Origin of the sequence: Neptuniibacter marinus (assembly GCF_001597725.1) — a bacterium.
Taxonomy (GTDB): Bacteria; Pseudomonadota; Gammaproteobacteria; order Pseudomonadales; family Balneatricaceae; genus Neptuniibacter; species Neptuniibacter marinus.
Genome location: NZ_LUTR01000024.1, coordinates 1 through 51,358, shown reverse-complemented (window position 1 = coordinate 51,358; position 51,358 = coordinate 1). Strand labels below are relative to the sequence as shown.

Sequence of the window (51,358 nt, the reverse complement as noted above, 5' to 3'; positions counted from 1 at the left end):
AAAAAGGGGTGGACCGTACAGAGAGTAATGCGGATTCTTCAACTAAGCTTATTTGAACGAAAAGCTCTGAAAGAGTTACTAAACCCGTCACCGCCAGAGCGAAAAAAAAGGAACCCTCAGATGAGGATCCCTTTATGATTAAAAAATTGTGGGACAGCAGTGGGCGAATGCCTGTTTTTTTATTTTATTGCTCTTGTGTTCTAGGTCGTTCACCAATCACCGCTTTGAAAGAAAGTTTTTCACCATCTCTAAGTATTTCAATATCTATGCTTTCATCGGGTTTGAAACGAGCGATTTCAGTCATAGACTTTCTACCGTTCATTATGGGTTGTTTATTTATCGTTAACATAACATCGCCAGGCTGAAGCCCTGCTAAGTGTGCTGGTCCATTTCTAAATACGCCCGCAATAATAAGCCCTTGCATGTTTTTAAGGCCAAAGGATTCAGCTAGTTTCGGTGTTAATTCCTGAATCTCAATCCCCAGCCAGCCACGTACAACCCTTCCATATTTGATCAGATCTTGCATAACCTGTTTTGTTAAATTGGAAGGAATGGCAAACCCAATGCCTTGGGATCCACCCGATTTTGAGAATATAGCTGTATTAATACCAATTAAGTTGCCGTATGCGTCGATTAGTGCACCACCAGAGTTGCCTGGATTGATGGCAGCATCTGTTTGGATAAAGTCTTCATAAGTATTGATGCCTAAACTATGACGGCCTGTTGCGCTTATAATTCCCATAGTTACCGTTTGGCCGACGCCAAAAGGGTTGCCGATGGCTAAAACAACATCACCCACTCGGCTATTATCTGATTGGGTTAGAGCAATACTAGGAAGGTCTTCCATGGCAACTTTTAGAACGGCTAAGTCTGTTTCAGGATCGGTGCCAATCACTTCAGCTACAGCTTCACGGCCATCTTTTAACGCAACTATAATACTATCGGCGCCGGTGATTACATGGTTGTTAGTAACTATATACCCTTGGGAGGTAAGGATAACGCCAGAGCCTAAGCTTGATTGGATTCTCTCTTGTTGGGGGATGCTATCAGCATCAAAAAAGTTACGAAAGAAAGGGTCATTGAAGAGAGGGTGTACTTTCTGTTGAATAATAGTACGTGTATAAATGTTTACAACCGCTGGTGCGGCAACTTCGACAGCATCAGCATATGAGACTGGTCCTAGCCCTATGCCACTCTTAGGTATAGTGGGGGCTTCTCTGAATTTTATAGCCTGAGATTCTGATGAAAGTAGGCTGGGGAATAGCTGTAGAAGTAACACCGCTACGAGAACTCCTGCTAGAACCGGCCAAACAAGAAAATTTAATTTACGCATGTCTTATGTAATCAATTACCCAGAATAAGCATAGAATTATACGGCGTATTAAAGTTTTGTGAATGGATAAGATAATAATGTCAGTGAAACGTGAAGATTTAATGAATTATATCGATGCTCTTTTGGAGCCATCGCAGTTTAAAGACTATTGTCCCAATGGCCTTCAGGTGGAGGGAAAAGAGGTCATAGGTAAGCTGGTTTCTGGTGTGACAGCATCTCAATCGCTGATTGAGGCAGCTATAGCTGAGAAGGCGGATGCTATTTTGGTTCATCATGGTTTTTTTTGGAAAGGTGAAGATAGTTGTATTACTAAAATTAAGAAAAAAAGGATTAAGGCGTTACTTGACCATGATATCAGTTTGATCGCTTACCATTTACCTTTAGATGCACATCCGTTACTGGGTAATAATGCGCAATTGGCAGAACGCTTAGGGATTGAAATACTGTCAGGGCTGGAGCCTGATAACCCTCGGAGTATTGGTAATATTGGCCAGTTCCAGCGTACCTTTACTGCAGAGCAGTTAGCAGAGCATATAGGTTCTATTTTAGGACGAGAACCTCTATTGATTTGTGGGGGCGAGCATAAGATTAAAACGATTGGTTGGTGCACAGGAGGCGCTCAGGGCTATATAGATAAAGCAGTGGATTTAGGGGTGGATGCTTACATCTCAGGTGAAATTTCTGAGCCTACAGTCCATAGTGCTAGAGAGAATGGTATTCATTACTTTGCCGCTGGGCATCACGCCACCGAAAGGTATGGTGTGCAAGCACTGGGAGAGGCGCTTGCGCTGCATTTTGGTATAGAGCATCACTATATAGAGATAGATAATCCTGTATAGACTAAATTAACCGTCTAAAGCTTGTCTGACTTAGAGGCAGTGTATTGTTCTGTTATAACGGTGGGAGTCATAGCATGGCGTTTTTTCGGTTAATTTTAATAAATATGAGGGGTTTAATTTATATGAGTAGAGGTCAAACTGAAATTAACGCAAATTATTTAGAAGAAGCGCCGACTCTTGAGCAAATTAATGAGATGCCGGGAAATATTCTACTTGAGTTTGGTGCGCCTTGGTGTCCGCATTGTCAATTAGCACAGCCGATAGTGCAGGAGGAGTTAAAAGATCACCCTGAGCTTACCCATATCAAACTATATGATGGGAAGGGTAAGCCGTTGGGACGAGCATTTAAAGTTAAGCTTTGGCCAACTTTGATCTTGTTGCACAATGGCTTAGAGATTGGCCGTTTAATAAGACCTACAAATAGTGGTTATGTTCGTCATTTATTCTTATCCGCCCACTGATGGATTAGTCGTTTAGCAAAACACTCCAGAGGGGACTTGGTTATTGTGCAGTTTTTTCTGTTTTTTTGCTCGTGGAAAAGCAATAAATACAAAAAAAGGCTGGGCTAAAAATAGCGCAACCTTTAATTGATATACGAAAATCTGGTGCCGAGATAAAAGGATGATGGCTTATTTATTCTTGGCAATAGGAGGTACTATTTCCGCTGTAGTAGATTCATTCCCTTCTTTAGTAGGCTCTTCCTCAGCGGTTTCTTCTTTCAGACCAAAGGTTTCAGATAAGGTGCCTTCATCTTCAGGACTTTTGGGTGCGTAGTCTCGAGGAATGTCAGCTGTAACTTCTTCTGTTTTTTCAGCAGGTTCTTCAGACTCATTGTCCTGACTCTCGATTTTTGCATGCATAGCCGGTTCTAAGGCGAGATCAATGGTACCTGCTTTACATAAATCTACGGCACTGGTTGCTAAATGCTCATGAACTTCTTTATAGCTGTTGGTGAGGTTGTTAACTAGTGCAGCTGTTTTTTCAAAGTGTTCATTGACCTCTTCTTTATAGTTCTCAAGCTCTTTGGTTGTACTGTCTAATTGTTCAGTAAGTTCTGCTTGGCGATTAGAGGTGTTGCCTGAGCGCCCCATTAAAAAGCCGATAACAGCACCTATAAGTAAAGAAATAATGCTGATTAACCATAAATCTTCCACGGGATCTCCTTAATAACTTGCGAATATTAACTGATACACTATGCCATTCATTCTACAGAGTTGCTCCCTATTTTAGGCAGCCCAGAGCTTAGTTTGAGTAGCAGAAATTGCTTGTTTTGGCTGTTGTATAATAAGTGCTTAGCATAAAACAAATCTTGCGTGATGCCTATGGTTTGAGCATTCTACTTTTTGTAGTCGTTTAGGTGTTTTTTTGGTGCTTTATATAAGGAACTAGCTTTTCGGAACTCATCATATGCTTTGTTATTGTTGGTGGTTCTCTTGGGCTTCTTCATGTAATTGCTGCAGGTAATTAATCTGTTCTTCTAAAATAGCGCAAGCTAATTTTCTGTCTTGATTGCTGATAGCGTTAAATATTCTCTCGTGCTGACTGGTAATGATTTCTCTTTCTCTAAACCTGTAAGCGATCATATTTGATACAGGTTGAAGTGCTTCAATTAGAGTGTACATAATAAAGCTCAGCATTTTATTGTGACTGGAATCCGCAATTGCACGATGGAAACGAACATCTGCTGCACAGAATTCTTCAGGGCTGATATTTTTATTTTTTTGATAGATGAGGTGCTGTTCTAATCGTTTAAGGTCCTCTTCGGTACGATGTTGGCAGGCAAGGCGAAAGCAGTAACTTTCCATTTCAAGCCGAGTGCTGCTGATCTCATCTAATGAGACATCATTCATACTGACAAAAAGGGTGGTGGCGGTGGTTAAGTGGTCACTGAGTTCATTTGTTCCTAAATGATTGACAAAGGACCCTCCCGTTGGGCCGCGGCGTGAGCGGATGAGGTTTTTTGCGGCTAATCTTTTAAGCGCTTCTCTGATAGTTGGGCGAGATACTTGGAAGCGTTGCGCGAGCTCCTCCTCTGTGGGAAGTCGGTCGTCGGCTTTCAGAGTACCTTCTAAAATTGCCTCTTGAAGCTGGTCAGCTACCTGTTTTGATAAGCTGCTTTTGTTGATTGGCCCTATCTCTAAATTCACCTTTTACTCCGCTCGTTTAAATTCTTTACTAACCTAAGGTAGAAGATAAATTTAATTATAGCCTATTGATTCAATATTTATAGTATTTTATATTTGTATGACAAATTAACTTATTGAAGCGTTCAACGGAGATTAGTATGTTCAAAGCACTGGTTTTGAAACAAGATGAAGGTAAAACAACGTCTGCTATTGAGCAGTTAGCGATGAGCGACCTACCGGAAGAAGATGTCCTTATAAAAGTGGATTACTCTTCGTTGAACTATAAAGATGGTCTGGCTGTTACAGGTAAAGGTAAAATCATTCGCAATTTCCCAATGGTGCCTGGAATAGACCTAGTCGGTACTGTCGAAGATAGTGCAGATGCGCGTTATTCAAAGGGAGATAAGGTTGTTTTAACGGGGTGGGGCGTAGGTGAAATGTATTGGGGCGGATATTCCCAGTATGCGCGTTTGAAAGCTGATTGGTTGGTACCTTTGCCTGAAGGTATGGATCCGATTCGTACTATGCAAATAGGCACTGCCGGTTTAACTGCTATGTTATGTGTTATGGCTTTAGAAGAGGGCGGAGTAACACCTGAGAGTGGTCCTATAGTGGTGAGTGGTGCTGCGGGTGGAGTAGGGAGTGTTGCAGTCGCGATATTAGCTGGACTCGGTTATCAGGTAGCAGCGATTACTGGGCGTGCTGAGACTGAAGGTTACCTGCGTGGTTTAGGTGCAAGTGAAATTTTGAGTCGCGATGAGATGGCTCAGCCGCCAAGACCTTTAGAGAAACAGAGATGGGCGGGGGCTATTGATACAGCGGGTGATACTATACTAGCTAGAATGATTGCTGAAACAAATTATAGCGGTGTTGTTGCCGCTTGTGGTTTAGCGGCTAGTTTTAAACTCCCTTCTACTGTTATGCCTTTTATTTTACGTAATGTGCGCCTTCAAGGTGTCGATTCGGTTAGTTGCCCTTACGAGCGTCGTAATATGGCTTGGCAACGCTTACTGACTCAGTTACCAGAGAATGCTTTAGGTGAAATTGCTCAGATAATTGCTTTAGATAATGTGCCTGAATACGCAGAGAAAATCACTAATGGTCAAGTAAAGGGCCGTGTTGTTATTGATCTTAATGCATAACCCTTAAGGTTAAAAAAGGGCCTCATATGAGGCCTTTTTTTATCCGTAGATCCCATCTACTCTTGGTTTGATTAGAATCGTTGTGTATTTAATTAAGAATAAAACCCAAGCGATAACCCAAAGACTGCCAGAAATGTGCAAAGTACTCATGTAGGGTAAGGGCAGTATATCAATGCTGATACGGAATACCGCAGAGAGTATAAGTAATACAAATGCAGATATTATCATTGGGCCAGCGGTTAGCATTCGTCCTGTATGGCCGAGGGAGACCCTAGACATCATCCCTAAGGTAAGTCCGCCAATCCCCCCGGTAGCAAACGCATGATAAGCGATAGACTGATTAACCAAGTTTAAGGTGCTTAAAGCATAAAGTAGATAGCCAAAAGTGATAAAAAGATAACTAAGCTGAAGGATCCAAACCAGTGGTACAGTAAATATTTTGTTACTGAACCACCCGCCGAGCCGAATTAAATTCATCAGCCCAACAAGTGCACTGAAAAAAACAATAACCCCCGTATAGCTGGTCAGCGTAGATATAACCCAAATGGCGGTCATCGGAATAATTGAGCGTTCAATTATTGGAAACTTTCTGCTTTGAGTGCCTGCGACCCCTTTTTCTGTAAAAAAGGGTATAACGCGTCCGCCGACAATGCTAATGATCATAACAATCAGAAATAAACCTAATTGAATGCCTGTTGCTATAGTGTCTTCTGTTATGCCCATTAGATTTAGATGGATGAGTAAATTAGCGATAAAAAAGGCGAAAAGAATAGGGAGAAATAGAAAATTTCTATAGTTCTTGGATTTAATAATGGGCCAAGCGATGCTGATGGCAACGAGAGGTATAAAGATTAAATCTGTAATAGCGATGACTGCTTTGGGTATGCTTTCAAATGCAGGGAGTAGCCTAGCTAAGAGCCACACTAAAAAAAGCGCTGCTAAGGGCCAGCTATACAGGGTTTGTACATTAGTCCAAGTGCGAACGGCTGTGAGCAGAAAACCTGCAATGATGGCAATGCTAAATCCAAATATCATCTCATGAGCATGCCAAGTGATAGCTAAATCATAATAATGAGGTTGGTAACCTTGGCTATATATAACAAGCCAAAGAGTAATTAGGATAACAGCGCTGGCAGCTCCGGCTAAGAAAAATGGCCTAAAGCCTAGATTGAAAAGCGAGAAAGCTGAAGGTTCTCTGCGTTCCTGTAATTGAATCATCGAAATCTCCGCTGAAGGACTCTAGTGTTATACTAGGGATCTATTTTTATATTATGTATTATTTATACATGTTAATAAATATCTATCCTATAAACAGGTTAGAGTAGCGGTTTAGTATAGTTAATATAGTCTGTTGGGAGGTTGTGTGCGGCAATTGATTTTAGGGGGAGCTCGTTCTGGTAAGAGTCGTTTGGCACAAGAGCGAGCTACAGCGATTAATAAACCTGTTATTTATATTGCTACAGCCGATGCGGGTGATGCGGAAATGCAGCAGCGAATCGCGCTTCACCGCTCAGATCGTCCAGCGGAATGGAGGGTTAAAGAAGTACCTATTGATTTACCCCAAGCGCTTTCTGAATTAAGCGGCTCCGGTGAGACTGTTTTGGTTGATTGTCTTACGCTTTGGCTTACCAATTTATTGCTAAAAGATTTATCAGTCATGCAGCAAGGAATGCAAGATATGATAGCGGTGGTTACGGCTTTTAAAGGTGATTTGATCTTAGTTTCCAATGAGGTGGGATGGGGGATAGTGCCTATGGGTGAGCTAAGCCGTCAATTCCAAGATAATACTGGACGTTTACATCAAGAACTGGCCAAAATTGCGGAGCGCGTTACCTTGAGTGTTGCAGGTATTCCTTTAGATGTTAAAACAGAAAAACAGGTGGGTTTGTGAATTTAAAAGATTGGTTAGCGATTAGTGTTCAGCCCGTTGATCTCCATTATAAGGCGCTAGCAACTGAACGGCAGTCACAATTAACTAAGCCACCAGGTTCGTTAGGTTTATTGGAGGATATAGCGGTTCGTTTAGCAGGATTGCAAGCGGTTGAATGTCCCTCATGTGATCGTGTAGCCATCTCTATTTTTGCAGCGGATCATGGTGTAGCGAAACAGAAAGTGTCCGCGTTTCCTCAAGAAGTTACGACCCAAATGATTCTTAATTTTGCATCAGGAGGGGCTGCAATTTCTGTTTTAGCCCAACAGTTAAACGCTGATTTTGAGGTTATTAATCTTGGTACGGTTACACCTGTTGAACACCCTGATGTGATTAGTAAAGTTATAGCCGCTAGCTCCTCTGACTTTACTGAGACAGCGGCGATGAGTGTACCTCAATTAGAAGCCGCTCTTAATGTTGGAGCGGACGCGGTAATTAGAGCAGGGCGCCGAGGGGTTGAGTTATTTGTTGCGGGCGAGATGGGGATTGCTAATACCACATCAGCTTCAGCGCTTATGGCTGCTTTTCTTGATTTGAGTGGGGCCGATGTTGCAGGCTCAGGGACAGGTATAAGTTCGCAAGGGGTTCAGCATAAAGCCAAAGTGATTGATCAAGCATTGGTTTTACATCGAACGCAATTTTCCTCACCAATGGATATTCTAAAATGCCTAGGAGGGTTTGAAATTGCAGCGATGGTGGGAGCGTATTTAAAGGCGGCTAATCTAGGTATCACTATAGTGGTGGATGGCTTTATTAGTACGGTTGCGGCTTATATTGCGATTCAGATTAACCCGAATAGTAAAGATTGGATGGTCTTTGGCCATTGTTCGCCAGAAGCGTTCCATCAAGGTATTTTAGACTCTTTAGATATTCAGCCTCTGCTTGATTTAGGTATGCGTTTAGGGGAGGGCAGTGGTGCGGCTGTCGCCGTTAATATCATGAGAACCGCATGCGCGCTGCATCGTGATATGGCCACGTTTGCTGATGCGGGTGTCAGCCAATAAGTTGGCGGAGAAAATTGTTTTGCTGAAATCCACGCAGTTTGACCTATTGCGACATGGCGAACCTGAATTGAAGGGTGTGTATTTAGGACATACTGATTCTGAACTTTCAGAACAGGGTATGCGTGATAGTTTAACTGCTATCGAGCATAATCCTGGCTGGGATTTGGTGGTGAGTTCACCGCTTCAGCGCTGCCGTTATATAGCAGAAACGGTTTCCCAGCGATTAGGTCTTAACCTTTTGATACTTGATCAGCTACAAGAGTACAATTTTGGTGAGTGGGATGGGCAGCGGTTTGAAGCTGTTTATGCTCAACAGTCCCATTTGGCTGATAATTTTTGGTTAGATCCCGAAGCTAATCCGCCCCCGTCAGGTGAGCTTGTTGCTGATTTCTCCAGCCGAGTTCGGGCTGCGAAGACACAGCTTTTAGCGAGAGATGAGAAGCGAATACTTATCGTTACCCATGGTGGAGTAATTAGAGCAATGGTAGCTGATTTACTTGATATTAAGCCCCAGTATTGGGGAAGAATAAAAGTAGACTATGCTTACTTTACTCAGTTAAGGTTTGATGCCGACTTGGAACACAGTTGGCCACAATTAATTAGCAGTAATGTGAAGTCTCCTATTTAGTCTTTCCATGAGTTGAGTGCTAACACATAGTGAGCCTTACTCTATTAAGGACATTGGCTTAAAACGGGAAATTATGAAGTACACAGAAACGCTTAAGAATATTCATCATAGCCTTGATCGCTTAGGCGACCTCCCTGTGTTTAGCGCAACGATTAATCGTATTCAACAAATTAGTTCCTCGGATGAGGGCGATGCTATGGCGCTGGCTATGGCAATCATGAAAGATACGGGCTTGTCTGCTCGTTTATTGAAACTTGCTAATTCATCGGCATATAAACGGGGACAAGGGAATGTAAGTGTTATATCCCGTGCCGTTGTGCTGATGGGGTTCAACCAGATTAAGAGCATCAGTTTAACGCTTAAGCTGATAGAGAGCTTTCATGATGAGCATCCAGACCTTGATGTGCCTGGGATGATGATGAAGCAGTTCCTTAGCGCAAACATGGCGAAAGAACTGGCTCTGAAAAGTAAAAAAAGTATAGATCCTGAAGAAGCTTATCTTGCAGCATTATTATTTGGTTTGGGTGAGATCGTTGTTGCTTGTACTTTACCAGATGAATATCGAAAGCTACTTAGCTTGAAAAAAACCAGTAATAAAAGCTGGCCACTTATCCAGACCGAGGTGTTAGGCATTAGTTTTAACGCATTAGGCCGAGAAATGGCTGCAGGCTGGGGGTACCCTAAACAGGTACTTCAGACCATGTCTGAAGTGGATATGAATAAACTTGATGAGCATAGTAACTTACTGACTAGTCTACCGTTTCTTTGTAATGGTTTAGTTCAACAGATTTATGGGCACGATATACGTGATGAACTATCTTATGATCAATTGATCGATGCAGTATCGGGTGTTTCAGGCATATCCTTTGATGATGTAGGAGAGGTCGCCATACAATGTTTCCGGCAGGTCTCTAAGGTGAGTCGCTCTTATGGTCTCAAAGCTCAGTTATTGATTCCGGAATATGTTGAGTCAGGTAATGCTGTTAAAGATGAGATGGTGCGTAAATTAGCTTTTTTAGCCCATGATGAAGCTGAGCAAGGTGAATCTGAACTTAGTGATAATATACAAAGCTCTGATACACCGGTTGTATGTAGTCAGGGGCAGTTAGAGTATCTCAATCAGCTGACTGAATTAATCGGTTCTGAAGGAACTATACACGATATATTTAAATTGGTTGTAGAGGCGATTCATCAGTGTAGTGATTTTGATCGAAGCTTACTTTGTCTGCTTAATAAAAAGAAAGACCATCTTGCTGTTAAGATGATTGAAGGTAAAAAATAGAAGCCTTGCAGCGTTATTTTGAGCGTGATCGCTCTAGTAAAGGTGGTGATCTATTTTTTAGAGTGATGGAAAAGCAGGTTACACTTTTAGTGAATGATCTTGAGGACGAGGGTTGGAGCGACCGTTTACCTCAAGACTTTGTCTCCCAAACTGAATGCCAAGGATTTGTACTGATTCCATTAGTCATGGGTAAGCGGGTAATTGGTATGTTGTACGCCGATCGTTTGAAAGGTAACGGCCCAGTATCGGACAATGATTTTAATATTTTCAATCGCTTCGCCACCCAAACACGCTTAGCGTTAATGTACGCTGATAGTAAAGCTAAGCGTTAGGGGGCTGAATTGAATCTTACTCAGGTAACTACTCAGGTAACTATTCAGTCAAACCTTTAACGAAAGACTTAGTATCTTGCCAAGCATCTTTACTCACCTCAACACCTGAATCGATTACCTCGCCTCCAGCGTCAACGGCTGTTTTTGCACCAGATTCCGTTGAGCAGAGCGCGCGTTTGGCGACACACTTGGATTTACAGCCTAGCTCGGCTGCCTCATCTGTGAAATGTACAACGGCACATTGTGTTTCACACAAGGTTTGCTCGGTGGAGCAATCAGCCCAAGTGAATGAGGCTAAAAATAGTAGACCAAGACCATATATTGCTTTCATAAAGTACTCCTTTTAAAGGCGGTTACGTTGATCTCTGGGTTGCCAGAGGATTTCTTTGCCGCCCTGCCTCAGCGCAACTGTTCTACTTGCCACAAAAAGTAGATCGGATAAACGGTTTAGGTAAGCCACTGCATCTGAATTAACCTGTTCTTCGTCATCCAATAATAGTGCTGTAATTTGTCTTTCAGCCCGTCGGCAGATACTACGGGCTAAATGAGTATAACAAGCTGAAGCTGAACCACCCGGAAGAATAAATTCTTTAAGGGGAGGAAGTTCAGCATTAAGTTTATCTATCTGATGCTCTAAGTATTCTATCTCTGTTTGATCAATAACTGTATAGCTTTGATCAGCCACTGCGATCTCACCGCCTAAATCAAATAACTGGTGTTGAATCAATGTTAGAGTAGAGTGTAAAGGATCGTCTGGGTCTAGGCCTGAAATAATCAGCCCTATACAGCTATTGAGCTCATCTACCGTACCTAATACTTCAATGCGTGGGGCTGTTTTACTAATGCGTTTGCCATTGGCTAGGGCAGTAGTTCCTTGATCACCTGTACGCGTGTAGATACGTGTCAATCTATTAGACATGAGGGGCCTTATATTAGTGAATACTTTAATTGGATTGTTTTTAGGGTAAAGGGTTCCATCATAATAACAAGAAAGCGATGTTAGGTTCATTTTTACAAACTTGTCCGCGATTTAGCTACTTTATCTTTTTGAGGTGAAATTTTACTATCGGTGAACTTTCTGAATCTTTTTAAGGTATGCCAAATTGATGGGGACAGGGATATTTTGCACTTTCGCCTGACGGCAAAGGTAGCCCGTTATGCTATCAATCTCTGTCTGGCGGCCCTGGCGCACGTCTTGTAGCATCGATGAGTAATTTTCAGCAGTAATTTCTGCTACATGACAGGCTTGCTCGATTAGTGGGCCATCAAAAAGGTCAATATCAAATGCGTGTGCAACGAGTTCCACTTCTCGACAGATTGCCGCCATGGTTGAAAGGTAGTTAGGGTTATTAATTAATTCACCATTCTTACAATCAAAGATAGCGGTCAGAGGATTAATCGCGCAATTGATGGCGAGTTTTCTCCATAAGGTTAATGAAATATTCTTATCTTGCACTACATTGAGGAAACCGCCCTTTATTAGGTCATCGATCCAGGTATATGTTTGGTCGGGAGCGCCTATCTGTGTTACTCCTCTACCAGCATGCTGCAAATTAAAGGGGGCTTTGAGCCAAGCGCCATCGGTTGTCGAAGCCCAAGCAACCTCTGCATGGGGGCATTGTGACTGGATCCACTGTTGGCTGCCCATGCCATTTTGTAAAACGATGATTTTAGCGTGAGGGTCTAAACGGTTTTTAATGCTATTAAAGGCATTTTCTGTATCGATTGATTTAGTCGTAATGATAAGCTGCTTAATTGTTTTAGGAGCGCTAGCAAGCTCTGCAGTCATTGGATAACACTGACCTGCGAGTAAAATTGAATTTTGTTTCTGAAACAGATCAACTTTAGCTTGATTGCGCAGAATCAAGCTAACAGGTAAGCCTAGATCGGTAAGATGACAGGCCCATAATGATCCAATAGCCCCTGCACCTAGGATATACCATGGTTGTTTCATTATATCTCCATCAAAGTAGGCTGTGGAATTAGAGCAAAATTCCATATCATTATTGTCTATTCTAACCTGTTTGTAGATTTTATGATTATCGTGACGTGAAAAGCCAATACAGGTCAGCTAGAATTTGAAAAAATTGAGGAGTTAATAGATGCCATCGTTTGATATCGTTTCTGAATTGGATATGCACGAAGTTTCCAATGCTGTTGATCAATCTAATCGTGAAATACAGATGCGCTATGATTTTAAAGGGGTTGATGCTCGCTTTGAGCAAAACGATAGCTCAGTCATTATGCATGCAGAAGTAGAATTTCAATTACAGCAATTATTAGATGTTCTGCGGACAAAGATGGTTGGCCGTAAAATTGACATTCGTTGTCTAGAGGTCAAAGATCCAGAAAAAGCCAATATGAGAGCTCGCCAAGAGGTTGTTCTTAAACAAGGCTTAGATCAGCCTTTTGCTAAAAAAATTGTCAAAATGATTAAAGATGCAAAACTCAAGGTTCAGTCTCAAATTCAGGGTGACCAAGTCCGGGTAACAGGAAAAAAACGAGATGACCTGCAAACCGTCATGGCATTTTTGCGTGAAGCCGATTTAGAGCTTCCTTTGCAGTTTAATAATTTCCGAGACTAAAGGGATGAGTAGGGAGGTGTTTTAAACCTCTCCCTTTTGCTCAAGACAATCCAATAAAAAAAGCTCCTTTACTAATTCTTGAGAGGGGCTTTCGGCAAAGTCTTCAACACAGATACTACCGTTCTCTAGCTTTCTCATTAGTGAGCTACCCTGCCAATGCACGATAGGAATACCGGTAGAGCGATGAATCACTCTTAGGTAAGGGTTACTTCTTTCAAACCAAGCATCAATTACGTAGGTCATGCTCTTCTCCTTGTTTAAGTGAACTGAAGTAGAGCGTTGAGCATAGTACAGTATTTTTTAAATGTAAATGATATTAATTATCATTTACATTTGTGGGTTTTATCGTTTTGGCGGCTAAGACAATCAGTAAAAGTACGGGTAGCCCAATAAGAGCAACAGATATAAAAAACCATTCATAATCATAGGCATCAACGAAGCCACCGGAAAATCCCCCTAAAAATTTAGGGAACAGCAGCATGACTGAGCTAAAAAGCGCATATTGTGTCGCAGAATATTGGATATTGGTTAAGCTGGATAGGTAAGCAATAAATGCTGCGGTTGCAATGCCTCCGCTGAGGTTGTCCAAAGAGATCACAATAGTGAGTGCGGTTGTGTTATGACCAAGTGTGGCTAACCATGCGAATAACAGGTTAGTCAAAGAGACCATTAAAGCCCCTGTAAATAGGATTTTCATTACACCAAAACGGTTGACTAAAATGCCACCTAAACCGGCTCCTACAATCGTCATAACCACACCATAGATCTTTATGATCTGTGCAATCTCCCCTTTAGTGAACCCCATATCTACGTAAAACACATTCGCCATAATGCCAAGAATCACATCAGATATACGATAGGTGCCAATCAGGGCCAAAATGATAATCGCTTGTTTTCCGTAACGCTTTATAAAGTCGATAAAGGGGCAGGCCACGGCGACATAAGCCCAGCTGATAAACCGCGAAAGGATATTCGGTAGGTGGGCATATTTTTCGCTGTATTGAATAACCTTATTTCTCTGTTCAAGCGTCTCTTCGTCAATAGAAATCGCTTGAGGCTCAGATACCGATAAGGTTGTTGCAATACCAATTAGCATCAAAGAGGCCATAGCTAGATACGCAATCCGCCATGAGTCTTGGTCATAGCTGTCCGGTGTAGGCGAAACCCATGCTGCAATGGCGAGGGCTCCTGCGCCCGCGACAATCATGGCGATTCTGTAGCCTGCCATATAAGTTGCCGCCATCGCCGCTTGAAGGCGTTCCTCAGCTGACTCTATACGGTAAGCATCGATAACAATATCTTGAGTTGCTGAGCTAAACGCAACTAATACGGCCATAAACGCCATAAATTCCAGATGCTCTAGAGGATTAGAAAAGGCTAAGCCAACAAGTCCCGCAAGTAACATGCTTTGAGCTAAAAATAGCCAGCTACGGCGGCGACCGAGCAAACGTGAAAGAAGTGGGATTGGCAGGCAGTCGACTAAAGGAGCCCAGAGCCATTTGATTCCGTAAGCAAGCCCAACCCATGAGAAGTAAGTTATTACACTGCGTTCAACGCCAGCTTCTCTTAACCAAAATGATAGTGTGCCGAAGACTAATAATAAGGGCAGCCCAGATGAAAAGCCTAAAAGAAGAAGTGTAATGGCTCGGGGGTGTAGATAAACTTTTGCGGATTGAAGCCAAGATACCGGCTGAGGTTCGACTGATGACATCTGAGAACGCCTTCCATGAATAAGCGTCTATTGTCCCTATCTGCTGTCAGCAAGGCAATGGTTTCTAAAAGGTTTATAAGAGAAGTGATGAGCGGAAGAATGAAAACAAAAAGGCCCAACACTCGGCTAGATTGTTGGGCTTTTCATAAAAACATCGGTTTACTGAAGGGGGGAAGTAAACCGATGCCTTATATCTGCTTAGAACTTAATACGCATACCTGCTAGAACGTCTAGGTCGTAATCAGTACCTGCGTCGTCGTCACGGTTAGTGATTTCTGCAAATACAGAAACGTTTTTCTGGGCAGGGAATTTGTACACAACGTTTGCGTAGATAGCATCTTCATCCATATTTGCTGCATCATAGTCATGGTCAACATAACCTACCGCGATTTTTGTGGTTTTTGATGCTTTAAATGTTGCTACAAGGTTTGTCATTGCAACATCGTTGTTTGATCCACCTTGATCAGACTCACCATAATCAACACCAAACTCAGCGAAGCCAGCGTCAAAAGATGCGCTTACACCCCATACATCAACAGAAGAGGATGTAGGTGTTGCTTTAAGCGTTTGGTATGCCGCGCCTAGAGTAATCGCGTCAAAACCGCCTTCAACGTATATTTCAGTTGATTCGCCGTTAGCACTTTTTTCGCCATCAGCTTCAAGCTCGTGAGAGATCGCTACGTGTGCTACATCAAAATCAGCATCAAAACGGATAACGTCGTCGCCATCTACAGAACCGAACTCATCAAAAACGTCGTCGCCTAGGTTGTTTTCAATTGCATTTTCAATACCAAAGTCATCGGCAGCATTGTCCATTTTACCAACTTGAACAGAGTAGCCGTGAGATTTAAGGCCTAAGTAAGCTTCTTCTAGCTGATCGCCGTCGGTACCGTCGTCTTCAGCTGCTTTTTTAAAGCCAAAATCTAGTTGGCCGTAAGCAGTCAGACCATTACCTAGATCGTAAATTATAGAGTTTTTGATCTCTAGGTCGTCAAACTCAACTTCAGCGTCTTTGGTTTTGCTAGCGTTATCACGTAGCTGAACCTGCCAGTCACCTTTAATTTTGAAAGTTAGACCTTTATCTTCATAAATAGTCGCTGCAGTAGCAGAGTTTGCTGCAAGAGCGGCAATAGCGGAAGCCAGAATCAGCTTTTTCATTTCAATACTCTCCAAGAGTTTTAAATAAATAATTAATTTTCTTAATTGAGGTTTTTAATTAATGATTGTTAATTAATTTTTTGAAAGATTTTCTTGTTTCTTCGTCTGCCTGGTTGTACCAAAATATAAGCATCTGAGCAGGCATGTTTTTCTTGGCGTTAGTATTATTATTTTTCGCTTTTGCCGTATTGTTTTTGGTTAATTGGTTTGGGTTGAATAAAGGCTTGTTAGGCAGTGCTGCTGCGGCATCCGTTTTATTAAAATCTTCTAATTCCCGTTCGTAATCTCTACTTAATTGAAAGCCATTATTTTTTATTAAAGAGACTTTGTAATCGACGGGCTGTCCACTTTTAGCGGTTAGTATCCAGTTTCCTTTTTCTTCTAATTCTTTGATATCTTTTATCTTTTTTATTTCTGGGGCCGCGATAAGTAACTGTTCATCTTTTTGATCGAATAACAAAACAAAAGCGTTAGTATATTCAAGTTCATATTCGCTTCCGTTTTTTATTTCAGCGGTATAACTAACAACAATCTGGTTGATCCCATTAGGAAGTTTATAGGCACTGTGGTCATTAAAGAAACTAGGTGACTTAGCTTCTTTTCCATTAATTGCAAGTAAATTAACCCCTTCCGAGAGGTTTAATATGTTTTCTGCAAAAACAAATGAAGATGAAAATAATGTTGCCAGAAATAATATTGATACTTTTAGTGGCTGTAATGAAAACAATGTTATGTCCTTGGTTTGTTCTACGTTTAATAATTTATTTTGCAGCGCAATAATAGTTGCTGTTTATTTCAATTAGGTTTCAGTTTTGTTTGTTTTTGTTACATTTCTTTTAAACTTTTAAACTTTTAAATAGATAGGGCGTTGTTTTTTTATAGGTATATAAATGAGGAAGACATCTCCTAAGGTTGGATTACCTTAAGAGATGTCGTTTTAAGCGTGGGCGTTATAATTTGCCAGCAGAGAAGAACAGAGTCTCACCAGAGCTGTCATCTACACCATCATTGTCAGTTACAGCGTAAGCGTGACCCGAAGCATCAATGGCAAAACCTTCAATTTTATCGGTAACGTAGCCGTTAAGTGATTTCAGATTTGGGATGAAGTTCTTTACAAGCTCTTTCTTCACTATAGGTAGGGTGCTGCCAATCGGAGCAGGTTTTAGGTCGTCAAGGCTAACCTTGTATAGCTGCTTGATTTTGGCATTTTCGTCTAGTTGGTTATCACGTTCGATAATATAGAGCGAATCGTTGTAGGCAGTGACCTCTGATAGTCCAACCCAACCTGTTTGGGCTTTTTCTAGAGGATAGTGCACCGCACCCCATTGTTTTGTTTTTAGATCATAAGAAAGTAGTTTTACTAACCCTTTAGGATCGTCAGCCCATTCTCTCTGGATAGCAACCCATAAAGTGTCACCGACCTGCGTGATACCTTCAGCGCCGAAACGTTTTTGATGTGCTAAAAGGCTTTTAGGAAAATCGATTGTTTGATCAATTTCGCCTTGAGTATCGACATGATAGATAGCATGAGGAACTTTTTTCTTAGCGTTACCTTCAGAGGCTAGCCAGAAGCCATTATCGCCATCAATAGAGATCCCTTCTAGATCTAGCTTTTTAGCAGGTTTGCCATTACGAGTGACTTTTAAAGCTTCAGTTATGATGGCAGGCTTGTGTGTTGCATCAATACTGAAAATAGTTGGTTGGTTTGCATAAAAGCTATCGTTTACTGCAAATAGGTGACCCGCTTTTTTCGGATCAGCAGCTAGGCCTGAAAGTGCACCCCAGCCGATAGGCATACCTTTATCATCATGCTGAGACATAATTTGTGGGTAAGCCGCAGTTTTATCACTTAGCTCATAAATCATAACGTGGGCACGCGGACCTTTATCTTCAATCAAATCCTTTTCATTGGCACTGATTAACAGATTGCGGCTTGGGATGGTAACTGCTGATTCAGGTGCAATGCCTGAAGGGAGCATCTGAATAAATTCAGGGGCTTTGCCTGTATCACGGTATACGCCGATTAGTGATGCGCGTTCAGATAAGATGAAGATGTAAGTCTCTTTACCAAACTTGCCTATTGCAACACCTTCTGGTTCATTACCTTTTTTGCCAGAACGTTTATCTGGATAGTGTCCAGTTGCAATCACTTTGTGTTCGAAGTCAGACCCTGATTCATAGATGACTTCGCCATTCTTGTGGAAAATAGTGAACCCACGTGCGCCGCCTTGGAAATCACCTTCGTTAGCAGTAACGAAGCGATCATTGTCGATCCACTTAACCGAATCGGGTTCACGTAGGCGAGTTTGTGATTGGGAAAAATCAAAGGCTTTGTCTTTCTTCGTATCAATCATTGTTAGTTTTGCTGAACCTGCTGAAAAATGATTAATTACTGTGCCTGTTTCCGCATTAACAATGGCAATGTGGTTGTTCTCTTGTAAAGTGACCACGATTTCATTGTTTTCGTTGAAATCAACAAATTCTGGCTCAGGATCGTCAGCGCCTATAGTCGCCATACCTGTCATATTTACTTTTTTCATCTTGCTGCAAACGGGGTTGCCGTTTTCTAACGGATAAATAGTAAGGAAGCCTGCTGGTAGTTGTGGCAGAGCGCCATCATTTAGATCTTCATCGCGTTCATTTTCGATGGCAATGGCAACATATTTCTCATCTTTTGAGACTGCTACAGAGTCTGGCTGACCGCCCAGATCACAGCTTGCGATGATCTTATGGTCGTTTAAGCTTAGAGATACTAGCTTGCCGCTGGGTTTGATATAGCTCTCTGATGTGTTGATGCCAGCAAGAACCGTCGTTGCTGTAACTGCAACCGATGTAGGTTCTCCATTAAGAGAAACAAAACCACCCGGTTTAGGCATTGATGCATTTTTGATATCAATAAAACCTAAACCACCTAAAGGACTATCAGAGTACACAAGTGATTTTCCATCTTGTGTTGCAGCAATAATTTCTGCTGATGTCTCTGTGGCAACGTCAGAACCTGCAGGTAGGTTGTGAATGTTTGCAAAAGTGGCGATTCGGTTGAATGTGTCTGCATGGGTTGTCATTGCAGCAGAGGCTAGCGCTAATGCAATTAGGGTGTGTTTACCTGGGTGGTTAAACATCGGGTGTCGACTCCTATAGGCTACTCAATAATGAATTGAGGCGGGATCCTATGGATCTATTGTGACGGTTGCGTGAAAGGTTAACTGCTTTTATCGGATTATTGGTTTTTGTGTCGATCTATCTATATGAAATATATGGATATATCGTGTATGTTCGGCTACTTTTGGCTTATGTTAAAAATTAATTAAACTTTTATTTCATCTGTTTTGTTCCTCTATTTGTCATGGTTTTGTCACTCATACCTTCTATCTTGCATCACTTCGATTAAGCAGTTTAAAAACTCTTTAGTTGCTGTGTTTATAGAAGAACATTTAACTTTGAGCCGCTCCTTTTAATTTCAATAGGTGAGTAAAATGGGTTACGACAATTCACATGATCTATGTAGTAATTTGAATCAAGAGCAAGATTCTGAATTTACACGCATGACTAACACAGCTGTTAGTCGTCGTGGTTTTATGGCGGGAATGGGAGCGCTGGGTGTAGGTGCTTTTATTGGTATGTCGCCCATTGCCCAATCGGTTCAGGCGGCAATGTCTGCTTCAGTTAAGAGTAAACTGATCGGTTTTAAACCTGTACCGGCAAGTACTGCTGATTCTGTTGTTGTGCCTGAAGGCTATAAAGTAACTAATTTAATATCTTGGGGTGATCCTCTTTTTGACAATGCTCCTGAATTTGATCCGTCAGGCAAGGCTCCGGCGGCAAGTCAGGCACTGCAGTTTGGCGATAATACCGATGGGATGAGTTTATTCCCTCTCTCTAATGATCGCGCGGTGATGGCGGTCAATAATGAATATACCAATGTTGAGTATTTATATGATCATCAAGGTAAAGCAATTACTGCGGATGATGTTTTAAAAGCGCAAAACGCCCATGGTGTGTCTGTTTTTGAAATTAAAAAAACGGCTAAAGGCTGGAGCGTGGACCGTTTAGGCAAACTAAACCGCCGTATTACAGCAAATACGCCTATGCAGATTACTGGCCCTGCTGCGGGCGATGAGTTGCTAAAAACCGCTGCGGATCCATCAGGCATGGAGGTTCTTGGCACATTTAATAACTGCGCTAATGGGCAGACTCCATGGGGAACATATCTCACTTGTGAAGAAAACTTTCATAAGTACTTTGGTTCCAATGATGACACTTATGCTGTGCCTGCTGAGCTGCAACGCTACGGTATTAAAGTAGAAGATAAAACCTATCAGTGGAGTAAGCATGATGAGCGCTTTGATTTGTCTCAAAATCCGAATGAGCCAAATCGTCACGGATGGGTTGTAGAGATTGACCCAATGGATCCAACGTCTAAACCACAAAAGCGTACCGCGTTAGGACGTTTTAAGCATGAAAATGCTGCATTTATGATCGATAAGAACGGTCATGCTGTTGTGTATTTAGGTGATGATGAGCGCGGTGAGCATCTTTATAAGTTTGTTTCTAAAGATAAATATATAGCGAACAACAATCAACATAATCGTCGTTTACTTGAGGAGGGTACCTTATACGTTGCCAAATTTATGGCGGCTGATGGCGAGTTAAAGGGTAAAGGTCAGTGGATAGAGCTTACTTTCGGTAAAAATGGGTTAACACCAGAGAATGGCTTTAACAGCCAAGCTGAAGTATTGATTTATACCCGTTTAGCCGCCACTCAGGTGGGTGGAACAACCATGGATCGCCCCGAGTGGGTAGCAGTACATCCTAATAAACAGACCGCTTTCTGCACTCTGACTAACAATAAAAATCGTGGTAAAAAAGAGAATCAACCTATTGGCGGGCCGAACCCTCGTGAGAATAATAAGTATGGACAGATTGTTCGTTGGAGCCCAATGAATGGTGATCATACTCAGTCTGCGTTTAATTGGGATTTATACCTGATAGCGGGTAACCCAACATTGCACTCAAGCGGTTTGTTGGCGGGTAGCAATAATATAACCCCAGATAATATGTTTAATAGTCCTGACGGTTTAGGTTTTGATGAAAGTGGTCGCTTATGGATTATGACCGATGGTAAATATTCCAATAAAGATGACTTTGTAGGTATGGGCAATAACCAGATGCTGTGTGGTGATCCTGAAAGCGGTGAGGTTCATCGTTTCCTTACGGGGCCAGTGGCAGCAGAAGTGACGGGGTTAACATTTACGCCTGACTATAAAACTATGTTTATTGGTATCCAGCATCCAGGTGAGAAATTGAAAGGTTCGCATTTTCCAGAAGGTGGGATGAGTAAACCGCGTTCAACTATTGTTGTTATTACCCGTGATGATGGCGGAGTGATTGGCGCTTAATTAGGCTTCTAGAATTACTGTTAACAAAAAGGGCCGAAAAGCTCTTTTTCGTAAGAGCCAAAAATAGTTAATCTTAAAAATTAGTTATAAAAAAACCGGCAATAGCCGGTTTTTTTGTGCTAATTGCTCGAAATTAGATGCGCAGACCGCCATCAACTTCAAAGCAGCGGCCGCTAACGTAGTCATTTTCAAAGATGAAAGTAACTGTTTTAGCGATCTCTTCTGGTTTACCTAAACGTTTAGCTGGAATGCCTGCCGCGATTTTATCAAGTGCTTCAGGCTTCATGCTCATTACCATCTCAGTACCGATGTAGCCTGGTGCAATTGATGCGGCACGAATCTTGTAACGAGCAAGCTCTTTAGCCCAAGTGACAGCCATTGCCTGTGCGCCAGCTTTTGTTGCGGTGTAGTTAGTCTGGCCCATATTACCTGAACGTGATATTGAAGAGATATTGATGATACAACCTTCAACACCTAAATCGATCATCTGAGCAGCGGCTTCACGTGCACATAGGAAAGTACCCGTTAGGTTTACATCTATAACCAGATTCCACTGATCCATAGACATCTTCTTAGCAACTTTACCTGTTTCACGATCAACTTTTAGGAATAGACCGTCACGAGTAATACCCGCATTGTTTACTAAACCGTTGAGAGAGCCGAAATCTGCTACTATTTTAGCGAATGTTGCTTCCACTTCGTCTTCTTTTGCAACATTGCAAATGTAAGCACGAGCTTCAACACCTTCTTCCATGCAAAGGCCTACAGTTGTGTCTAAGTCTTCTTGGCTAAGATCAATTAATGCCAATTTGGCACCTTGAGAAGCTAGTTCAAGCGCCATTGCGCGACCAAGACCACGGCCACCGCCGGTTACAACAATTACTTTATCTTTGAGTTCCATTGAGGGTTACCCTTACTTCGGTTTGACTCTGAATGTTATTGTGCATTGCGTCATTGTGCAGAATTTAAACTTATAACGCTTTTGCACAAATGTCCACATTTAGCCTGTATGATTCATTTATCAATAGGTTTTATATACTTTTGACTGTATTTTTTGGATTTATTACGCATTTGCTAAGTATCTGTTTTTTCTTTTAAATATTGCGCTGCAATGTAGATTTGTACTTTCGTAGTAATGCTTTTTTATTTATGAATACTTCATGGCTTAATACAAATTTATGATTTTAAATATCGATAAGACTTGAAAAAGCAAGCTTGTGCCCATAGAAATAAAGCATATTGCAGCTGACTTTGTATTAATTTTGCTTACTGTTTAGTTGTGTTTTGATTCACAATGAGGCGCCCATGAGATTTCTTTTTTTACTGTTTATTATTATCCCGATTATTGAAATCACAGTGCTTATAAATGTAGGTGATGCGATCGGTATATGGAATACGGTCGGTCTGGTGCTGCTATCGGCGTTTATTGGCGTGAATATGTTGCGTTATCAAGGGGTATCAACGTTGATGAGGGCTCAGCAACGTGCTAATCAAGGTGAAATTCCAGGTCAGGAGATGGTTGAAGGCATTGTGTTAGCCGTTGGCGGGGCCATGCTTATTACACCTGGCTTTGTAACAGATATTCTTGGGTTTTGCTGTTTGCTGCCTTATACACGTAAAGCTTTTGCATCTAAGCTAATGGGGCGTTTCACTATTATGGCGTCTCAGCAACATACCTCGGGTTCCGCTCACTTCTATTCTAATGATCCTTTTAATCGTTCAGCTCCCCCCTTTGAGCATCATGGCGAGCAAAAAATACCTCCGCAGCCTAGGGCAGATGTGATTGATGGTGAGTTTGAGCGTAAAGATTAATTGTTCCATCGAAACTTTTTTTCGATGGGGTGTTGAATTCATTTTTAATGCCCCAATTTAGCTATTCAAAGGGTGATTCTTTAAATCTATGAATTGCTCTATTTCCTAACATAATGTTGATTTTGGTCAGACAGAGATCAGGAGAAAAAACAAAATGAAAATTCGTCCACTTCACGACCGTGTAGTTGTTCGTCGTAACGAAGAAGAAGCCACTACTGCCAGCGGTATTGTGTTGCCAGGTTCCGCGCAGGAAAAACCTAACCAAGGTAAGGTTATTGCTGTAGGCGAAGGCCGACTTCTAGATAACGGTGAGCGTAGTGCGTTGACTGTTCAGGTTGGGGATACAGTACTATTCGGTGGTTATGCCAATACTGTGAAAGTAAACGGCGAGGAGCTACTTATTCTTAGCGAAGGCGAAATTTACGGTGTGCTAGAAGATTAATCTTCCAGCTTAACTTTTCGCAGGTATCTACGTTCAGTAGAACGTTTTGTTTAAAGAATTTTTGAATATAGGATTTTCAAGATGTCTAAAGAAGTATTATTTGGAAACGATGCACGCCAACGTATGCTTAGCGGCGTGAATATTCTTGCTGATGCAGTTAAAACAACACTCGGTCCAAAAGGACGTAATGTTGTACTAGATAAATCATTTGGCGCACCAACAGTAACTAAAGACGGTGTATCTGTAGCGAAAGAAATCGAACTAGAGGATAAGTTCGAAAATATGGGCGCTCAGATGGTTAAAGAAGTTGCGTCGCAGGCTAACGATGTTGCGGGTGATGGTACTACAACAGCGACTGTTCTAGCTCAAGCGATCGTGAATGAAGGTTTGAAATCTGTTGCTGCAGGCATGAACCCAATGGATCTTAAACGCGGTATCGATAAAGCATCTGCTGCGGTTGTTGAACAGATCAAAAAAATGGCTGTTCCATGTGCGGATAGTAAAGCGATTGCTCAGGTAGGTACGATCTCAGCAAATGCTGACCTTCAGGTCGGTGAAATTATTGCCGAAGCAATGGATCGTGTAGGTAAAGAAGGTGTTATTACTGTTGAAGAAGGTAGTGGGCTTGAGAATGAGCTGGCTGTTGTTGAGGGTATGCAGTTTGATCGTGGATACCTATCACCTTACTTTATCAACAACCAGGAAAGCATGTCTGTTGAAGTTGAACAGCCTTTTATTTTGTTAGTTGACAAGAAAATTTCTAACATTCGTGATCTTCTTCCTATTTTGGAACAGGTAGCGAAAGCATCTCGTCCTCTACTTATTATTGCTGAAGACGTTGAAGGTGAAGCACTAGCAACATTGGTTGTGAACAATATGCGCGGTATTGTTAAAGTTGCTGCAGTAAAAGCACCTGGTTTTGGTGATCGTCGTAAAGCAATGCTTGAAGATATCGCGATCCTAACCGGTGGTACGGTTATCTCTGAAGAAGTGGGTTTGACGCTAGAAGAAGCAACATTAGAACAGTTAGGTCAAGCGAAGCGCGTATCTATCACTAAAGAAAATACAACGCTTGTTGATGGTGTTGGTGCTGCTGATACGATTGAAGCTCGCGTTAATCAGATCCGTGCTCAGATGGAAGAAACGTCTTCTGACTATGATCGTGAAAAGCTGCAAGAGCGCGTTGCTAAACTGGCTGGTGGTGTTGCGGTAATTAAAGTAGGCGCAGCAACAGAAGTTGAAATGAAAGAGAAGAAAGCACGCGTAGAAGATGCGCTGCATGCTACTCGCGCTGCTGTTGAAGAGGGTGTTGTTCCTGGCGGTGGCGTTGCGCTTATTCGTGCTATGGATATGGTTAAAGACCTTAAAGGTGATAACCATGATCAAAGCGTTGGTATTGAGCTTGCGTTCCGTGCATTAGAAGCGCCGCTTCGTCAGATCGTTGCTAACTCTGGCGATGAAGGATCTGTTATTGTTGCGAATATTCGTGAGAAGGGTGAAGGTAACTTTGGTTACAATGCTGCATCTGGTGAATATGGTGATATGATCGATATGGGTATCCTTGATCCAGCTAAAGTAACACGTTCTGCTCTTCAGGCTGCTGCATCTGTTGCAGGCTTGATGATCACAACAGAAGCGATGATTGCTGATAAACCATCAGAAGGTGGAGCTCCTGCTATGCCAGATATGGGCGGCATGGGTGGTATGGGCGGTATGGGCGGCATGATGTAAATCATCCCCTTACTGTAGTAAATAGCTAATTAGAGTCGTCTGTTGGCTATTTATAAATACTGAGCCCCGCATTTTGCGGGGCTTTTTATTTGTGCGTAAAATAAGTTTAAAATCTAACTTTCTATGTGATGGGTGAATGGATAACCATGAATCGTGATGATGATATTAATGTGCCAAATATGGGGCCAGCGGAGCCTATAGACGAGAGCCGTTCTCCCCAATCTGCATCGCCTTCTCAAAAAGGAAACTCAGCGGCACCTGTGGTTGAAGTTCAACGTTCGGGGGGCTTTTTGCAGGCATTAGTGAGTATAGTGCTGATCGCTGCGGTATCTGCATTAGGTTACTTTGGTTTTGATATGTACGATGCCCAAAAACAGAAAGAGGCAACATTTACTCAAGCCCAAAAACAGATCGCAGAATTACGAGAGCTCTTAAAGCAAACAGAGCAGGGTGCAGAGCAGTCCGGCCAAGCGATTCAAGGTAATGTTTCTTCTTTGGAAGAGAGTCTTAAACAAAAAGATAAACAGTTAGATTCAGAGATTGCTAAGTTATGGGCGATCGCTCACCAGAAGAATGCGCCCCTAATTAAAGAGCAGGGTAACCAAATTAAGACGCAAGAAGCTACAATTAAAACCTTGCAAGCGACTGTGGCGAACCAAGCAAAAGAGTTAAAAGCATTATCAAGCTTGAAGTCAGAAAGCGCTAAGTTAAAGAAGTCGGTTAATGCTGAAGTAGAAAAAATTAATAAACTGGTCACACGTATAGAAACTGAAGTAAGAACCAGTAATGAGATTAATCAAGATCAGCAAGATGAGGTTATTAAAACTCAGAGGTCGCTGTCTGATCGTGTTACGAAATTAGAAGGTAAAAGCACTGCTGGTTTAGAGCGGCGAGTAAAAGTGAATGAGCAGGCTGTGCGGGCGTTTGATGGTACACGCAGGCAACTTAATCAAGATCTGCTTCAAGTGAAGCAAAAATTGAATAATCTGCAGCTCCAATTGGAACAAAAGTAATCAATTGGTGTATAGCTAGCAAAATGATAGCCGTTGAGGGTTTGCTAAGTCAGGCCCTTGAAGGCAGAATACACGCTTATTCCTAAACGAGATAATTTTAGCCTCCATGAAGATCCGCGCTTTCTTTGCACTAACGTTACCTGATTCAGTTGTGCGTTGGTTGGCTGATCATGCTGATACGCTGTGTGTTTACGACAAAAAAACAGAAATTAGTTGGGTGGATTCAGATCGTTATCATCTGACATTGTGCTTTCTTGGAGAGGTCTCGCTTGAACAGGTGGAAGAACTCGAACGCTGTGCACGGGAGAAACTGGCTGACTTTAGCTCTTTCCAAGTGCATATAAATGCGGCTGAGTATTATCGTGTTAGCAGAAGCTTGGCATTAATTGCCGCACTTCCCGATGTGAATAAAGAGTTAGAATCTTTGCATCATCTAATGGTCGATGTTGCTGATACAGCAGGTGTAAACCATACAGATGAAGACTTTAAACCTCATGTCACATTAGGACGATTACCGGGTATTAACAAGTTTAACGCGCCTGATAGTTGGCCGGCTATTGATATGTTCAGTCTTGCTGATTCAGTGGTTCTTTTCCAAAGTAAACAAGGAGAGGACGGCTCTATTTACACGCCATTATTTGAGATTCCCTTACAGGATTTAGCCTAATTGAATAATTAGCGTTATTTATTCTATCTGACTTATAGAAAAACCACCTCATTATGCGTACTCCAGAACTTTTGTCTCCAGCGGGGACACTAAAAAATATGAAATATGCGTTTGCCTATGGCGCAGATGCAGTATATGCCGGGCAGCCTCGTTATAGTTTGCGTGTCCGCAATAACGACTTCAATATGGAAAACTTGGGCGAAGGGATTGACCTTGCGCATCAATTAGGTAAAAAGTTTTTCCTCGCCAGCAATATATTGCCTCACAATAGCAAGTTGAAAACCTATATTGATGATCTTCGTCCGATCATTGCCATGGGGCCTGACGCCTTAATTATGTCGGACCCTGGATTGATTTATCTGGTTAAAGAGCACTTCCCTGATGTGCCGATCCACCTTTCTGTGCAAGCAAATACCATGAACTGGGCCGCGGTTAAGTTTTGGCATGCCATGGGTGTCGAGAGGGTGATTCTTTCACGTGAACTGTCTTTAGATGAAGTGGAAGAGATTCGCCAGCGTTGTCCAGAGATGGAGATTGAGGTGTTTGTTCATGGGGCGCTGTGTATTGCCTATTCAGGACGTTGCTTGTTATCGGGTTACATTAATAAACGTGATCCAAACCAAGGCACTTGTACCAACTCATGTCGGTGGAAGTATGACGCCCATGAAGCCAAAGTGGATGAGTCCGGTGATGTCGTTCCGGTTGAACAATTTGATCCTAAATTGGAGACGCTTGCGCAGGGGAGTCAGCCTGCATTAGGTGAGGGCGAGCCAACTGATCGTATCTTCCTATTGCAAGAGGAGACGCGCCCCGGTGAATTTATGCCCGCGTTCGAAGATGAACATGGCACCTATATTATGAATTCAAAAGACCTGCGTGCCATTCAGCATGTACATCGCTTAGCTGCGATGGGGGTTGATTCATTAAAAATAGAGGGACGAACAAAATCCCATTACTACGTTGCACGAACCGCTCAAGTTTATCGTAAAGCGATTGATGATGCGGTTGCGGGTAAACCTTTTGATATGAAATTGATGGATGAGTTGGAAAATCTTGCCAGCCGAGGTTATACCGAAGGTTTTTATCGCCGTCATGTCCATGATGAGTATCAAAACTACGAAACGGGTAATTCGGTGGGTGTCCATCAACAGTTTGTTGGCGAGATTATGGGGTACGATAAACAAGCGGGTATGTTGGAGGTTGATGTGAAAAATCGCTTCTTAAAAGGAGATACTCTTGAATTGATGACGCCCCAAGGTAACCATAAATTCAGATTAGATGAGATGATCGATAAAAAAGGTAAGCAAGCCGATGTTGCGCCAGGATCGGGTCATGTAATGAAGATCCCTATGGCGTTAGATTGTGAGCCTGAATATGCCTTGATGATGCGCGATCTTCCCAATGCCCCTGAATATAGCCGTCAGGCTTAACGGACAGGCCATCAAAAAATATGATGCTTGTTGAGCGGTATCGTTTTAGCCGAGCGTTACGGCCATTCTCATTTAGCGTGGCGTTTATCGTCTGTTTGACCGGTATTGTTGCTGCTTATCGAGAGGGTTTTTCTGACCCTCTTAATGCTTTCCTTATTCTTTTGGCGGGGTTGTTATTGCAAGCGGGTGTGAACCTTATAAATGACTTTTCAGATTTAACGTTTCTTAGCGGACCGCAATATCAGACAGTCCATCGTCAGATAAAGATAAATTTTCGAATCGGTTTGTGTTGCTTCCTTATCGCCAGTTGCATAGGTGTGTATTTTATCTACCTGTCTGGACCTTTTTTACTGGTGCTTAGCGTTGTTGGATTGTTTGGGGCCTTGGGATACACCTTAGAGCCCATTAACTATAAACATCGAGGTTTAGCTGTTTTCTTTGTGTTTTGGTTAATGGGCGTCATGATGGTGTTGGGTGCTTATTTTATTCAAACGAAAGTGGTGAAAGTAGATGTTTTCTTTCTCTCGATTCCGGTTAGCTTGTTTACTTCATTGCTGCTATTAAGTAATGAAATAAGGGATTATGAAGATGATCGGGATAAAGGTATTCGAACTTTATCGGTGAGAGTTGGTTACGATAATGCGATCTTAATTTATAAGATGATGATTGCTGCGATCTATCTCGTCACCATTCTGCTGGGCCTAGCGGATATATTGCCGTGGAGCTATTGGTTATTGCTGACCTTGCCTATTGTTATCTTACCTTGTCGCTTTTTACATAGAGAAAGGGACGCTCGCCGTCAGTTAACACCTGAGACGGGGCGAGGTTATTTTGTTTTTGGGCTTTTTTACTGTTGTTTGTTAGCTCTCTAACTTTATTACTTACTCTTTTAATTGAGCTTTTTGTTTGATTATCGTCATAGATTATTACTTTTTTACCGCCTATATCTAAGCTCGTTAGATAACAATTGAAGATATGCTAAATGGTTAACTAATACCAATGCCCGACACCGTTTATTGGTACTTTTGGTGTATACTCTGCAGCAGTTCAAGCTTTCCCGAGAGAGAGCACTAATGGGTGATGATGTTAGATGGAGTAGTTAAGTGAAGATAGCCACTCAAACTCGTTTTAGTCTAATATTTTCAAAACTCATCCCTTATGACAATAAAGCCATATATGGAGCCCCCGCATGAGCGTAATCCGTCAAGACGATTTCATTAGCAGTATTGCTGATGCTTTGCAGTTCATCTCTTATTACCACCCGCTTGATTTCATCAAGGGTGTACATGAAGCTTATCTAAAAGAAGAAAACCCAGCGGCGAAGGATGCGATGGCGCAGATCCTTATTAACTCTCGCATGTGTGCTGAAGGTAAGCGTCCAATCTGTCAGGATACCGGTATTGTGACCGTGTTCTTGAAAGTGGGTATGAATGTTCAGTGGGATGCTGACATGAATGTAACGGATATGGTTAATGAAGGTGTACGTCGCGCTTACCTTAACCCTGATAACGTGCTACGTGCTTCAATTCTGGCAGACCCTGCGGGTAAGCGCCAAAACACAAAAGATAATACGCCTGCTGTTATTCATTATGAGATTGTGGATGGCGATAAGGTTGATGTTCAGGTTGCAGCTAAAGGCGGCGGTTCTGAAAATAAATCTAAAATGGTTATGTTGAATCCATCCGATAGCATTGTCGACTGGATTGTTAAAACCGTCCCTACTATGGGGGCAGGTTGGTGCCCACCGGGTATGCTAGGTATAGGTATTGGTGGTACGGCAGAAAAAGCGGCGGTTATGGCTAAAGAATCCTTGATGGGATCTATAGATATTCACGAACTGCGTGAACGTGGGCCTCAAAATCGAGTTGAAGAACTGCGCCTAGAAATTATGGATGCGGTTAATAATTTAGGTATAGGGGCTCAAGGCTTAGGCGGTTTAACAACCATTATGGATGTCAAAATTATGGACTATCCAACCCATGCTGCTTCGTTACCTGTTTGCATGATCCCTAATTGTGCGGCAACACGTCATACACACTTTACCTTAGATGGAACAGGCCCTGCTGTTCTGACACCACCAAATCTTGATGATTGGCCAGAAGTGACATTCGAAGTGGGAGCAACAACTCGTCGCGTTAATTTAGATGAGATCACACCTGAAGATGTTAAAGAGTGGAAGGTTGGTGAGACTGTATTACTTAATGGCAAGATGTTAACTGGACGTGATGCAGCCCACAAGCGGATGGTGGAGATGCTTAATAATGGTGAAGAGCTACCTGTCGATCTGAAAGGGCGCTTTATCTATTATGTAGGTCCTGTTGATCCTGTAGGTGATGAAGTTGTTGGCCCTGCGGGCCCGACAACGTCGACACGTATGGATAAATTTACGCGTCAGATTTTAGAAAGTACTGGATTATTAGGTATGATCGGTAAGTCGGAACGTGGTCCTGTTGCGATTGAGGCGATTAAAGATAACGAAGCGGTTTATCTAATGGCTGTTGGTGGTGCTGCTTATTTAGTATCTAAAGCGATTACTTCATCTAAAGTGCTAGCCTTCCCTGAGATGGGAATGGAAGCTATTTATGAGTTTGAAGTTAAAGATATGCCGGTTACTGTTGCTGTTGATACGTCAGGTGAGTCTGTTCATACAACAGGTCCTGCTAAGTGGAAAGATGTTATCGCTAAGCAAGTTTAACGTTTCGTAAGTTATTCTTTCAAAAACGCAGTGTGTAGAGGAGATACTCTACTGCTGCGTTTTTTTATGTCTGGTACCCGTAGAGTGATTTAACCCTTATTTTTTATTAGATGGTCATTTCATGTTTGAGATCAACTGTTGTGTAGAGAATAGAGCATATACTTACGCTTAATTGTTTTATTCATTTTGAGGGGAATGAAAATGAAAATTAAAGTAGCTCTAATGGGACTTGTTGCGTCACTATCCTTGTCTTCAGTTGCTGTGGCAGCAGATACTGAAGCAATGATGCAAGCTGCAGGTAAAGATATCTTCACTAAGTGTTCAGCTTGTCACTCTTTAGATGCAAGTAAAAATGCTTTCGGTCCAAGTTTGATTGGTGTAGTTGGTCGTGAAGCCGCTTCATTACCACGTTTTGCTTATTCTGATGCACTACGTAATTCAGGAATTACTTGGACAGAAGATAATTTACGTAAGTGGATTGCCGGTAACGACCAGTTTGTACCAGGCACACGTATGCGTCACGTAGAAATTACAGATAAAGCAGAGCAGGACTACCTGATTGCTTACTTGAAAACCCTGTAATCTATCCCTGCATATAAACCTATCAAGCTACCCGTGAAAGCTGGTGGCTTTTTTATGCCGTTATTTAGAGTTTATCTATTATCGTTGCATGAGTAATTTAACTTACATCCAACAACTTTTTTTGCTCAGCAAGGTAGCGAGGCATAGGCCCTTTATCCTCGTAGATCTCTTCACCATCTTCAATTCTTATTACTTTGTTACCCGGAACATAGGGCATTTTAGCTTCTAATTCATTGAGGGCTTCGTGAAGGAGTGCCGCAACAATATCTGCTTTTGGTAGGTTGTACATAGTGGCTAACGCTTTTAGTTTTACTGAATCAGATTGGTATATAGATAGTGTTTCCTCTTGGCGGCCGTTGATTTTTCGAGCTCTATTTTCCCACTCGTGTAGAAGCGCAGATAAGCTTTCTTTGCCCATTGTTTTATTCCCCTTCATGAACATGTCATTCCTTATTAGTGTAGATGTAAGGCTGAGTATTTCCAGAAAAAAAAGTAAACAAATGTTTGAAAGTAGAGGGAAAGGTGGTTTTGGTGAGGACTAAGAAGGAAAGTCATCAGCATGCTTATCATTGATAAAGCTGCTTCAAGGTTTTACCATTTATTGAATGGGAAAATAACAAGTATAAAATTGGTGCTAGAGTAGTTAGCTATTTAGAGAGACTAGCCGCTTATTTTTACGGAGTAAGGTGCTAAATTCCTCCTGATTAATCGGTTTGCTGAATAAGTAGCCTTGTAGTTGGTCGCAGCCTTCTAATTCTAGAAAAGCCCGTTGTTCAGGTGTTTCTACACCCTCTGCGCAGACTGTAAGGTCGAGTGTGTGCCCAAGTAAAATAACAGCTTTGGCAATTGCCTCGTCATTCGCATCTTCAGGTATATCTCTGACAAGAGATTGATCGATTTTAACTTTATTGATTGGTAATTGTTTTAAATAGCTAAGTGATGAGTAGCCTGTTCCAAAGTCATCAAGTGCTAAGTGTATGTCTAGTGCCCTAAGCTGATGAAAGGTTTCAGTCGATGCGGTTTTATGTTCGAGTAGAAAGGTTTCTAGGATTTCTAACTCGATCATCTCTGCTGGTATTTTGTATTCCTGTAATAAATCGCTGACTTTATCAGGTAGGCTTTGTTTGGTTATTTGATCGCTTGCTAAATTGATTGCAAGTCTGAAATTTCTCAGGCCTGCCTGTCTCCAGAGAGCAAGTTGCTTAAAGGCTTCCTCTAATACCCAGTTACCAATGTTTTTCATCAGCCCCATCTCTTCCGCAATATTCAGAAACTGAATCGGTGGGATAAGGCCCATTTCAGGATGTTGCCAGCGTATGAGTGCTTCTGCACCAACAATGTTATTTCCTCTGCGGTCCATTTGCGGTTGATAAAAAAGCCTAAACTGATTTTCTTTTATCGCTTTGCGCAGTTGGGGTTCCAGCTTGATCCATTCTTCCGCGCTTTCGGATAATTCTGGCTGGAAGAAAGCATAGTTATTACGGCCTAAATCTTTTGCCTGATTGAGAGCGATATCGGCGTTTTTAGTGAACACATCAATATCTTCACCGTGATCTGGCGAGAGAGCAATACCTATGCTTGCTGTAGTGAAGTAATCATTACCATTCAATACAAATGGCTGCTCCATCGCGGTAACAATTTTGTCTGCGACGGCTGAGGCATCGATTGTATCTTCAAGTTCTTCAACAAGAATAGCGAACTCATCTCCGCCAACTCGAGCTACAATATCGGCTGGATTTAATGTATTAGTTAGACGCTCGCTTACTTGTATTAGAAGCTGATCCCCATAAGTGTGACCTAAGGAATCGTTGATGTGTTTGAAGCGGTCTAAATCTAGGTGCAACATTACTACTTTCTCATTCTTCTTTCGGTGCGTAATGGCGTGATCTAGTCGTGCGCTAAAGAGTAAACGATTAGGTAGATTGGTCAGAGTATCATGATGGGCTAAATGGGATAGTTTAGCTTCAGATGCCTTTATGCTGCTAATATCGGATAGTACACTGACATAGTGGGTTAGTTCATCGCTGATAGGATCTAAAACAGCATTTATATTGACTAAATGAGGAACAACTTTACCATCTTTACGTTTGTTCCAAATCTCGCCTTGCCAATGTTTATCTTTGTCTAAGGACTCCCAGATAGATTGGTAAAATATTGAGCTGTGTTTGTCTGATTTTAGAAGGGTCGGGCTTTGACCAATAAGTTCTTCGCGGCTATAGCCAGAGATAATGGCGTAAGCTCTATTTATATCGACAATTTTATTGTTCTTGTCAGCTATCATGATGCCATCGGTAGTACTAGAGAAGGCGATTCCTGCCAATCTTAGCTGTTCAATCGATGACTTTTCAGGTGTGATATCTAACAGCACACCGTTCCAAATTTGATCCTGATCTGATATCTGTTGACCCGGAAGGGATGAGCCGCGAAGCCACTTTAGTTCTCCCCCCTGCTTATGAAAAAGTCTAAATTCATGGGACCAAGGTTTTGAGTGTGTGCTTGCATCGATGATGCTTGTCCACAGTTGAGCTTGGTCTTCAGGGTGAACTTGGTTCCAAACAAGGTCGAAGTTTTCATAAGCCTCTTCCAGTGTGATACCTGTGATTTTTTCTATACTTGGACTGAGATAGGTGAAATTTTGCTTTTTATCAGTGGTTAAGTGGTATTGATAAAGCACACCAGGCATTGCTTGTGTAATATTTTGTAGGAGACTAGAGGTATGAGTTAGGGCTTTATGTGAGGCTACCCGCTTGAGCACAATGCCAATGATGTTAGCTGCTGCTTTCAGAAGCTGTATGTGGAAGGAGTTAGGCTTTCGCGACTCAAAAGACGATATAGCGATAGTACCGTGTACTTTGTTTGTATCTAATAGGATGGGGTAAGACCAGCACGCGCTTATGCCAAATTTTTTGGCTATGTGGCGCACGTTATTCCATCGTGAATCATTTTCAATATTTATACTAAGTACGGGTGTACCTAAAAAAGCGGATGACCCACAAGAGCCTTCGCCAAGGTTTGCTTTTAGGCCGTTAAATGCGTCAATAGCTTCGCGAGTAAAGCTGGGGGCGCAGGCTACATTTAAAGACTCATATGTTGCATCAAAAAGCATAATGGATGCGACACAATCAGGCACAGATTGTTCTATAAATTGACAAATAGCATCGAAGATTCGTTCAGGAGGAGCGTCCTGTACAACGTATTCTAATACCTGGCTTTGGAGCTTTAAAATAGTATTAAGCTCTTGGGCATTAGGGTTACCAGTAATTTCTGGGTTTTGAGTGATGGAGCAGCTATTCATTGGCCAATCTTAATTATTATGAATCTGTACATAATACCAAGCGGTTGCACTTTACTATAGCGTAATAGCCTTATTTATTAGTCATAGGTCTATTTATGTTTTTGATTGAATCTGCCTGAACGTTAAACTTATCCGCGGATTTTTGCAGCTAAGCCTTTTCGGGAGGGCGTGTTGGCATTGTTGCTGGAGTTGTGGACCCATCCATAATAGAGAACCGTTTTTGAGTGTCAGTTGTTGTTTTGTGCTCTTGTTGTTTATATCTCTAAGTGTAAATGTTCGCGATGCACCCAGGGATACGCAGGCAATAGTCGGATTTTTACCTAATTCAGGTTCATTATCTCGATGCCAACCCATACTGTCGTTTCCATCACGATAGTAGTTAAGTAGTACTGAATTAAAAGAGTGGCCTGTTAGTGTCTCAATACGTTCCTTAATTTCAGCGACTACAGGATGCCATTCTTCGGTTTTAAGGCTGAGGTTTGAGTAGGTGTAGTTGATACCTTGATCACCCATAAAGGTTTGTAGTCTAGGGATGCTGACAGTCTTTCCAAACATGCGAATTTTATCTTGTCGCCAAGCAATTTGTTCAATTAGGAGCGATAAGAAGGCGCTAGATTCTTGTTCAGAGATAAAATTATTTTTTAGCCAATAGTCAGGTTGAAATATCATACTTTTTAGTGGGTAATCCTTGGGAATAGCTTTATTCGTTTCATCATTACTGATTCATAGATGCTCAGATATAGCATGTGAGAGTGCGTCACTGATATCTATTTGATTGCTTAGATGAGGGATAGAGTTACAAGTGATGACCTTAGCTTTTGCCGTAAGTTCTTCGTATGCGTTATTAGAGAATAAGCCGTGCACACCAATGCAGATAGGTGTTGATAGACCTGCTGAATGTAAATGCTGAACGGTTTGCAGCATTGTTTTTCCACTGGAGATTATATCGTCGACCAGAATAGGGGTATGTTGTTGCCATTGTTCCACATCGGGGAGTGAGACCTCCACTTGATAGTCACCTTTACGCACTTTTGACAGTACTTGGAAGGGCGCATTAGCCAGTTGAGCAACATCAGACACCCACTGTTCACTTTCACTATCGGGGCCGATCAAAAGAGGTTGCTGGATATTATTTTTGATCCAGTTGGCAATCATTGGCGCTGCGTGAACTACATGGCCCTCTAAACTGTAGATCTCATCCAGTGAGTGATAGCGATGGAGGTGAGGGTCTAGGGTGACGAGCCAATCAAAATGAGTAGATAGCAGTTGAGCAAAGGGGCGAGACGTAACACATTCACCGGGCTTAAAGCGTTTATCTTGCCTCATATAGGGCAGGTAGGGTGTCACTAAGCCTATATGCTTAGCGCCAAGTTCCTTGAGAGTGTTGGCTAAGAAGATAAGGTCTAGTGTTTTATTATTAGGTTGATATAAATTGCAGAATACAATGATCGAGCGATCTTTACAGTCACTTAAAACGCGCAAATAACTTTCCCCATCCGGGAAGAGTCTGGTATCTAGCTCACCCAAATCAGCTTTCAATCTATCTGCGACCTTGTTGGCCAATGGCGTATCGGAGTTCAGATTAAATAATAGTGGTTTCATGGGTTAGCCTTTTGGTTTTTCTATCAGTTCAATAACATCTAAGTGGTCTTCTAAATATTCTACGGCGTAGCTTAATTCACCTGAACTTTCGGCATGAATGGTTAAAAGAGGTTGATTGTGGATAACAGGGTCACCAATTTTGCAGTGTAAATCTACACCAGCGGCTAAGTCCGCTGGTGCTCCGGCAAGTTTGGCGACTTTGGCGAGTTTTCTATTGTTAATGCATTTTACCGTCCCGTGGGTATGGGCGATGAGTTCATACCGGTACGGAGCAATAGGAGGTGACTTTAAGGCGCCTTGGGCTAAACAGATCGCTTGAAACTTCTCCCAAGCAGCACCTGAATCCAAAATACTTAAAGCTTCTTTTATGCCTTCACCGGGGGGAAGGTCTTTCGCCATTTCCAGCATAGCCCCAGCCACTTCCACTGAACGTTGTCGGAGATCTTGTGGCATTGAGGGGGTGTTTTGTAATACATCGAGGATGTCTCTTGCTTCAAGCGATGGGCCTATACCGCGTCCAACCGGTTGCGAACCATCGGTAAAGAGTACCCTGATTGTTAAGCCTAAGGTGGTTGCTACCGCTTTAAAATTATTGGATAAAATTTCTGCCGCTTCACGACTTCTTACTTTTGCGGTAGGGCCGACAGGTATATCAATGACTACATGGGTCGCTCCAGCAGCAATCTTTTTCGACAGTACTGATGCGATCAGCTGGCCCTCACTATCAATATCTAGTGCGCGCTCAACTTGAATCAAAAGGTCATCGGAGGGCGATAGCTTAACTGAGCCACCCCAGGCAAGACAGGCACCTTCTTTTTCGACCACAGCACGCATAGATTCTAAGCTAAGATCAACATTTGTTAATGTTTCCATCGTATCCGCAGTGCCCGCAGGGGAGGTGATCGCCCGGGATGATGTTTTAGGCATTATGAGCCCAGCGGCAGCTAAAATAGATACTAGAATCGGGGTGGTGCGGTTTCCCGGAAGTCCGCCTACACAATGTTTATCAACAACTAAAGGTAGGCCCCACTCTATTTTACTGCCGGAATTTACCATGGCTTTAGTGAGGTCAGTGATCTCGCGGATATTTAAATTATCACCACCACATGCAGTGATAAAAGCGGCTAAATGTACATCCGCATAGCGTCCGGCGACAATATCATCAATGATCTCTTTTAGCTGTTCTCCGGACAGTTCCTTACCATATACCTTAGCTCTGATATATGAGAGTGATTGCACGGGCTTCGGATGGGATAGCCATACAGATACGTTTTCTTCGAGTTCCATCCGTTTCCAAGCGGATTCTGAAAAGCCAATCTCTCCGGGGCTCAAAAGATCGCCTGTCACCATATGTAGCGTAGCGATTAAATGTTTATGGTCTGTATGAACAAGTACGCGAGAGAGCGCAGAAAAACCTTCTGAACGGCATACAGGGCTATCTTGTCGTAAATAAATGGTGAGCTCTTGATGGGTGTCTAAGCCCAAGCGACAGGCTTTTAAAGGATTCATTCTTTCTGGTGTGTAATTCATCTAATCGGTCTCCCTACTTCTTTCAGTATATGAGGGAACGCTTGAATGGAAAAGTATTGTTAAAAAATCAAAATAGTTATTATTTTTTGGTGTTTATAATAATTACAATGCACTGATAACTGCTGCTAGAATGTCCACTCGATTTTTTGCTGTGGAGTTAGGGATTAATGGAACGTAAATTCAGGTTGGTGTTATCGTGCCCAGATAGGGTAGGGATTGTCGCGATGGTTAGTAATTTTATCTCCAGCCATGGTGGTTCCATTTCTGATGCTAATCAACATTCTGATAGTAGCTCCGGCTATTTTTTTATGCGTGTAGAGGTCTGTGCTACGACGCTGCCATATTCCCTAGAAGAGTTTAAAGAGGCTTTTGCTCCTATAGCTCAGTCGTTCAATATGAATTGGGAAGTAACCGATTCGGCCCAGCCAAAGAAAGTTATTCTTATGGCCAGTAAAGAGTCTCACTGCTTAGCTGATCTGCTCTATCGTTATCATGAAGGGGAATTAGATTGTGAGATCGTATGTGTTATCTCCAATCATGATGACTTAAGAAGTATGGTGGAGTGGCATAAAATTCCTTACCATCATGTGCCTGTCGATAAAGAGAACAAACAACCGCATTTTGACAAAGTCAGTCATCTTATTCGAGAACATGATGCTGATGTCGTCGTGCTAGCTCGTTATATGCAGATACTACCTACGGATATTTGTGCGGCTTATACACATCGAATTATCAATATTCATCATAGCTTCCTGCCTTCGTTTGCTGGGGCTAAGCCTTATCATCAAGCCCATGAGCGTGGTGTTAAACTAATTGGTGCAACCTGCCATTTTGTGACAGAGGAATTGGATGCAGGGCCTATAATTGACCAAGATGTGATTCGAATTACTCATCGTGATGAGCCTGAGGATATGGTGCGTTTAGGTCGTGATGTGGAAAAAACTGTACTGTCGCGAGGTTTGCGTTGGCACTTAGAAGACAAAGTGCTTGTACATGGTAATAAGACGGTTGTATTCAATTAAGCTGATCTTGATCAGTTCTATTTTGTTGCGGCTTAGGCGCTTAGGTGTAAATATAAAGACAGTGTCGGGCATGTTTCGCCATAAGGGCGATAGGTTTCCCGGTTTTATGATATTCGGTAATTGATGTCTATTGCCTTGGAGGAATGCTAATGTTGAGATCCGTAAAAGCTCAGGATTATATGTGTACTGATTTAATCACTTTTACGCCTGAGACTGATCTTTTTGAAGCGATCAACTTACTACTTGAGCATCATATTACCGGGGCACCGGTTTTGGATACCAAAGGTAATTTGGTTGGTTTGATGTCGGAAGTTGATTGTTTAAAAGCCATTCTCACGCTAACGTATCATGAAGAAGAGATGGGCGGCACTGTGGGCAAGTATATGTCTGAAGAGGTTTACACCATAAACCATGATGCGGATATTATTAAAGTGGCAGAAGAGTTTATTAATAATAAACGTCGCCGTTTACCTGTGGTAAAAGATGGTAAACTGATCGGCCAGATTAGTCGTCGTGATGTTTTACGTGCAGTAGAGAACTTCGCTCAAAACGGTTGATCATTTAATGTTATGTCTAAAGCCGTGGCTTAGACTGCGGCTTTTTTATTTGTAAGGTCAGTTCTATTTAATGAATTACTCTTTTCCTGAAACACCTATTGTGCTTTATCCCTCTCTTATTCATAAAGTAGGTGTTGAAGCTGCTGTATTGCTAACGATTTATCAACAGCGTTTACAGCTTGAAAATCTGAATAATGCTACTTCCGAATTTATTCTTTCTCGTCAGCAGTGGTTATTGTTAGCACCCTATTGGGATGAGGAACGATTGGCTCAATTAACCAGTTTGTTAGTCGCGGAAGAGTATGTTGATGTCGCTTTTTCTCAGGATGGCCGTGTACGTGTAACGTTCCTTCCTGTAAAGGAGGATGGGGCCGATAGCACATCAGATGTTGAGATGGTGAGTCGGCTCCCTGTTGTTGAAGAGCGTGCAATTGCGCCACCTCAAAAATTTACAAATGAAGACCATTATGTGGAGAGTCAGTCGATAGAATCACAGCAGGATACGCCTTACTACCCTGATGCTGCGGTTAGTACTTATCAAACAACGTCGACGCCTAATGCCGGTCCCGCTCCTACCTTTGGTGGTAGTATTGGGTGGGCTAAAAAAGTACGTCAGGGCGATGAACTGCAAGCGTTATTCCAGCAACATGAACAGCGTAATAAGCAGCTACATGGTATGGAGTTAGGCTGGCAGCCATCGGAAAATTTGTATGCGCTTTTACCAAGGCACAATATTTCACAGCAGTTTGCCTTAAGCTGTTTGGATGAGTTCGTTCTCTATTGGTTAGATAAAGATCGTAAAGAGACAAACTGGGATCAGAAATTTTTAGGTTGGGTGAAACGTGAGTGGGTTAAGAAACAAACCCAAGAGGGTCGCCAACAACGTATCAATAATGAACAAAAAGCAGGTTTAAGTCATGAAGACCCCCGCCGAGATACTCGAGAGAAGCGAAAACGGGTTACCGCAGCAGTCATGGACATCAAAGACACAGACTGGTGATGATCAAACACAGCAGGAAAATCGCGAACTGAGTGTTGAAGTTAAAACTTTTGTAAATATGATCTTTGCCCGATTCATGGCGATCTATGGGCATAAGTTTAAAAGCTGTTTTGAAACTCAAGATGAGATCCGTATAGCAAAACGAGAGTGGGCACTTAGCTTAGATGGTTATACTGAAAATGAGCTGGTGGCTGCGATTGATTACTGTAAAGAAAATAGTGCATGGATGCCGACTATTTCTGAATTCATTAAAGTTTTAAGAAGCTTGACGGGAGACTATGGCCTTCCCATGGCTAAACATGCTTATGAAGAAGCGTGTAATTTTTCTGACAGCGCTTCCCATCATCAGTGGACTCACCCTGCCATTTACCATGCGGGCAAAGCGACGGGATGGTTCCGTCTACGTACAGAAGATGCAGCGGATGTATATCCTGATTTTCGATATAACTACGAGGTTCTTTGTCGTCGGGTAAGAGCAGGGGAGCAGTTGGATAACCCCGTTCCTGTCGCATTGCCTGATAAAAGCGATGACTCACTCTTTACGTTTATCCAATCTTGGGGAGAGGAGCATCAGCTAAAACCTGAAATTGCGAGTAAATGGCTATTTTATCTGACTAAACCTAAAGGTTCTAAAGTACGAGAGCGTTTTAAGGCGCTTGCACAAGAGGATGCAAATACCATGGGTATTAAACTACCGGATGATTATCAGTAATCGCGTTGGATTAATGTAATGGATTACTCCGCATTTTTGTAATCAGCAGCTTCCAGTGCATGTTTTTTCAGTAATTTGTAAAAATCGGTTCGGTTGCGTCCGGCGATTTTCGCAGCTTGGGTAACATTACCTTCAGTTATCTGCAGTACTTTGCAGAGATATCTCTTTTCAAACTCAGCCCTAGCATCATTAAAGTTAGCAATGACCTGTTCTTGATTAGCTAATGCTCGGTGGATAGCTGTATCAGAAATGATTGGGGTTGTGCTTAATGCCGTGACTTTCTCAATAATATTTTCGAGCTGGCGAACATTACCGGGCCATGAGGATTGAGCAAGTACTTGTAGGGCTGCACTTGAGATGTTTTTGACTTTTGGGTTGTGCCTTAGAGCTGCTTGTTCAACAAAATAGCGCGCGAGAGGAAGAATATCTTCAGGTCGGTCCTTTAAGGGAGGCAAGTGCAGATTGATTACGTTTAGGCGGTAGAAAAGATCTTCCCTAAAACTATTATCTTGCATCGCTTGCTCAAGATCTCGATGCGTCGCTGAAATAACACGGACATCCACGGCAATGGTTTCGGTGCTCCCAACGGGACGGATTTGACGTTCCTGCAACACCCTTAATAGTTTTACCTGAAGTGGCGTTGGCATATCACCGATTTCATCTAAGAATAAGGTGCCTCCATTTGCAGCTTGAAATAGCCCTTCGTGTTTATTAACTGCGCCAGTGAAGGCTCCTTTGCTGTGCCCAAAGAGTTCTGATTCCAGTAGTTGCTCTGGTAGTGCGCCACAGTTAATGGCAATAAAGGGTTTTTTACTACGTGGACTCGCTTTATGAATGGCATTGGCCAATAGCTCTTTACCGCTACCGCTCGCTCCTGTTATCAGTACACTGACATCGGAAGCGGCTATCTGCTCTGCTTCTTGGAGTAGTTGCTCCATAGTATGGCTACGGCTGATAATATTATTACGCCATTCCCCTTCGCTTCGACTGATGCTTGCTAAGGCGGCTTCAATATTTTGCATCAGTTGGTCACGATCAATCGGTTTAGTTAAAAAACCAAATACGCCTTGTTGGGTAGCGGTGACGGCCTCAGGAATAGATCCATGGGCAGTGATAATAACAACAGGGAGCTGTGGATAAAGGCGCTGCACTTGTTTAAACAGTGCCATACCATCCATACCTTCCATTCGTAGATCGGTAACCAGAAGATCAATCTTATCGTCTAACACCTCTAGGGCCGCTTCTGCACTTTCGGCACAACTAATCTGGTAACCACTGGCCTCTAAACGCATTGATAGAAGCTTTAGCAAAGAGGCGTCATCATCGACTAAAAGGATATGAGGTTTCATTCCTGAATCTCTTTGTCTTTACTTAAATCAGTTTCTATCTGAGTTAAGGCATCTATTTTAATCTGCAATGTTTTGTTTTCTTGTAATAGATTGTCTTGCTCAGCTCTCATCCACAGTAGGGCAGAGGTTAATTGATCTCTTAAGTCGAAATATCGATCGCCAGGGCAGGCTTTATCTGGATAAAGTACAAATTTGGCGTAATAGCGTTTTGCTTGTTGGAGCTGTTCTTTAGAGGATAGCGGTGTTGAGAGCAGCAAAGCAAGAAGCGTCTGGTCTTTATCTCGGATAGCATTTTGCATTATTCGGCTACGTCGTTCAGGGTTTTCTAAAAAGAGCTTTTCTATTTTTTGTAAACGGTCGAGATTAGCAGGCTCTATTCGGCAGCTTTTTTGTTCTGAAATGGTTTCTACTTCAATACTCGGTTTTGTTTCGTTCAATTCGCAGCCTTGTAAGATGAATAGGCATAAAGTGAGAGGAATGTATCTAATCATTAATAGGGTGCTCCGAAATGGGAAGGCAAACGCTAAAACCAACGCGGTGATTTTCATTCTTTGCTAATTTAACCGTTGCGCCTAAGGACTCGGCTGCGTCATGGACAATACTTAGACCTATACCTGAGCCTTTTACTGGTCCTTGTCGCCTATTTTGGCCTTGATAAAACGGTTCAAATAGCAGAGGAACATCTTTAAGAGGGATAGTGGGGCCATCATTTTCTACGTTAATAAGACAGTGTTCATTTGTTTGGCTAATACTCAGCGTGAGATCACCTTCATTACTCCCATATAGCGCAGCATTAGAGACTAAGTTGCTTATAATTCTTACCAACATAGCACGGTCGGTGACCCATTCATGATCTTCCTTAGGAAGGCTAAGGTGTATCTTTTTTTGCTCAAGTAATAATTTATAAGGCTCGATCGCTTCAGTTAAGACTGGAAGTAGTTTGACGCGATGAAAATTAACAGATTCGTTTTGATGTAAACGGCTGTAGTCTAACAGCTGTTCTATTAATGATTGTAGCTGCCTTGAGTTACTTTGTAGTAATTGAGTGACTTCCATTTGGCTTGTATTTAGTGGCCCAGTGATCTGATCTGCCAATAGGTCGGAGCCTTCTCGTAAAGTGGTTAAGGGCGTTTTTAATTCATGGGACATATGGCGTAAAAAGCGCTGTTTCTCATTTTCTACTTCGGCTAAGCGATCGGTGAGCCAATCAAGCTGTTGCTCTAATTCGACCAGCTCGTCAGGGCCTCCTACCATTGCTCCAGTATATTCCTCACCTGTACCTAGTGCTTGTATTCTATCTGCAATGCGGCGAACCGGGCGAATAATGCTAAAACTAAAAAATAGGATCAGCAGCATCTCTATAACCAATAAAATGATCGCAAGTGTACTTAGCTGGGTTTGTGTATGTTGAGCGGTTGAGTTGAGCGCTTGTAATCGCTGGTCAAGAATCAGGTCAACCTGCTGATTTATCTCGCGTGTTAATCCGAGTAGGTTATTAGCGTCTTCTGACTGATATTGTTCAATATTATCTAAGAGTGTACTGATTTGGTTAAGCTGCTCAACTTGGGTCAGTATGAAGCTGTGGATCGAGAGTTGTTCTCGGTAATCAAGCAGGTTTTGAGTTAAGCGTTGTTTTATTTCTGGCTTGGCGAGAATCTGGTATTGACGGGCAGAGCGAGTAATGTCTTCGGCTAGGCCTTCTAAGCGTTGCCCACGGCGAGTGACTTCTAGTGCTTGTTTAGCAAGTACGCGCCCCTCTGCTGATTGTTCAACAAGGGCATCTGTTGCATAGTAGATCAAGATACCAAAAGGTGTGACCACTACTAAGAAGGAAAGTAACACTAACTGCTTTAGTGAACTTAAGCGCCAACCGCGCCGGTTATGATTTGGCATTTAATAGAGTATTTTATTTAACAAGTGTATGTCTATTATCCATGAATAGAGCTTTAATTGGATAGTATTTCCATCTGTTTTTACTAATTGAGGTGGTTTGAAAAAATTAGGGGGGCTAGGAACCCCGTGGAGGATTCCTAGCCTGTTAAGTAGAGCTGGCGGCTATGTTTGTGGACATGGATGCTCTACTCAACCGTTACCAGAAGGAGGAGAGATAACTAACTGAGGCTGTCTCGGAATCAGTTTAAGCTACCCCTCCACACACTAGTGAACCCGTTTACAACGTTTGTAGAGAAGCCATTACTATGAAAGTAGGGGCTGGCGTTGCATTAACCTGAAGTTGGGAAAACTCGTCAGGGCTTAGGAAGCCATCTTTATTGGTATCGATTTTATCGAAACCTTTTACAAGAGCGGGGGATACTTGCGCTTCTTGTGGGCTTACTTTGCCATCTTTGTTTCCATCTAGCTTTTCAAAAATACTAGGCGCTTTAGGTTGTTCATTAGTCATCACATCGGGCTGCGCATCATCCGATTGGATTTTTGCAGCAATTACTGTGTCAGCGATGCTTGCTGATGATGAAATAACTAGTAGAGACGCAAGTGCCCATGTTGTTACTTTCATAATGATTCTCCCAGAAAACTTATGATTGTCCGATTATGATTTTTTGTGTGGACGAGTGAATTCTTCAGGGCTTAAAAAACCATCGCTATCGGCATCGATTTTATCGAAACCTTCAACCAGTTTAGGGTAATTTTTTGCTTCTTCTTGGCTGATTTTTCCATCTTGGTCTGCATCAAGTTTGTTAAAAACTTTTTTCTCTGCAGGCTGTTCACTTGTAGTAACTTCAGTTTGAGTTTCTACCGCAGTTGTTGGTGCTTCTTCTGCTAGTGCAACAGTTGAAGAAGTAGCGATTAGTGAAGCAAATACCCAATTAATTGTTTTCATGATTTATCTCCTAGATAAAATATGGCAGTTCGAAAGTTTAAAATCGAACTAGATATATCAATACTTGTGCCATATTTTTAAAAGCATTTAAAAACAATTAGTTATATTGTGTTTTTGGCTTTTTTGGAAAGGCCTGCTTAAACTTAGTATGTTTATCTCTTCAATACTGTCTCCATTTGCAGACAGTAATTGAGTGGTTAATATACTTATTTATATAAAACAATAAGTTAGAAGGTTTCCAAATGGAGACACCTATAAATAGTGGCTGTGATAAAGTGTTGTTTAGATGCTTTAATAGAGCGGAGTAGTGGGCTCTGCAATGATGTTATTTGATAAACGTCCAATATGTTCAATTTCGACAGTGACAGTATCGCCTGGCTTTAAGTAGCCTCGTGGTTTCATTGATACTCCTACACCAGAGCATGTGCCCGTCGCGATAACATCACCAGGCATTAAAGTGCAGACTGTCGAGAGTGTTTCAACTAGGGCATAGCAATCAAAGATGAGGTTTTTTGTATTGGAGTGTTGCCGTAACTCTCCATTAACCCATGTTTTAAGTTCTAATGCGTGAGGGTCTATATTATCGGTTGTTATCCAAGGCCCCATAGGACCATGGGTATCAAAGGATTTTCCTAAAGTCCATGTTGGGGATTTAATTTGCCAGTCACGTACTGAGATATCATTAACAATGGTATAGCCCGCAATAACATGTTGAGCTTGTTCGTAAGGAACATGCCGACATCGTTTCCCAATGACGAAAGCTAGCTCGCCTTCGTAATCAAGCTTATTTGAGACTGAGGGGCGGTGGATAGCCGCGCTGTCACCAATAATACAACTGGCCTGTTTGTTAAAAATAGTGGGGAATTCAGGCGTTTTTAAGCCTGTTTCTGCAATGTGGTCAGCATAATTAAGCCCAACACCAAGAAACTTTTGGGGATTAAGAACGGGTGCAAGTAGTTCTGCCTCTTCTTGGGGGATATCGGCTTTACCTGCGTACGAGAGTAGGTTTTCTTGTAGGGATTTCCCACCGGATAGGAAATGACACATATCTTGAGGCATTAATGGGTTTGACCATGCAGGAATGATCTTTCCTTGATAGAGAATCCCTACAGAAACACGGTTATCGTGCTTAAAAGTGACTAGTTTCATAGGATGAGCCCCAAGAGAACAGTTATTCAGTTGTAGGGTTTATTATATGGGTATCAGAGCAATTTAGTTATCTAACAGAAGGTAGGTAACTAAAAAATATTCTTCAGTGATGGGGTATCTGGGTTTTCTGAGTGGATATAGGGGTAATAAAAGCTGGATGGGTGGGGCATTGGAAAAGGTCGTGTAGTCTGATCAATTATTCAATCAAACTACATAAGTTCTGAGGTTGTCCTTAATCAATGATGTGAATAGGTAAGGGTTAAAAGAATATTACTAATGACCGCTTTATATTTTTTATGATTAGGGCGCTTGCTGCTTAATACTCGCAACCCCCAAATATTGGTCATTAGATAGGTCGCTAGATCTGCGGCACTTTTGTGTGGATCAATCTCACCTAGTTGTTGCGCTTTACTAACCGTGTTGCAGAAGCTCTGCTCGACTTGATCTAAATAGATGCTCACACGTTCTCTAATCTCATCATCTTCGGTAGCCAGTTCTAGCATTGTATTAATCATGAAGCAGCCTTTGCCTATCTGATCTTTTTCTAGCTCCTCACAGAATATAATAAAGAATGATTCTATATTTTGTAGAGGGGATTCAGATTTGCTAAGCACTGCAGTGATACGCTCAACACTACGTTTACTATAAGTGTCGATTGCTTCCAAAAACAATCCGCGTTTACTTTGAAATGCACCATAAAGTGAACCGGGTTTTAGTTGCGTTGCTTTGACTAGATCTGTAATTGAAGAAGCGTTGTAGCCGGTTCTCCAGAACACGTCCATCGCTTTTTCTAATACATCCGTGCGGTCGAACTCTGCTGGCCTTGCCATTTTTTGCCCTCCATGAACTATTGGCTTATTATCGGCATTCATTCTATCTCAAGCAATACCCATATGATTTTCTTTAAAAATATAACGTTGAAGCATCAATTTATCATTGTTATCGCTTGTCTGATTGTATCGGGCTGTAAAACGACACCGTCGGATTTAACGGACGAAGATCGTCCTTTGTTTCGTCGAGGTATAGTGTCTTTGCAGAATGGCGAATTAAAATTTCAAGCCTGTTATGTTAACAAAGAAGAGTCAATTCAGGATCATACCAACAAGCTAAAGAAACGTTTTAATCAAACGGGGTCTCCGGTTTTTTATGCCGAGTTAACTGGAGACCATGTTGTGCCTGGTGAGCCTTGGGAGGTCTATCAAGTGCATTTAATGGGCGGGAACCAATCCACATGTAGCTATGAGCTGTCAGGCAATGAATACCGAGCCGCAGGGGATCGCCCTTTATGGATTGCTGACATTAGAGGTGATGGCCTCTATGTACAGGATTATGGAAGATTATCTCAGTTGATATTTCCTAAAGAGTCACCGATTAATTTAGGGAATGGTTTTGAGTGGAGTAGCCATTTGGAAGGAGCTGAAGCTTTTACGGTAAGCCTAACATTGGAAAAACGCTGGTGTCGGGATCAGTATGATATTGAATATGAATACACTAGCCGAATGGTATTGAACGGCAAGGTGTTTACAGGTTGTGCTCGGCAAGGAGACTTAGAGGTCAGAACGTTACCTGGGTTATATACTTCATTATTAACAGGTGCTAATGGGTTAGATCGATTTTTATCCCTTGATTTATCATCTGATCAAACCGTTTTGTTGACTCAGGATTATCGAAATAGCCAGCCCTTGATTGTACAGAAAGGAACATGGAGGCACCTTAGTGCAGGGAAAATTGTAGTTCATCTGACAGAAATTGATGGCCGCGAAGGTAACGAATTGATTATATTTCGGCGTGATAAGCGAGGAGGCTTAGTCGTTAAAGGGTATAGTTCTACTTATGGCGCAGATGGTCTTAGGCTTGAGCGAGTTGGACCTGAGCGAGTACATCGTCGATTTAACCGTTAAGTAGCGTGTCTTTCGCTTGATTTATTTTGGCCGCTAAATAATCACTGCCTCCTCGATCTGGATGGTTTTTTTGCATTAGACGGCGATGGGCCGCAATGATCTCATCCTTAGAGCAACCCGGCTTTAAGCCTAAAATTTCATAAGCCTCACGTACCTTTTGACTATTGCCGGATGGGCCTTGGTTGGCTGAGCTTCGATTATTATTGTGTTGACGCTTTTCTTTTCGATGTTTATTCCAGATATTCAGAAAAGGAAGCACTTTTAATAGGGTCGGAACTAAGTGGCGAGCAAAAGGTAGTAGAGCTGTAAAGGCAACAGCGACCCAGCTTAAGCGTCCAGTGATAGCCATCAGTAGAACAAAAAGTGCAATGAGTGTCAGAATAATCATGATGACCGCAGGCAGCTTTTTCTTCTTAGGTAGTGAGCGTACCCATAAAATCACTAAAAGTGCGATGCTAATTAATAAGACCAAACTGACTGGATTCACAAATTCCCCTTATCGGATGATAGTCATTTTATAACTCAGTGTTTTAATAACCTGACTTTAGGTTCATTACCTGCATGATAAACGGCCCTGAATAGGGGGGCAAACTTTAGATTGAGTGTATATTGCTGTGTTAGGTTATAGACCTGAGTCACTATGTATATATTTTTATACCGAATAGCCTCGATTTTTCTAGGCTAAATCGGGACAGTTTTAAAATGATCAGTTAAGATTCTTACAAACATTAAAATGGAGCTTTAAACGGTGCGTAAAATTATTATTGCCGGCGCAGTCATTGCCGCTGGTGCAGTTGGTTATATGGTCAATCAGCAAGGCGAGTCAGGTTCTTCAGAATACTCTCCTTTAGCATACGTGCCTGCGGATAGTGTGATCTTTTCAGGTCAACTTGAGTCATTTCCCCTTAAGGATTACCTGAATTCTACAATGTTTCCCCAAGCAAAAATTCCGGATGATTTGCTTGAAGAACTGGATGATGGAACAGATCCTAAGGAGCGCTTTTTTGCGAGTTTAGTTAAGTCTTATTTTGAAGCTGCGCATTCAGTAGAAAGTTTTCAGAAAACGTTCGGGCTTCCTGATCAGATAAAAACGTTTGTTTATGCTGTCGGTTTTATGCCAGTTGTGCGTTATCAAGTGACCGATGAACAGGGCTTGTGGGCAGTTTTAGATAAGGCTGAACAGGAGAGTGGTTTTAAGCATGAGGCGCGTACATTAAATAAGTTGGTATATAGAGCGTATAGCTTTGAAAGTAACGCTAAGGGTGAAAAGTTTGAAGTGCTTGTTGCTTATGAAAATGGCTGGGCGACTTGGACGATTAATACGCATGTGAATACTGAGTCGGACGTTGAATTGGCTTTAGCGCAAACCAAACCAGCAGCTTCGTTGCAGGACGCTGGTATTTTGGAAGATATTCAAACGAAACATGGCTTTATTAATGCAACCCTTTCTTATCTTGATCATAAAGGGCTAGTCACTGCATTTACTACGGCGGATGGCAATAGATTGGCATCTATGTTGACTAAAGCGATGGAGATGGAAGGAAAGGGGACGGATCTAGATAGGGTTCGCACCGCTGAATGTCAGGCTGAGATGGGAGCGATGGCAGCTAACTGGCCGCGCACAGTAGCAGGTATACGTAGTCACGATGATTTGAAAATCACCTCTGAACGGAGCTATATGAAGGCTGCGTTAGTGGTGGAAAGTAATAATAAAGTTGTGCTTGATGCGCTTACTTCTATGCAGGGTTTTATTCCTTCTTATCTTAGTGAAGCGCAAGTGTTTGGTATGGGCTTAGGGCTTGATGCGAATAAGTTAGGTCCCGCATTATCATCAATCTGGAGCAACATGCTTGAGCCAAGCTATAAGTGTGAACCTTTATTGGAGATGCAGGCGGATATTCAGCAAGCTAACCCTGCTGCTTTAGGTATGTTTACCGGTATGGCGCAAGGGGTTAAAGGTGTAGCGGTTGGGGTTCAAGATTTCTCTATTTCTATGGACTCTTCAGCGCCTAAGTTAAACTCTTTAGATGGTATCGTCTCTTTGAGTGCAGAGGATCCAGCTGTTCTGTTTAATATGGCTAAAGCTTTTGTTCCACAATTGGCGCAACTGCAATTACCTACAGATGGAAGCCCTGTTGATCTATCGACAATTATGCCTCTTCCAACCGAGGTTGATATTAAACCTATGTTGGCTTTAAAAGGTAAGCATTTGGTTGTTTATAATGGAGAGAAAGGGAAGGCGATTGCTGATCAGTTAGCAGGTGAAACTGTCGAAAGTAATGGCCTATTGAGCTTCTCTGTTGATTATAAAAAAATGTTTGAGCCGATACTGCCTATTCTAGAGATGGCAGGTGATCCAGAAGTCACTGAGCAGCTAGACGTATTGAAAAATATGGATATGCGAGTGAAGATGGATATTAATCTGAATGAGCAGGGCATTTTAATTGAGAGTGAAGCGGATATTAAAGCACCTTAGCGCTAAGGTGAATTAGCTCAGACTAGATCTGACACATCATCTTGAAAAAGAGAGAGTTACCCGTTTTGATAAAGGTGTCGAATCT

The 51,358-nt window shown here is 42.1% G+C and carries 51 protein-coding genes and 1 pseudogene; 26 read left to right on the top strand and 26 right to left on the bottom strand.

What is annotated here, in order from left to right:
• Nucleotides 1–138 (top strand): annotated as a pseudogene (locus A3774_RS17060) (IS4 family transposase); the annotation flags it as partial.
• Nucleotides 139–184: 46 nt separating this feature from the next.
• Here the strand turns inward: A3774_RS17060 and A3774_RS13820 are convergent.
• Nucleotides 185–1,333 carry a S1C family serine protease gene (locus A3774_RS13820; protein WP_067868749.1) on the bottom strand — a complete coding sequence of 383 codons (1,149 nt, stop codon included), beginning with the start codon at nt 1,331–1,333 and terminating at the stop codon, nt 185–187.
• A gap of 77 nt (nt 1,334–1,410) precedes the next feature.
• Between A3774_RS13820 and A3774_RS13815 the strand changes: the two genes are divergently transcribed.
• Both A3774_RS13815 and A3774_RS13810 read left to right on the top strand, forming a co-directional pair.
• Nucleotides 1,411–2,172, top strand: coding sequence for a Nif3-like dinuclear metal center hexameric protein (locus tag A3774_RS13815; protein WP_067868748.1), 762 nt, complete (start codon nt 1,411–1,413; stop codon nt 2,170–2,172).
• A 122-nt stretch (nt 2,173–2,294) separates the two neighbouring features.
• On the top strand, nt 2,295–2,633 hold the full coding sequence (locus A3774_RS13810) for a thioredoxin family protein (protein ID WP_067868747.1): 339 nt from the start codon (nt 2,295–2,297) through the stop codon (nt 2,631–2,633).
• 168 nt (nt 2,634–2,801) lie between these two features.
• Here the strand turns inward: A3774_RS13810 and A3774_RS13805 are convergent, their stop codons facing one another.
• Both A3774_RS13805 and A3774_RS13800 read right to left on the bottom strand, forming a co-directional pair.
• On the bottom strand, nt 2,802–3,326 hold the full coding sequence (locus A3774_RS13805; RefSeq protein ID WP_067868745.1) for a YhcB family protein: 525 nt from the start codon (nt 3,324–3,326) through the stop codon (nt 2,802–2,804).
• Between the two features lie 261 nt (nt 3,327–3,587).
• Nucleotides 3,588–4,319 carry a FadR/GntR family transcriptional regulator gene (locus A3774_RS13800; protein WP_067868742.1) on the bottom strand — a complete coding sequence of 244 codons (732 nt, stop codon included), beginning with the start codon at nt 4,317–4,319 and terminating at the stop codon, nt 3,588–3,590.
• A gap of 137 nt (nt 4,320–4,456) precedes the next feature.
• Between A3774_RS13800 and acuI the strand changes: the two genes are divergently transcribed.
• The gene (gene acuI, locus A3774_RS13795; protein WP_067868739.1) at nt 4,457–5,440 is read left to right on the top strand and encodes an acrylyl-CoA reductase (NADPH); all 984 of its coding nucleotides are present in this window, start codon (nt 4,457–4,459) and stop codon (nt 5,438–5,440) included.
• Nucleotides 5,441–5,479: 39 nt separating this feature from the next.
• On the opposite strand, the gene A3774_RS13790 is transcribed toward acuI, so the two are convergent.
• Nucleotides 5,480–6,658 (bottom strand): NnrS family protein, encoded by a 1,179-nt coding sequence (locus A3774_RS13790; RefSeq protein ID WP_067868736.1) that lies wholly within the window; start codon nt 6,656–6,658, stop codon nt 5,480–5,482.
• Nucleotides 6,659–6,803: 145 nt separating this feature from the next.
• Here A3774_RS13790 and cobU point away from each other — a divergent pair, with 145 nt between their 5' ends.
• The 5 genes from cobU to A3774_RS13765 all read left to right on the top strand — a co-directional run bounded on the left by cobU (nt 6,804) and on the right by A3774_RS13765 (nt 10,616).
• Nucleotides 6,804–7,331, top strand: coding sequence for a bifunctional adenosylcobinamide kinase/adenosylcobinamide-phosphate guanylyltransferase (gene cobU / locus A3774_RS13785; RefSeq protein WP_067868733.1), 528 nt, complete (start codon nt 6,804–6,806; stop codon nt 7,329–7,331).
• Entirely contained in the window at nt 7,328–8,374 is a 1,047-nt protein-coding gene (gene cobT / locus A3774_RS13780; RefSeq protein WP_067868730.1) for a nicotinate-nucleotide--dimethylbenzimidazole phosphoribosyltransferase, read from the top strand. Before cobU ends, cobT begins: the two co-directional genes overlap by 4 nt.
• 19 nt (nt 8,375–8,393) lie before the next feature.
• The gene (locus tag A3774_RS13775) at nt 8,394–9,002 is read left to right on the top strand and encodes a histidine phosphatase family protein (RefSeq protein ID WP_197468070.1); all 609 of its coding nucleotides are present in this window, start codon (nt 8,394–8,396) and stop codon (nt 9,000–9,002) included.
• 73 nt (nt 9,003–9,075) lie between these two features.
• A complete protein-coding gene (locus A3774_RS13770) occupies nt 9,076–10,284 on the top strand; it encodes an HDOD domain-containing protein (protein ID WP_067868725.1) in 1,209 nt (402 codons plus the stop codon).
• A gap of 5 nt (nt 10,285–10,289) precedes the next feature.
• Nucleotides 10,290–10,616 (top strand): GAF domain-containing protein, encoded by a 327-nt coding sequence (locus A3774_RS13765; protein ID WP_067868722.1) that lies wholly within the window; start codon nt 10,290–10,292, stop codon nt 10,614–10,616.
• A 40-nt stretch (nt 10,617–10,656) separates the two neighbouring features.
• On the opposite strand, the gene A3774_RS13760 is transcribed toward A3774_RS13765, so the two are convergent.
• The 3 genes from A3774_RS13760 to A3774_RS13750 form a co-directional block, all read right to left on the bottom strand.
• Nucleotides 10,657–10,947 (bottom strand): hypothetical protein, encoded by a 291-nt coding sequence (locus tag A3774_RS13760; RefSeq protein ID WP_067868720.1) that lies wholly within the window; start codon nt 10,945–10,947, stop codon nt 10,657–10,659.
• A gap of 12 nt (nt 10,948–10,959) precedes the next feature.
• A complete protein-coding gene (locus A3774_RS13755; RefSeq protein ID WP_067868717.1) occupies nt 10,960–11,535 on the bottom strand; it encodes a cob(I)yrinic acid a,c-diamide adenosyltransferase in 576 nt (191 codons plus the stop codon).
• Nucleotides 11,536–11,679: 144 nt separating this feature from the next.
• Complete coding sequence (locus A3774_RS13750; protein WP_067868710.1) at nt 11,680–12,570, bottom strand: 2-dehydropantoate 2-reductase; 891 nt, start codon at nt 12,568–12,570, stop codon at nt 11,680–11,682.
• A gap of 148 nt (nt 12,571–12,718) precedes the next feature.
• On the opposite strand from A3774_RS13750, the gene A3774_RS13745 reads away from it, so the two are divergent.
• Entirely contained in the window at nt 12,719–13,201 is a 483-nt protein-coding gene (locus A3774_RS13745) for a YajQ family cyclic di-GMP-binding protein (RefSeq protein ID WP_067868708.1), read from the top strand.
• A 21-nt stretch (nt 13,202–13,222) separates the two neighbouring features.
• Here the strand turns inward: A3774_RS13745 and A3774_RS13740 are convergent, their stop codons facing one another.
• The 5 genes from A3774_RS13740 to A3774_RS13720 all read right to left on the bottom strand — a co-directional run bounded on the left by A3774_RS13740 (nt 13,223) and on the right by A3774_RS13720 (nt 19,192).
• Nucleotides 13,223–13,444 (bottom strand): PA4570 family protein, encoded by a 222-nt coding sequence (locus A3774_RS13740; RefSeq protein WP_067868706.1) that lies wholly within the window; start codon nt 13,442–13,444, stop codon nt 13,223–13,225.
• A 73-nt stretch (nt 13,445–13,517) separates the two neighbouring features.
• Nucleotides 13,518–14,912, bottom strand: a complete 1,395-nt coding sequence (locus tag A3774_RS13735; protein ID WP_067868704.1) for an AmpG family muropeptide MFS transporter — start codon at nt 14,910–14,912, stop codon at nt 13,518–13,520.
• 198 nt (nt 14,913–15,110) lie between these two features.
• Nucleotides 15,111–16,070: a porin gene (locus tag A3774_RS13730; protein ID WP_067868702.1), complete on the bottom strand. Its 960-nt coding sequence runs from the start codon at nt 16,068–16,070 to the stop codon at nt 15,111–15,113.
• Nucleotides 16,071–16,128: 58 nt separating this feature from the next.
• A complete protein-coding gene (locus A3774_RS13725; protein WP_067868700.1) occupies nt 16,129–16,797 on the bottom strand; it encodes a YccT family protein in 669 nt (222 codons plus the stop codon).
• A 223-nt stretch (nt 16,798–17,020) separates the two neighbouring features.
• Nucleotides 17,021–19,192, bottom strand: a complete 2,172-nt coding sequence (locus A3774_RS13720; RefSeq protein ID WP_067868698.1) for an esterase-like activity of phytase family protein — start codon at nt 19,190–19,192, stop codon at nt 17,021–17,023.
• Nucleotides 19,193–19,546: 354 nt separating this feature from the next.
• Here A3774_RS13720 and A3774_RS13715 point away from each other — a divergent pair, with 354 nt between their 5' ends.
• Nucleotides 19,547–21,469, top strand: a complete 1,923-nt coding sequence (locus A3774_RS13715; protein WP_067868695.1) for a PhoX family protein — start codon at nt 19,547–19,549, stop codon at nt 21,467–21,469.
• Between the two features lie 133 nt (nt 21,470–21,602).
• Here A3774_RS13715 and A3774_RS13710 read toward each other — a convergent pair whose 3' ends face one another.
• Nucleotides 21,603–22,370 carry an SDR family oxidoreductase gene (locus A3774_RS13710; RefSeq protein WP_067868692.1) on the bottom strand — a complete coding sequence of 256 codons (768 nt, stop codon included), beginning with the start codon at nt 22,368–22,370 and terminating at the stop codon, nt 21,603–21,605.
• Between the two features lie 404 nt (nt 22,371–22,774).
• On the opposite strand from A3774_RS13710, the gene A3774_RS13705 reads away from it, so the two are divergent.
• The 9 genes from A3774_RS13705 to A3774_RS13665 all read left to right on the top strand — a co-directional run bounded on the left by A3774_RS13705 (nt 22,775) and on the right by A3774_RS13665 (nt 31,841).
• A complete protein-coding gene (locus A3774_RS13705) occupies nt 22,775–23,281 on the top strand; it encodes an FxsA family protein (RefSeq protein WP_067868690.1) in 507 nt (168 codons plus the stop codon).
• Between the two features lie 154 nt (nt 23,282–23,435).
• Nucleotides 23,436–23,723 carry a co-chaperone GroES gene (locus tag A3774_RS13700; protein WP_067868688.1) on the top strand — a complete coding sequence of 96 codons (288 nt, stop codon included), beginning with the start codon at nt 23,436–23,438 and terminating at the stop codon, nt 23,721–23,723.
• A gap of 81 nt (nt 23,724–23,804) precedes the next feature.
• Complete coding sequence (gene groL, locus A3774_RS13695; protein WP_067868686.1) at nt 23,805–25,454, top strand: chaperonin GroEL; 1,650 nt, start codon at nt 23,805–23,807, stop codon at nt 25,452–25,454.
• A gap of 146 nt (nt 25,455–25,600) precedes the next feature.
• On the top strand, nt 25,601–26,467 hold the full coding sequence (locus A3774_RS13690) for a hypothetical protein (protein WP_067868684.1): 867 nt from the start codon (nt 25,601–25,603) through the stop codon (nt 26,465–26,467).
• Nucleotides 26,468–26,573: 106 nt separating this feature from the next.
• Nucleotides 26,574–27,134, top strand: a complete 561-nt coding sequence (gene thpR, locus A3774_RS13685) for an RNA 2',3'-cyclic phosphodiesterase (RefSeq protein WP_067868676.1) — start codon at nt 26,574–26,576, stop codon at nt 27,132–27,134.
• 53 nt (nt 27,135–27,187) lie between these two features.
• The gene (gene trhP, locus A3774_RS13680; protein ID WP_067868673.1) at nt 27,188–28,564 is read left to right on the top strand and encodes a prephenate-dependent tRNA uridine(34) hydroxylase TrhP; all 1,377 of its coding nucleotides are present in this window, start codon (nt 27,188–27,190) and stop codon (nt 28,562–28,564) included.
• 20 nt (nt 28,565–28,584) lie between these two features.
• Nucleotides 28,585–29,436 carry a prenyltransferase gene (locus A3774_RS13675; RefSeq protein ID WP_067868670.1) on the top strand — a complete coding sequence of 284 codons (852 nt, stop codon included), beginning with the start codon at nt 28,585–28,587 and terminating at the stop codon, nt 29,434–29,436.
• Between the two features lie 317 nt (nt 29,437–29,753).
• The gene (locus A3774_RS13670) at nt 29,754–31,259 is read left to right on the top strand and encodes a fumarate hydratase (RefSeq protein WP_067868669.1); all 1,506 of its coding nucleotides are present in this window, start codon (nt 29,754–29,756) and stop codon (nt 31,257–31,259) included.
• Nucleotides 31,260–31,460: 201 nt separating this feature from the next.
• Nucleotides 31,461–31,841, top strand: coding sequence for a c-type cytochrome (locus A3774_RS13665; RefSeq protein WP_067868667.1), 381 nt, complete (start codon nt 31,461–31,463; stop codon nt 31,839–31,841).
• Between the two features lie 97 nt (nt 31,842–31,938).
• Here A3774_RS13665 and A3774_RS13660 read toward each other — a convergent pair whose 3' ends face one another.
• The 5 genes from A3774_RS13660 to A3774_RS13640 form a co-directional block, all read right to left on the bottom strand.
• Nucleotides 31,939–32,277 (bottom strand): hypothetical protein, encoded by a 339-nt coding sequence (locus A3774_RS13660; RefSeq protein WP_067868665.1) that lies wholly within the window; start codon nt 32,275–32,277, stop codon nt 31,939–31,941.
• A 207-nt stretch (nt 32,278–32,484) separates the two neighbouring features.
• Nucleotides 32,485–35,136 (bottom strand): bifunctional diguanylate cyclase/phosphodiesterase, encoded by a 2,652-nt coding sequence (locus A3774_RS13655; RefSeq protein ID WP_067868663.1) that lies wholly within the window; start codon nt 35,134–35,136, stop codon nt 32,485–32,487.
• 93 nt (nt 35,137–35,229) lie between these two features.
• Nucleotides 35,230–35,805: an alpha-ketoglutarate-dependent dioxygenase AlkB family protein gene (locus tag A3774_RS13650; protein WP_067868661.1), complete on the bottom strand. Its 576-nt coding sequence runs from the start codon at nt 35,803–35,805 to the stop codon at nt 35,230–35,232.
• Between the two features lie 54 nt (nt 35,806–35,859).
• Nucleotides 35,860–36,738 (bottom strand): ribose-phosphate pyrophosphokinase, encoded by an 879-nt coding sequence (locus tag A3774_RS13645; RefSeq protein ID WP_067868658.1) that lies wholly within the window; start codon nt 36,736–36,738, stop codon nt 35,860–35,862.
• A gap of 3 nt (nt 36,739–36,741) precedes the next feature.
• Nucleotides 36,742–38,268 (bottom strand): thymidine phosphorylase family protein, encoded by a 1,527-nt coding sequence (locus tag A3774_RS13640; RefSeq protein ID WP_067868652.1) that lies wholly within the window; start codon nt 38,266–38,268, stop codon nt 36,742–36,744.
• A gap of 167 nt (nt 38,269–38,435) precedes the next feature.
• On the opposite strand from A3774_RS13640, the gene purU reads away from it, so the two are divergent.
• From purU to A3774_RS13620, 4 genes are all read left to right on the top strand, one after another.
• Entirely contained in the window at nt 38,436–39,290 is an 855-nt protein-coding gene (gene purU / locus A3774_RS13635) for a formyltetrahydrofolate deformylase (protein ID WP_067868650.1), read from the top strand.
• A 149-nt stretch (nt 39,291–39,439) separates the two neighbouring features.
• On the top strand, nt 39,440–39,847 hold the full coding sequence (locus A3774_RS13630; protein WP_067868648.1) for a CBS domain-containing protein: 408 nt from the start codon (nt 39,440–39,442) through the stop codon (nt 39,845–39,847).
• Nucleotides 39,848–39,917: 70 nt separating this feature from the next.
• Nucleotides 39,918–40,847 (top strand): DnaT-like ssDNA-binding domain-containing protein, encoded by a 930-nt coding sequence (locus tag A3774_RS13625; RefSeq protein ID WP_067868646.1) that lies wholly within the window; start codon nt 39,918–39,920, stop codon nt 40,845–40,847.
• The gene (locus tag A3774_RS13620) at nt 40,765–41,559 is read left to right on the top strand and encodes a replication protein P (RefSeq protein WP_082792447.1); all 795 of its coding nucleotides are present in this window, start codon (nt 40,765–40,767) and stop codon (nt 41,557–41,559) included. Before A3774_RS13625 ends, A3774_RS13620 begins: the two co-directional genes overlap by 83 nt.
• Before the next feature lie 23 nt (nt 41,560–41,582).
• Here A3774_RS13620 and A3774_RS13615 read toward each other — a convergent pair whose 3' ends face one another.
• The 7 genes from A3774_RS13615 to A3774_RS13585 all read right to left on the bottom strand — a co-directional run bounded on the left by A3774_RS13615 (nt 41,583) and on the right by A3774_RS13585 (nt 47,726).
• Entirely contained in the window at nt 41,583–42,908 is a 1,326-nt protein-coding gene (locus A3774_RS13615) for a sigma 54-interacting transcriptional regulator (RefSeq protein WP_067868640.1), read from the bottom strand.
• Nucleotides 42,905–43,399: a hypothetical protein gene (locus A3774_RS13610; RefSeq protein ID WP_067868637.1), complete on the bottom strand. Its 495-nt coding sequence runs from the start codon at nt 43,397–43,399 to the stop codon at nt 42,905–42,907. The genes A3774_RS13615 and A3774_RS13610 overlap by 4 nt, the downstream gene beginning before the upstream one ends.
• Nucleotides 43,392–44,801 (bottom strand): HAMP domain-containing sensor histidine kinase, encoded by a 1,410-nt coding sequence (locus tag A3774_RS13605; RefSeq protein ID WP_067868634.1) that lies wholly within the window; start codon nt 44,799–44,801, stop codon nt 43,392–43,394. Before A3774_RS13605 ends, A3774_RS13610 begins: the two co-directional genes overlap by 8 nt.
• 277 nt (nt 44,802–45,078) lie before the next feature.
• A complete protein-coding gene (locus A3774_RS13600) occupies nt 45,079–45,423 on the bottom strand; it encodes an EF-hand domain-containing protein (RefSeq protein ID WP_067868631.1) in 345 nt (114 codons plus the stop codon).
• A 33-nt stretch (nt 45,424–45,456) separates the two neighbouring features.
• Nucleotides 45,457–45,747, bottom strand: coding sequence for an EF-hand domain-containing protein (locus A3774_RS13595; RefSeq protein ID WP_067868628.1), 291 nt, complete (start codon nt 45,745–45,747; stop codon nt 45,457–45,459).
• 291 nt (nt 45,748–46,038) lie between these two features.
• The gene (locus A3774_RS13590) at nt 46,039–46,896 is read right to left on the bottom strand and encodes a fumarylacetoacetate hydrolase family protein (protein WP_067868622.1); all 858 of its coding nucleotides are present in this window, start codon (nt 46,894–46,896) and stop codon (nt 46,039–46,041) included.
• 236 nt (nt 46,897–47,132) lie between these two features.
• Entirely contained in the window at nt 47,133–47,726 is a 594-nt protein-coding gene (locus A3774_RS13585; RefSeq protein ID WP_197468069.1) for a TetR/AcrR family transcriptional regulator, read from the bottom strand.
• A gap of 63 nt (nt 47,727–47,789) precedes the next feature.
• Between A3774_RS13585 and A3774_RS13580 the strand changes: the two genes are divergently transcribed.
• Nucleotides 47,790–48,797 (top strand): hypothetical protein, encoded by a 1,008-nt coding sequence (locus A3774_RS13580; RefSeq protein WP_067868616.1) that lies wholly within the window; start codon nt 47,790–47,792, stop codon nt 48,795–48,797.
• Here the strand turns inward: A3774_RS13580 and A3774_RS17205 are convergent.
• The gene (locus tag A3774_RS17205) at nt 48,787–49,284 is read right to left on the bottom strand and encodes a DnaJ domain-containing protein (RefSeq protein ID WP_067868614.1); all 498 of its coding nucleotides are present in this window, start codon (nt 49,282–49,284) and stop codon (nt 48,787–48,789) included. The genes A3774_RS13580 and A3774_RS17205 overlap by 11 nt on opposite strands.
• A gap of 261 nt (nt 49,285–49,545) precedes the next feature.
• Here A3774_RS17205 and A3774_RS13570 point away from each other — a divergent pair, with 261 nt between their 5' ends.
• The gene (locus A3774_RS13570) at nt 49,546–51,273 is read left to right on the top strand and encodes a hypothetical protein (RefSeq protein ID WP_067868612.1); all 1,728 of its coding nucleotides are present in this window, start codon (nt 49,546–49,548) and stop codon (nt 51,271–51,273) included.
• Nucleotides 51,274–51,358: the final 85 nt, after the last annotated feature.

Excerpts from the sequence above, each read along its gene's own strand:
- A3774_RS13820 (WP_067868749.1), bottom strand. The coding sequence starts at position 1,333 with ATGCGTAAATTAAATTTTCTTGTTTGGCCGGTTCTAGCAGGAGTTCTC.
- A3774_RS13815 (WP_067868748.1), top strand. The coding sequence starts at position 1,411 with ATGTCAGTGAAACGTGAAGATTTAATGAATTATATCGATGCTCTTTTG.
- A3774_RS13810 (WP_067868747.1), top strand. The coding sequence starts at position 2,295 with ATGAGTAGAGGTCAAACTGAAATTAACGCAAATTATTTAGAAGAAGCG.
- acuI (WP_067868739.1), top strand. The coding sequence starts at position 4,457 with ATGTTCAAAGCACTGGTTTTGAAACAAGATGAAGGTAAAACAACGTCT.
- A3774_RS13790 (WP_067868736.1), bottom strand. The coding sequence starts at position 6,658 with ATGATTCAATTACAGGAACGCAGAGAACCTTCAGCTTTCTCGCTTTTC.
- A3774_RS13770 (WP_067868725.1), top strand. The coding sequence starts at position 9,076 with ATGAAGTACACAGAAACGCTTAAGAATATTCATCATAGCCTTGATCGC.
- A3774_RS13760 (WP_067868720.1), bottom strand. The coding sequence starts at position 10,947 with ATGAAAGCAATATATGGTCTTGGTCTACTATTTTTAGCCTCATTCACT.
- A3774_RS13755 (WP_067868717.1), bottom strand. The coding sequence starts at position 11,535 with ATGTCTAATAGATTGACACGTATCTACACGCGTACAGGTGATCAAGGA.
- A3774_RS13750 (WP_067868710.1), bottom strand. The coding sequence starts at position 12,570 with ATGAAACAACCATGGTATATCCTAGGTGCAGGGGCTATTGGATCATTA.
- A3774_RS13745 (WP_067868708.1), top strand. The coding sequence starts at position 12,719 with ATGCCATCGTTTGATATCGTTTCTGAATTGGATATGCACGAAGTTTCC.
- A3774_RS13740 (WP_067868706.1), bottom strand. The coding sequence starts at position 13,444 with ATGACCTACGTAATTGATGCTTGGTTTGAAAGAAGTAACCCTTACCTA.
- A3774_RS13735 (WP_067868704.1), bottom strand. The coding sequence starts at position 14,912 with ATGTCATCAGTCGAACCTCAGCCGGTATCTTGGCTTCAATCCGCAAAA.
- A3774_RS13730 (WP_067868702.1), bottom strand. The coding sequence starts at position 16,070 with ATGAAAAAGCTGATTCTGGCTTCCGCTATTGCCGCTCTTGCAGCAAAC.
- A3774_RS13720 (WP_067868698.1), bottom strand. The coding sequence starts at position 19,192 with ATGTTTAACCACCCAGGTAAACACACCCTAATTGCATTAGCGCTAGCC.
- A3774_RS13715 (WP_067868695.1), top strand. The coding sequence starts at position 19,547 with ATGGGTTACGACAATTCACATGATCTATGTAGTAATTTGAATCAAGAG.
- A3774_RS13710 (WP_067868692.1), bottom strand. The coding sequence starts at position 22,370 with ATGGAACTCAAAGATAAAGTAATTGTTGTAACCGGCGGTGGCCGTGGT.
- A3774_RS13705 (WP_067868690.1), top strand. The coding sequence starts at position 22,775 with ATGAGATTTCTTTTTTTACTGTTTATTATTATCCCGATTATTGAAATC.
- A3774_RS13700 (WP_067868688.1), top strand. The coding sequence starts at position 23,436 with ATGAAAATTCGTCCACTTCACGACCGTGTAGTTGTTCGTCGTAACGAA.
- groL (WP_067868686.1), top strand. The coding sequence starts at position 23,805 with ATGTCTAAAGAAGTATTATTTGGAAACGATGCACGCCAACGTATGCTT.
- A3774_RS13690 (WP_067868684.1), top strand. The coding sequence starts at position 25,601 with ATGAATCGTGATGATGATATTAATGTGCCAAATATGGGGCCAGCGGAG.
- thpR (WP_067868676.1), top strand. The coding sequence starts at position 26,574 with ATGAAGATCCGCGCTTTCTTTGCACTAACGTTACCTGATTCAGTTGTG.
- trhP (WP_067868673.1), top strand. The coding sequence starts at position 27,188 with ATGCGTACTCCAGAACTTTTGTCTCCAGCGGGGACACTAAAAAATATG.
- A3774_RS13675 (WP_067868670.1), top strand. The coding sequence starts at position 28,585 with ATGATGCTTGTTGAGCGGTATCGTTTTAGCCGAGCGTTACGGCCATTC.
- A3774_RS13670 (WP_067868669.1), top strand. The coding sequence starts at position 29,754 with ATGAGCGTAATCCGTCAAGACGATTTCATTAGCAGTATTGCTGATGCT.
- A3774_RS13665 (WP_067868667.1), top strand. The coding sequence starts at position 31,461 with ATGAAAATTAAAGTAGCTCTAATGGGACTTGTTGCGTCACTATCCTTG.
- A3774_RS13660 (WP_067868665.1), bottom strand. The coding sequence starts at position 32,277 with ATGAAGGGGAATAAAACAATGGGCAAAGAAAGCTTATCTGCGCTTCTA.
- A3774_RS13655 (WP_067868663.1), bottom strand. The coding sequence starts at position 35,136 with ATGAATAGCTGCTCCATCACTCAAAACCCAGAAATTACTGGTAACCCT.
- A3774_RS13650 (WP_067868661.1), bottom strand. The coding sequence starts at position 35,805 with ATGATATTTCAACCTGACTATTGGCTAAAAAATAATTTTATCTCTGAA.
- A3774_RS13645 (WP_067868658.1), bottom strand. The coding sequence starts at position 36,738 with ATGAAACCACTATTATTTAATCTGAACTCCGATACGCCATTGGCCAAC.
- A3774_RS13640 (WP_067868652.1), bottom strand. The coding sequence starts at position 38,268 with ATGAATTACACACCAGAAAGAATGAATCCTTTAAAAGCCTGTCGCTTG.
- purU (WP_067868650.1), top strand. The coding sequence starts at position 38,436 with ATGGAACGTAAATTCAGGTTGGTGTTATCGTGCCCAGATAGGGTAGGG.
- A3774_RS13630 (WP_067868648.1), top strand. The coding sequence starts at position 39,440 with ATGTTGAGATCCGTAAAAGCTCAGGATTATATGTGTACTGATTTAATC.
- A3774_RS13625 (WP_067868646.1), top strand. The coding sequence starts at position 39,918 with ATGAATTACTCTTTTCCTGAAACACCTATTGTGCTTTATCCCTCTCTT.
- A3774_RS13620 (WP_082792447.1), top strand. The coding sequence starts at position 40,765 with ATGAAGACCCCCGCCGAGATACTCGAGAGAAGCGAAAACGGGTTACCG.
- A3774_RS13615 (WP_067868640.1), bottom strand. The coding sequence starts at position 42,908 with ATGAAACCTCATATCCTTTTAGTCGATGATGACGCCTCTTTGCTAAAG.
- A3774_RS13610 (WP_067868637.1), bottom strand. The coding sequence starts at position 43,399 with ATGATTAGATACATTCCTCTCACTTTATGCCTATTCATCTTACAAGGC.
- A3774_RS13605 (WP_067868634.1), bottom strand. The coding sequence starts at position 44,801 with ATGCCAAATCATAACCGGCGCGGTTGGCGCTTAAGTTCACTAAAGCAG.
- A3774_RS13600 (WP_067868631.1), bottom strand. The coding sequence starts at position 45,423 with ATGAAAGTAACAACATGGGCACTTGCGTCTCTACTAGTTATTTCATCA.
- A3774_RS13595 (WP_067868628.1), bottom strand. The coding sequence starts at position 45,747 with ATGAAAACAATTAATTGGGTATTTGCTTCACTAATCGCTACTTCTTCA.
- A3774_RS13590 (WP_067868622.1), bottom strand. The coding sequence starts at position 46,896 with ATGAAACTAGTCACTTTTAAGCACGATAACCGTGTTTCTGTAGGGATT.
- A3774_RS13585 (WP_197468069.1), bottom strand. The coding sequence starts at position 47,726 with ATGGCAAGGCCAGCAGAGTTCGACCGCACGGATGTATTAGAAAAAGCG.
- A3774_RS13580 (WP_067868616.1), top strand. The coding sequence starts at position 47,790 with ATGATTTTCTTTAAAAATATAACGTTGAAGCATCAATTTATCATTGTT.